Origin of the sequence: Microcoleus sp. D3_18_C4 (genome assembly GCF_036702355.1) — a bacterium.
Lineage (GTDB): Bacteria > Cyanobacteriota > Cyanobacteriia > Cyanobacteriales > Microcoleaceae > Microcoleus.
On record NZ_JAUBTF010000036.1, the window covers coordinates 1 to 57,671 of the forward strand.

Annotated in this window: 54 protein-coding genes (1 of these 54 running past the window's edge); 27 read left to right on the plus strand and 27 right to left on the minus strand. The window is 45.4% G+C overall.

The features are described from left to right. Nucleotides 1-72: 72 nt before the first annotated feature. Nucleotides 73-567 carry a hypothetical protein gene (locus QUA90_RS17995; RefSeq protein WP_333446891.1) on the minus strand — a complete coding sequence of 165 codons (495 nt, stop codon included), beginning with the start codon at nucleotides 565-567 and terminating at the stop codon, nucleotides 73-75. Between the two features lie 224 nt (nucleotides 568-791). Here QUA90_RS17995 and QUA90_RS18000 point away from each other — a divergent pair, with 224 nt between their 5' ends. Next, a complete protein-coding gene (locus QUA90_RS18000) occupies nucleotides 792-2,201 on the plus strand; it encodes a hypothetical protein (protein WP_333446893.1) in 1,410 nt (469 codons plus the stop codon). A 116-nt stretch (nucleotides 2,202-2,317) separates the two neighbouring features. Here QUA90_RS18000 and QUA90_RS18005 read toward each other — a convergent pair whose 3' ends face one another. The 5 genes from QUA90_RS18005 to QUA90_RS18025 all read right to left on the minus strand — a co-directional run bounded on the left by QUA90_RS18005 (nucleotide 2,318) and on the right by QUA90_RS18025 (nucleotide 5,738). Further along, nucleotides 2,318-3,301, minus strand: coding sequence for a hypothetical protein (locus tag QUA90_RS18005; RefSeq protein WP_333446895.1), 984 nt, complete (start codon nucleotides 3,299-3,301; stop codon nucleotides 2,318-2,320). A 25-nt stretch (nucleotides 3,302-3,326) separates the two neighbouring features. Then, complete coding sequence (locus QUA90_RS18010; protein ID WP_333446897.1) at nucleotides 3,327-3,524, minus strand: DUF433 domain-containing protein; 198 nt, start codon at nucleotides 3,522-3,524, stop codon at nucleotides 3,327-3,329. A 132-nt stretch (nucleotides 3,525-3,656) separates the two neighbouring features. Then, nucleotides 3,657-4,262 carry a Uma2 family endonuclease gene (locus QUA90_RS18015; RefSeq protein WP_333446899.1) on the minus strand — a complete coding sequence of 202 codons (606 nt, stop codon included), beginning with the start codon at nucleotides 4,260-4,262 and terminating at the stop codon, nucleotides 3,657-3,659. A 64-nt stretch (nucleotides 4,263-4,326) separates the two neighbouring features. Continuing rightward, nucleotides 4,327-4,935 (minus strand): Uma2 family endonuclease, encoded by a 609-nt coding sequence (locus QUA90_RS18020; protein WP_333446901.1) that lies wholly within the window; start codon nucleotides 4,933-4,935, stop codon nucleotides 4,327-4,329. 506 nt (nucleotides 4,936-5,441) lie between these two features. Further along, entirely contained in the window at nucleotides 5,442-5,738 is a 297-nt protein-coding gene (locus QUA90_RS18025; RefSeq protein ID WP_333446903.1) for a hypothetical protein, read from the minus strand. Nucleotides 5,739-5,781: 43 nt separating this feature from the next. Here QUA90_RS18025 and QUA90_RS18030 point away from each other — a divergent pair, with 43 nt between their 5' ends. Continuing rightward, complete coding sequence (locus tag QUA90_RS18030) at nucleotides 5,782-6,537, plus strand: hypothetical protein (protein ID WP_333446905.1); 756 nt, start codon at nucleotides 5,782-5,784, stop codon at nucleotides 6,535-6,537. Nucleotides 6,538-7,109: 572 nt separating this feature from the next. On the opposite strand, the gene QUA90_RS18035 is transcribed toward QUA90_RS18030, so the two are convergent. Continuing rightward, a complete protein-coding gene (locus QUA90_RS18035; protein ID WP_333085035.1) occupies nucleotides 7,110-7,895 on the minus strand; it encodes a PspA/IM30 family protein in 786 nt (261 codons plus the stop codon). 70 nt (nucleotides 7,896-7,965) lie between these two features. Here QUA90_RS18035 and QUA90_RS18040 point away from each other — a divergent pair, with 70 nt between their 5' ends. After that, nucleotides 7,966-8,142, plus strand: a complete 177-nt coding sequence (locus QUA90_RS18040; protein ID WP_333167716.1) for a hypothetical protein — start codon at nucleotides 7,966-7,968, stop codon at nucleotides 8,140-8,142. A 54-nt stretch (nucleotides 8,143-8,196) separates the two neighbouring features. Here QUA90_RS18040 and QUA90_RS18045 read toward each other — a convergent pair whose 3' ends face one another. Continuing rightward, nucleotides 8,197-8,901 (minus strand): PspA/IM30 family protein, encoded by a 705-nt coding sequence (locus QUA90_RS18045; RefSeq protein ID WP_333085036.1) that lies wholly within the window; start codon nucleotides 8,899-8,901, stop codon nucleotides 8,197-8,199. A 144-nt stretch (nucleotides 8,902-9,045) separates the two neighbouring features. Beyond that, nucleotides 9,046-10,269 (minus strand): SPOR domain-containing protein, encoded by a 1,224-nt coding sequence (locus tag QUA90_RS18050; RefSeq protein WP_333386689.1) that lies wholly within the window; start codon nucleotides 10,267-10,269, stop codon nucleotides 9,046-9,048. A gap of 512 nt (nucleotides 10,270-10,781) precedes the next feature. On the opposite strand from QUA90_RS18050, the gene QUA90_RS18055 reads away from it, so the two are divergent. Next, nucleotides 10,782-11,084, plus strand: coding sequence for a hypothetical protein (locus QUA90_RS18055; protein WP_333386692.1), 303 nt, complete (start codon nucleotides 10,782-10,784; stop codon nucleotides 11,082-11,084). A 223-nt stretch (nucleotides 11,085-11,307) separates the two neighbouring features. Here the strand turns inward: QUA90_RS18055 and menB are convergent, their stop codons facing one another. Then, nucleotides 11,308-12,141 carry a 1,4-dihydroxy-2-naphthoyl-CoA synthase gene (gene menB / locus QUA90_RS18060; RefSeq protein ID WP_333252259.1) on the minus strand — a complete coding sequence of 278 codons (834 nt, stop codon included), beginning with the start codon at nucleotides 12,139-12,141 and terminating at the stop codon, nucleotides 11,308-11,310. Between the two features lie 306 nt (nucleotides 12,142-12,447). Further along, on the minus strand, nucleotides 12,448-13,044 hold the full coding sequence (locus QUA90_RS18065) for a TerB family tellurite resistance protein (protein WP_333085039.1): 597 nt from the start codon (nucleotides 13,042-13,044) through the stop codon (nucleotides 12,448-12,450). A 75-nt stretch (nucleotides 13,045-13,119) separates the two neighbouring features. Here QUA90_RS18065 and tadA point away from each other — a divergent pair, with 75 nt between their 5' ends. The 4 genes from tadA (at nucleotide 13,120) to QUA90_RS18085 (ending at nucleotide 15,250) form a co-directional block, all read left to right on the plus strand. After that, a complete protein-coding gene (tadA, locus tag QUA90_RS18070) occupies nucleotides 13,120-13,620 on the plus strand; it encodes a tRNA adenosine(34) deaminase TadA (RefSeq protein WP_333331455.1) in 501 nt (166 codons plus the stop codon). A gap of 283 nt (nucleotides 13,621-13,903) precedes the next feature. Next, entirely contained in the window at nucleotides 13,904-14,632 is a 729-nt protein-coding gene (locus QUA90_RS18075) for a lysophospholipid acyltransferase family protein (protein WP_333331452.1), read from the plus strand. Nucleotides 14,633-14,671: 39 nt separating this feature from the next. Next, nucleotides 14,672-14,869: a hypothetical protein gene (locus QUA90_RS18080; protein WP_333446907.1), complete on the plus strand. Its 198-nt coding sequence runs from the start codon at nucleotides 14,672-14,674 to the stop codon at nucleotides 14,867-14,869. A gap of 24 nt (nucleotides 14,870-14,893) precedes the next feature. After that, entirely contained in the window at nucleotides 14,894-15,250 is a 357-nt protein-coding gene (locus tag QUA90_RS18085) for a hypothetical protein (RefSeq protein WP_333446909.1), read from the plus strand. A 181-nt stretch (nucleotides 15,251-15,431) separates the two neighbouring features. On the opposite strand, the gene QUA90_RS18090 is transcribed toward QUA90_RS18085, so the two are convergent. Next, nucleotides 15,432-16,196, minus strand: coding sequence for an ABC transporter ATP-binding protein (locus QUA90_RS18090; protein WP_333446911.1), 765 nt, complete (start codon nucleotides 16,194-16,196; stop codon nucleotides 15,432-15,434). 387 nt (nucleotides 16,197-16,583) lie between these two features. After that, the gene (locus QUA90_RS18095) at nucleotides 16,584-20,198 is read right to left on the minus strand and encodes a HEAT repeat domain-containing protein (RefSeq protein ID WP_333446913.1); all 3,615 of its coding nucleotides are present in this window, start codon (nucleotides 20,196-20,198) and stop codon (nucleotides 16,584-16,586) included. 523 nt (nucleotides 20,199-20,721) lie between these two features. Here QUA90_RS18095 and gor point away from each other — a divergent pair. From gor to QUA90_RS18130, 7 genes are all read left to right on the plus strand, one after another. After that, nucleotides 20,722-22,065, plus strand: a complete 1,344-nt coding sequence (gene gor / locus QUA90_RS18100) for a glutathione-disulfide reductase (RefSeq protein ID WP_333331437.1) — start codon at nucleotides 20,722-20,724, stop codon at nucleotides 22,063-22,065. A gap of 193 nt (nucleotides 22,066-22,258) precedes the next feature. Continuing rightward, entirely contained in the window at nucleotides 22,259-22,795 is a 537-nt protein-coding gene (locus tag QUA90_RS18105; RefSeq protein WP_333446916.1) for an opioid growth factor receptor-related protein, read from the plus strand. 298 nt (nucleotides 22,796-23,093) lie between these two features. Further along, nucleotides 23,094-23,684, plus strand: a complete 591-nt coding sequence (locus tag QUA90_RS18110; RefSeq protein WP_333311539.1) for a sigma-70 family RNA polymerase sigma factor — start codon at nucleotides 23,094-23,096, stop codon at nucleotides 23,682-23,684. Then, nucleotides 23,681-24,127 carry a hypothetical protein gene (locus QUA90_RS18115; RefSeq protein ID WP_333446918.1) on the plus strand — a complete coding sequence of 149 codons (447 nt, stop codon included), beginning with the start codon at nucleotides 23,681-23,683 and terminating at the stop codon, nucleotides 24,125-24,127. Before QUA90_RS18110 ends, QUA90_RS18115 begins: the two co-directional genes overlap by 4 nt. Further along, entirely contained in the window at nucleotides 24,084-24,632 is a 549-nt protein-coding gene (locus QUA90_RS18120) for a Spy/CpxP family protein refolding chaperone (RefSeq protein ID WP_333446920.1), read from the plus strand. The genes QUA90_RS18115 and QUA90_RS18120 overlap by 44 nt, the downstream gene beginning before the upstream one ends. 101 nt (nucleotides 24,633-24,733) lie before the next feature. Then, on the plus strand, nucleotides 24,734-25,423 hold the full coding sequence (locus QUA90_RS18125) for a YqiA/YcfP family alpha/beta fold hydrolase (RefSeq protein ID WP_333446922.1): 690 nt from the start codon (nucleotides 24,734-24,736) through the stop codon (nucleotides 25,421-25,423). 32 nt (nucleotides 25,424-25,455) lie between these two features. After that, nucleotides 25,456-26,163 (plus strand): ROK family protein, encoded by a 708-nt coding sequence (locus QUA90_RS18130; protein ID WP_333084494.1) that lies wholly within the window; start codon nucleotides 25,456-25,458, stop codon nucleotides 26,161-26,163. Nucleotides 26,164-26,317: 154 nt separating this feature from the next. Here the strand turns inward: QUA90_RS18130 and QUA90_RS18135 are convergent, their stop codons facing one another. Continuing rightward, nucleotides 26,318-26,695, minus strand: a complete 378-nt coding sequence (locus tag QUA90_RS18135; RefSeq protein WP_333446924.1) for a WGxxGxxG family protein — start codon at nucleotides 26,693-26,695, stop codon at nucleotides 26,318-26,320. Nucleotides 26,696-26,785: 90 nt separating this feature from the next. Between QUA90_RS18135 and QUA90_RS18140 the strand changes: the two genes are divergently transcribed. Both QUA90_RS18140 and QUA90_RS18145 read left to right on the plus strand, forming a co-directional pair. Then, nucleotides 26,786-28,000, plus strand: coding sequence for a histidinol-phosphate transaminase (locus QUA90_RS18140; protein WP_333446926.1), 1,215 nt, complete (start codon nucleotides 26,786-26,788; stop codon nucleotides 27,998-28,000). A gap of 53 nt (nucleotides 28,001-28,053) precedes the next feature. Next, entirely contained in the window at nucleotides 28,054-28,449 is a 396-nt protein-coding gene (locus QUA90_RS18145; protein WP_333084490.1) for a VOC family protein, read from the plus strand. A 34-nt stretch (nucleotides 28,450-28,483) separates the two neighbouring features. Here the strand turns inward: QUA90_RS18145 and QUA90_RS18150 are convergent, their stop codons facing one another. Next, nucleotides 28,484-29,062, minus strand: coding sequence for a hypothetical protein (locus QUA90_RS18150; RefSeq protein ID WP_333331412.1), 579 nt, complete (start codon nucleotides 29,060-29,062; stop codon nucleotides 28,484-28,486). Nucleotides 29,063-29,120: 58 nt separating this feature from the next. Here QUA90_RS18150 and QUA90_RS18155 point away from each other — a divergent pair, with 58 nt between their 5' ends. Next, nucleotides 29,121-29,546 carry a DUF2358 domain-containing protein gene (locus QUA90_RS18155; protein WP_333180032.1) on the plus strand — a complete coding sequence of 142 codons (426 nt, stop codon included), beginning with the start codon at nucleotides 29,121-29,123 and terminating at the stop codon, nucleotides 29,544-29,546. A gap of 166 nt (nucleotides 29,547-29,712) precedes the next feature. Further along, the gene (locus QUA90_RS18160; RefSeq protein WP_333446928.1) at nucleotides 29,713-30,126 is read left to right on the plus strand and encodes a fasciclin domain-containing protein; all 414 of its coding nucleotides are present in this window, start codon (nucleotides 29,713-29,715) and stop codon (nucleotides 30,124-30,126) included. A gap of 189 nt (nucleotides 30,127-30,315) precedes the next feature. Here QUA90_RS18160 and QUA90_RS18165 read toward each other — a convergent pair whose 3' ends face one another. After that, nucleotides 30,316-31,782: a glycoside hydrolase family 13 protein gene (locus QUA90_RS18165; RefSeq protein ID WP_333446930.1), complete on the minus strand. Its 1,467-nt coding sequence runs from the start codon at nucleotides 31,780-31,782 to the stop codon at nucleotides 30,316-30,318. A 766-nt stretch (nucleotides 31,783-32,548) separates the two neighbouring features. On the opposite strand from QUA90_RS18165, the gene QUA90_RS18170 reads away from it, so the two are divergent. Continuing rightward, entirely contained in the window at nucleotides 32,549-33,838 is a 1,290-nt protein-coding gene (locus tag QUA90_RS18170) for a glucose-1-phosphate adenylyltransferase (RefSeq protein ID WP_333084485.1), read from the plus strand. A gap of 226 nt (nucleotides 33,839-34,064) precedes the next feature. Here QUA90_RS18170 and QUA90_RS18175 read toward each other — a convergent pair whose 3' ends face one another. Continuing rightward, complete coding sequence (locus QUA90_RS18175) at nucleotides 34,065-34,268, minus strand: hypothetical protein (protein ID WP_333084483.1); 204 nt, start codon at nucleotides 34,266-34,268, stop codon at nucleotides 34,065-34,067. 891 nt (nucleotides 34,269-35,159) lie between these two features. Between QUA90_RS18175 and QUA90_RS18180 the strand changes: the two genes are divergently transcribed. Then, nucleotides 35,160-36,170 carry a J domain-containing protein gene (locus QUA90_RS18180; protein ID WP_333386726.1) on the plus strand — a complete coding sequence of 337 codons (1,011 nt, stop codon included), beginning with the start codon at nucleotides 35,160-35,162 and terminating at the stop codon, nucleotides 36,168-36,170. A gap of 162 nt (nucleotides 36,171-36,332) precedes the next feature. Here the strand turns inward: QUA90_RS18180 and QUA90_RS18185 are convergent, their stop codons facing one another. The 5 genes from QUA90_RS18185 to QUA90_RS18205 form a co-directional block, all read right to left on the minus strand. Further along, nucleotides 36,333-36,608 (minus strand): DUF1816 domain-containing protein, encoded by a 276-nt coding sequence (locus tag QUA90_RS18185; RefSeq protein ID WP_333332070.1) that lies wholly within the window; start codon nucleotides 36,606-36,608, stop codon nucleotides 36,333-36,335. A gap of 373 nt (nucleotides 36,609-36,981) precedes the next feature. Then, the gene (locus tag QUA90_RS18190; protein ID WP_333332067.1) at nucleotides 36,982-37,272 is read right to left on the minus strand and encodes a DUF1816 domain-containing protein; all 291 of its coding nucleotides are present in this window, start codon (nucleotides 37,270-37,272) and stop codon (nucleotides 36,982-36,984) included. 235 nt (nucleotides 37,273-37,507) lie between these two features. Continuing rightward, nucleotides 37,508-38,263 carry a DUF2993 domain-containing protein gene (locus QUA90_RS18195; RefSeq protein WP_333245476.1) on the minus strand — a complete coding sequence of 252 codons (756 nt, stop codon included), beginning with the start codon at nucleotides 38,261-38,263 and terminating at the stop codon, nucleotides 37,508-37,510. A gap of 127 nt (nucleotides 38,264-38,390) precedes the next feature. Beyond that, a complete protein-coding gene (locus QUA90_RS18200; protein WP_333084477.1) occupies nucleotides 38,391-38,984 on the minus strand; it encodes a pentapeptide repeat-containing protein in 594 nt (197 codons plus the stop codon). A gap of 248 nt (nucleotides 38,985-39,232) precedes the next feature. Next, nucleotides 39,233-40,645: an HD domain-containing phosphohydrolase gene (locus QUA90_RS18205; RefSeq protein WP_333446932.1), complete on the minus strand. Its 1,413-nt coding sequence runs from the start codon at nucleotides 40,643-40,645 to the stop codon at nucleotides 39,233-39,235. A 275-nt stretch (nucleotides 40,646-40,920) separates the two neighbouring features. Here QUA90_RS18205 and QUA90_RS18210 point away from each other — a divergent pair, with 275 nt between their 5' ends. The 5 genes from QUA90_RS18210 to QUA90_RS18230 all read left to right on the plus strand — a co-directional run bounded on the left by QUA90_RS18210 (nucleotide 40,921) and on the right by QUA90_RS18230 (nucleotide 46,030). After that, on the plus strand, nucleotides 40,921-41,658 hold the full coding sequence (locus QUA90_RS18210) for a DUF2993 domain-containing protein (RefSeq protein ID WP_333386731.1): 738 nt from the start codon (nucleotides 40,921-40,923) through the stop codon (nucleotides 41,656-41,658). Between the two features lie 334 nt (nucleotides 41,659-41,992). After that, the gene (locus tag QUA90_RS18215; protein ID WP_333332055.1) at nucleotides 41,993-42,577 is read left to right on the plus strand and encodes a DUF6658 family protein; all 585 of its coding nucleotides are present in this window, start codon (nucleotides 41,993-41,995) and stop codon (nucleotides 42,575-42,577) included. Nucleotides 42,578-43,341: 764 nt separating this feature from the next. After that, nucleotides 43,342-43,620 (plus strand): SpoIIE family protein phosphatase, encoded by a 279-nt coding sequence (locus tag QUA90_RS18220; RefSeq protein ID WP_333386840.1) that lies wholly within the window; start codon nucleotides 43,342-43,344, stop codon nucleotides 43,618-43,620. A 285-nt stretch (nucleotides 43,621-43,905) separates the two neighbouring features. Beyond that, nucleotides 43,906-44,370 carry an MHYT domain-containing protein gene (locus QUA90_RS18225; protein WP_333332052.1) on the plus strand — a complete coding sequence of 155 codons (465 nt, stop codon included), beginning with the start codon at nucleotides 43,906-43,908 and terminating at the stop codon, nucleotides 44,368-44,370. A 4-nt stretch (nucleotides 44,371-44,374) separates the two neighbouring features. Then, nucleotides 44,375-46,030 (plus strand): SpoIIE family protein phosphatase, encoded by a 1,656-nt coding sequence (locus tag QUA90_RS18230; RefSeq protein WP_333446934.1) that lies wholly within the window; start codon nucleotides 44,375-44,377, stop codon nucleotides 46,028-46,030. A gap of 402 nt (nucleotides 46,031-46,432) precedes the next feature. Here the strand turns inward: QUA90_RS18230 and psb35 are convergent, their stop codons facing one another. Then, a complete protein-coding gene (psb35, locus tag QUA90_RS18235; RefSeq protein WP_333386843.1) occupies nucleotides 46,433-46,645 on the minus strand; it encodes a photosystem II assembly protein Psb35 in 213 nt (70 codons plus the stop codon). A gap of 211 nt (nucleotides 46,646-46,856) precedes the next feature. On the opposite strand from psb35, the gene QUA90_RS18240 reads away from it, so the two are divergent. Beyond that, nucleotides 46,857-49,862, plus strand: a complete 3,006-nt coding sequence (locus tag QUA90_RS18240) for a glycerol-3-phosphate acyltransferase (RefSeq protein WP_333446936.1) — start codon at nucleotides 46,857-46,859, stop codon at nucleotides 49,860-49,862. 274 nt (nucleotides 49,863-50,136) lie between these two features. Here QUA90_RS18240 and QUA90_RS18245 read toward each other — a convergent pair whose 3' ends face one another. The 4 genes from QUA90_RS18245 to QUA90_RS18260 form a co-directional block, all read right to left on the minus strand. Then, nucleotides 50,137-52,341, minus strand: coding sequence for a S8 family serine peptidase (locus QUA90_RS18245; protein WP_333386744.1), 2,205 nt, complete (start codon nucleotides 52,339-52,341; stop codon nucleotides 50,137-50,139). Nucleotides 52,342-53,023: 682 nt separating this feature from the next. After that, nucleotides 53,024-54,751 (minus strand): chemotaxis protein CheB, encoded by a 1,728-nt coding sequence (locus QUA90_RS18250; RefSeq protein WP_333386747.1) that lies wholly within the window; start codon nucleotides 54,749-54,751, stop codon nucleotides 53,024-53,026. Nucleotides 54,752-55,071: 320 nt separating this feature from the next. Then, the gene (locus QUA90_RS18255) at nucleotides 55,072-56,292 is read right to left on the minus strand and encodes an ABC transporter permease (protein WP_333446938.1); all 1,221 of its coding nucleotides are present in this window, start codon (nucleotides 56,290-56,292) and stop codon (nucleotides 55,072-55,074) included. Between the two features lie 176 nt (nucleotides 56,293-56,468). After that, nucleotides 56,469-57,671, minus strand: partial view of an ABC transporter permease gene (locus QUA90_RS18260; RefSeq protein ID WP_333446940.1) — the 3' portion only. It continues 15 nt past the right edge of the window; only the last 1,203 of its 1,218 coding nucleotides appear in the window; the start codon falls outside the window, past its right edge; its stop codon occupies nucleotides 56,469-56,471.

Here is a 57,671-nt window from a genome sequence, read left to right on the forward strand (position 1 = left end):
TCCGGGCACATCTTTAGATCAACTCATCTGTGCCTACTGCGCTCAATAGTGTCTCTTTTTTATTTGAAATGACTATAATATCCATTTTTTGAGGGTGGAGAGTTCTGAGGTGCGATCGTAAAAGTAAGGGAGTTCGGGTGCGTCTGTTAAATCGATTATGGGCGATCGGGCATTATTTTGGGGAGAGTCTGGGGGTGAGGGCGATCGCTGCTTGGCCTCTTCTGCATCTTGCCGTTTTTCTCCACAGATATTGATATGACTATTAATGTAACCCACAATCTGTGAACCATTATTGTTGTAAATATTAGATAATGCTTGTGTTTCTAAAATAGATCGAACATTAGATTGTTTAATATCTTCTCCCAATACGTCAGAAAGCATCTTCCATAATTTTCTAGAAAATTGTTTAATATGATCTTCACTCCGATTGCACTTTTTAGCTATTTTATGATATTTCTCCCCCTCCCAAACTTCTTTTAATATAGAGCTTTGCAATGAATCAATATGTTTTCCCGTCTTCACAAATACTTGCTCGTCAGTCCATTGTAAAACCTCTTGGATATCCATAGCTAAAAGTTGGTTTATTTTTGACGATCACACTATATCACACTTTCAGACACCAGGGAAACTAAATAACACTTTTTATTGTTAGTAAAAATTGTTTAAGAAATGTAAGTCTACACTAAATAACACTTTTATGAGGCTCAAAAAATATAGTTTCAGATTAAAATAATTAGAGATACAAGGAATCTAGTAGCAATTTATAAGTTATCAAAAGCTCTGGAGGAAATATGACACGGTTTAACTGGTTTGCCAAAGACGCCTCTCAAGGAGATCAGAAACTCACTTCTGGAGATATCCAGCGGATCGTTGGCGAATTTAACAAATGTTTGCCACGCATTCTGGGGATACCTGAAGTTTTAGAGGGGATCACCTTTGAGGAAGCAATAAGTTATTTCCAGAGCGATCGCCCAGCAACTCCTAATTTAAAAAAAGGAGCAATTATTCGCCAAGAGCATCCCGAAGGGCAAATTTTAGGACAGGTGTTTTTAGACGAAAAGAATAACCTTGTTTGTCATTCAAATGGAATACCTTATGGTCGTCAGGTGATTTGCAAAAAGCTCGATCAAAAATTAACTGATGTCTTGGGCGATCAAGAATTAGTTGCCATTGAGTTGAAGGCTAAAGAATCTGGTGAATCTCAGCTTACTGAAGAACCTACTCCAAAATCGCGGATTGTAAAACTTTCTAAGATAGTTAGTATCATTATTTGGTCGATTATAATTCTAATTGTATTCATCCCGTTACTGGGACGATTAGTTATGACTCAGGCTTTAGGGGCCGAATTAACATCTCCTCCCTCCCTAGAAGTTACTCAATCTTTAGTCGCCTTTGGTGGAAGAGAAGAAGCTTTCAAAAAAGCTGTGAACAGTGCAAATCAAAGTGCTAAACAATATGCTAACAATGAATTGAATCTGTGGGAAGCTGATTTAATAAATCGAATTGATACGGATTTTTTAAATTGGTATTTTAATTATTTTAATCAGAAACAGCAAGAATTTGGTGTTCTTTTTCAATATATAGGCGAGAATGTTATGAATGGGTTTAATCCGACTATAGTCAATGAAAAGATTGCCAAAAGCATAAATGACAATATTCAAAGAGAATTTTCTAGGAGAGTATTGCAAGCAAATTCAGCAGAGATGAAATTTCATACAATAGTAATTGATACAGCGAATTTTTATATTGAACAATTATCTAAGGAGTTTGATGAGGTACCAAAAATGTATACAATTCCCCAATCCGACTGGGCTAAATATTTAGAAGGTATAAATTTTAGGCTAGAAAATGAACGAGGAAATGAAGTATCTTTAGTAAGATTTGTAGGTGCTGCCGGAACTGCTAAACTTACTGCTACAATTGCTGCTAAAGCAGGTAGTAAAGCTGTAGCTGCTCTTTCTGCGAAACTAGGAAGTATGATTGAGCCTACCCTTGCCATAGGTTTAATCGCTTGGGATTATTGGGATTATACTCAAGGAGTTAAAGAAGACAAGCCCCGTTTGCGTGAAGATTTAGTCAACTCTTTACATGACATTAAAAAATCTATTTTGAGCGAGCCAGAACATAGTATAATGTGGGTTGTAACTGAATTAGAGGAACAAATTAAAAACAATGTTTTGCAGGCGAAATTTCCGGCTTAAAAGTTTAGAAGTGATATGCTTTCTCTCTAGATAGCAGTTTTACGCTGCGTCAGGCAAAATAAATCTCCAATTGGAGAAGAGGACTTGCCATGACGCACTGTTATCTCCACATTTAACTAGCGAGGCCCAGCTTCAATAGCAGAATTAGCTATTTGAACAAGCGTTTCCTCTCGCCCATTCTTCATGGTTACTCGGTACAAAACGCCTTGATACTGCCATTCAACTAAGGCCGTGCAGGAAGCACCGCAGCCATTGTAAAAAACTCCTTGTGTTCTGCCAGCTAATTGAATAGTTTTGAATTCACTCCTGAATCCTCTAGGCGGTGCTTGGGCTGGTTCTCCACCTCTTTCTGCTGAGATACTCCCGATATAGCAAGGCGTACTGCTGCAATTAGGTATGTGGCCCATTTCAACACTATAGCCATTTGTTTCTACTCGGTTTTTTAAGTAAATTTTTTCTGAGAAGGGAAGCTGACTGGGGAGAAAAATTGGTACTCTCGTCTTACCTTCGATCTGCGATAGAATTTCACGAACTGGAAAAGAAATACTCGAGCGAGAATTACCACCTTCAGAATTAGCAGACTGAGGGCGAAACCCTTGCACAAAATTCGTCCACCGCTGAATTTTATTACCAGTAATATCTAAAATTGGAATAGAACGAGTCCTCGATCTTGGCCGCCCAGCCTCCCCCTGAGAATATTCGATCGCAGTACGCTCTGGTTTCCCTAAACCATAAGTATTAGCAATATCGCTAGCCAATTGACAGTTGATTCTGAATTGCCCCATGTCAATTTTACCATTTCCGGCGCGGTAATACCAAGTTCTACCGCCAGCGTTTGGTATCTCCTGACAATCAGAATATGTCACCTCAAACATCTTGGCGATATGCACGTCATAGAGGCGCAATTGACCCCCATAAGCAGATTTTGTGGTATTGGTTTCTGACACCGTAAGGGTATAAGTTCCTTCCGCGTGTTGCAATCTCATGGGAACTTGTGTTTGAGCGATCGCCCTCGGTATCCCCTGAATTTGGGTTACTGCTCCCCAACTCAAAGTAACAAACCCCAAACTTGTTAGTAATAATTGTTTTGTAACTTTCATTTGTCACTTAAAAGCTAGAGGATATTTACAGCCTATCTTCAATATAAGCTAAAGCTGCGTTAATTTGTTCCTCTGTAAGGTCAAATAATCCCCCACTCCACTTAGGCGGATATTGAGCCGTCACATAGTCCATGATGTCGTAGATAGTGATGCGCGTACCTGCGAACGTCAGTCCTCTTTCTGTACGGATGATAGCTGTTTTTTCGTTAAATATGTTTGTCATGCTTATCGCCTCCTAAAAGTTATCTTTATATTAATATCTGATTACCCGCAATTTGGGGATTCTGTCTTACTAACTGCCTAAGTTAAATTATCAATAATACTCGCAATTTTCCAGAGTCCGATCGCACTTTCATTAAAAAGCCAGTTTTTGAAACAACTCCGCAACCGGAAGAGTAAAGCCGGGGACGATTTCTTCCCCATCGAGGGAGTTAGCGGACTTAAGCAGGCGATCGGGTTCTTGGGACGATCGATAAACTAACACATACTTTTCTTTAGGATGAATCACCCAAACTAAACGCGCCCCATTCTCAAAATATTCTACGAGTTTATTGTGAATTTCTTCCACTGTATTGCTAGGAGAAAGGATTTCTACGGCAAGATCCGGCGCACCTTCTAGGAAGCCATCGGGGAGTTCATCTAGCCCTTGCAGGCGTTCTTTTGCCATGAATGAAACATCGGGCGATCGCTTATTTCCTGATTTCATCTTAAAAGCAGTGCTAGAGTCGAACATCGCGCCTAGCTTTTGAATGTGGACATAACCACCGAGCAAAATCATCAATATACTGCAAACATAGCCGTGTTTTGCACCCGAATTTCCCATGTCAATTAGTTCTCCATTTACAATTTCGTAGCGGTGACCATCTCGGTTGAGTGCCATGAATTCGGCATCACTCCAGACTTTTTCCTCTGCTGGTGTTTCAAGTTGGTTTTCTGTAGCGTTTTGAATTAGAGTAGCCATAGCTTTCTCCTAAACTTATATTTCTAGTTAAACAGAATCCATTTCAAAGTCGAAAAAATCGCCCTTAAAAATTAATCCGGCGATAGACTTCAGACATCGGAAGTTCTATATTTAAACTGTGCAGGACGATCCCCCGATCGCTCCCATCATACACTTGCCATTGCCAGCGATCGCTACTTGGGCGATCGCCATTATAATATTGCTCAATATAGGGTTCAGCTTGACTAACCAGCAGATATTCACAAAAACTAGAAAGAGAGCGATATTTTCTGAACTTTTCACCTCGATCGTAGCCTTCAGTAGAGGGCGAAAGAACCTCGACAATCAGTAAAGGATTGATAATTTCGTCCGTGCGATCGCCATTGAGTTCCGGTTCGCCATTGACGACGATCAAATCAGCATAGGTTCCGCACCGATGTTCGGGAATCCAAACCCGCAAATCGCTGTTATACAAGCGAAAATCGGTGTCTCTGAGCAAAAAACCCAAGTAAATTAACAAGTTACAGGCGATCGCACTGTGGACTTCTGAACCACCTGAGATAGCGATAATCTCTCCGTTACAGTATTCGTGACGTTCTTCGGCTGTTTCCTCGATCGCCCGGTATTCATCTGGAGTAAAGCGAGTCTTTGTCGCATCTGGAAGATTTGGCGGGTTGGTTGAAGCAATAACCACGATCGCACCTCCTAAATAATTAGACTTTAAATAATTATGGCTTACAGCTAGATAGTTTTCCTAACCCCGAGGCGTTTTCTGAATTCCATTCAAATTCCCTAAAGAACTCTCCATGCCTTTTTGCGCTTCTGCTTCACAACCGCTAAATTCTCGCTTTCCTTTTATTTTTAACACTCAATTGCTTAGTAAGCGCTGTATAATAATGCAAAGCAAAAAGCAGATTAATTCCAAAAAACACCAAAGTTAAAACAAATGTAAAAAAAGACGTAAACGACAGTCGGGAAGTCATCGTAAACATCGCCAAAATGATTGAGCAAAGCCCAAAACCGGAAGCAAAAGAACTTAAAAGCAGCAACCGCACCTTAGACATAGTTTAATTTAAAGATTATCAGTAAAATGCACTCTTGGCAGCTAACGATGAGTGCCAAATGATACTTAATTACTATATAGCGAAATTGCTCAGTTCCGCCAAGGGCAAAACGACTACTTTCCTCAAAAGGTTTGAATTATATTGAAAAATACAGCCCGCGCTCTTGCCAACTTCGATCGCCCAACTTAATATCAATCAAAGGAATTCCCCAGCCTCCGCCAGCATTCCACCTTTCGCCGTACAGCCAGCGCAGGCGCAATCCCGCTGACAGCAAAGTCTTCGGTTCCAAAACCGCCCTTCCCCTCGGATTCCAAACATGGCCAAAATCCACAAACGGCGTCACCTGCAAAACTCCTTGTTTGTCGCGGGTGCGCTTGCATCGGATACCGCAAATCGGCTGAATCAAAAATCCCGCTATCGGCAAGCATTGCATCCTGACAGTAACCCCGCAAGATATCTGAGCCCCCTCTAGCGAATTGTTCGATCGCCAAAAGCTCTGCCCCTGCCCCAGCCAATTCCCCATCCGATCGCACCACCAGCAGCCTCTCAGCAGCCAACAACCGCACGTACTGCTATTGACCCCGCCAGGTCAAAAATCAACTGTCAGGGCGGCTGCTGCTCACCGTAGCGCCAAATGCTGCAACTCCCTAACAGAAATGCGATCGCGCCACCAAGACATCTCTCTCTCCCCTTTGAGTAAAATCCTGAAACAGCCTCAGCACCCCAACCCGATTTCTTCCCCGATTATCTGCTTCCGACGACAGTGGAAAATCCTTTCCCAGCAAAGATGTATCGCTTTCTCGACTGCGAGTACCAATACTGATCGCGATTTCTCTTCTCGGATTTTGCACGATCGGCTCGCGGTAAGTCAACTGCCAACTACTTCAAATCGATCAACTTTGATCGTACCGGCAATGTTAGCAATTCTGCAGGCTGTGCCGACGCGGGAACAGCAGGCGGCAAAAGCTGTTCGCCTGAAAGCAAGGGTGCTGGCCGCGCGGGTTATGGGAGGGGAGCCGAATTTGACAGCCCCGGGTTGGGAATCGGAAATTCGTGTCTGTTTTCTCCTCGATTCGGCAATTGAGGGAGAGTTTCTGCGGGATCACTTTGGGTCAATTGATCGAGTTCCGGGATGCTATTTTGTTGCTCTTTACTGCCTCTATCTAATTCTGAACCGGAGTATAAATCACGAAGCCGATCGCGATCGTCTGCTGTTTCTTGATTTAGTTTAAATTGAGATGGTAAATTATCATACGAAATTTGCGCTTGCACCCCTGAGTCGGTAGCAACCATCGACTCGCCAACACTTAGAGCTGATAGGAGTGCGGGGCAAATAGCTGCAATTGAAAAACCAAGTGCTAATGCCTTGAAAAACTTGATTTTACAAAAGCTTCTAGAAAATTGCACGGGCATGACAGATTAGCCATATTTGATAGTTATTTACACTTACGATCGGGCGCGGCCGGCGCAATTGCAAGGAATAAAATTACTCTATCACTTTTGACAGAGTTAATTCCTTAAGTCAATATAAAGATAGTTGACAGGACTCTTATTTTGTGTACTAAATAATTACTGAAAAAACTCTGACCTCCCAAGCTAGCCATCTTGCAAGGAATAAAATTACTCTCTCACTTTTTAAACACTTAATTCCTTAAGTCAATATAAAGATAGTTGACAAAACATATGTTTTGTGTATTCAACAATTGCTAAAAAAAACTCCGACCTCCCAAGCTAGCCCTGTAGGTCGGCGGAGCATTCTATCAAACCTGCGATCTGAGAAATAGGTAAATTTTGATACAGATTACTACATTTTATTGAGCTGCGATCGCAATTCTTCCAACTCAGCGTCAATCACCGGGCTCGACTCCGAGCTACTAGCTGCTGCCGTTTTACCCGCTGCCGGCAATTGACCTTGAGACACAGAACCCCCGGTCAGTTGAGCTTTCATCTGAGCCAACTCGTCGTCAACATCGCCGCCGCTTTCGAGCAAGCGGAACTGTTCCTCTAAATTGCTGCCGCCGGCGGCCAATTCTGCCGAAGCCCCCGCGCGAGCTTCAATCTGCAAAACTTTTTCTTCCATGCGATCAAAAGCCGCCATTGAACTGCCAGTATTCAAGGTGCCAATGGTATTGTTGAGCTGTTCCTGAGCTTTAGCAGCGGATATCCTCGCTTTGAGCATATCCTTCTTAGTCTTAGCTTCGGAAATTTTGCTCTCCAAACCGATCAAGTTGCGCTTGAGACTTTCCACCTGAGCCGATTGCTGATCCAGACTGGCTTTCAGCGTAGCAGCCGTTTCAGCGTGAGACTTTTTGCGAATTAGCGCTTCCCGGGCCAAAGTCTCGTCTCCTTTTTGCAGGGCTAGCTGAGCGCGCTGCTGCCACTGGTTAGACTGAGATTCAGCTTGATTGTACTGAGTCTGGGTGCGCTTTTGAGTGGCGATCGCGCTGGCAACGGCTTGACGCAACTGCACCAAGTCTTCCTGCATATCCGTGACAGACTGTTCTAAAATCTTTTCCGGGTCTTCAGCTTTGTTTACCAGATCGTTAAGATTGGCTTTGACGACTCGGCTAATGCGGTCAAATAATCCCATAATGCTATTTTTCCTGGGTGAGGTGTACGAAGTAGGCGGAAAGCAGGCTTGATAGCCCTAGCCCGCAGTTGTGAAATTCACTCTTGTCAGATTTTTAGTGCGATTTAGTTTTTGGCAATTTTTGCAGACAGATAAATCCAGTTTAAAGCGATCGAGTAATGTGATGCAGGCAAGCTTATTCATGCACATATCTATTGAGTTTAACTTCGATCCGGGAATTCCCCAACAGGCTTCGAGCCATCTCTAGCTAGGCTGTTGAGAAGTTTTTGCTTGTCCCGACTCTTGTTCTGTTGCCTGGGGTTCAGGATGCGGGCGGCTCGCTCGACGGCAATTTGGGTGTATTGTTGCCCGGAAGCATTTGTGCTTTCATCGCCGCCAACTCGGTATCCACATCGTCGGCACCTTCGAGAGAGAGAAACTTCTTTTCTAAATCATTAGTTCCGAGTTCTGCGATTGCTTCGGAGCGAGCTTCTAGCTGCATGACTTTCTCTTCCATCCGTTCAAACGCGCTCAAAGCGCTGCCGGTACTGAGATTGCCCATCATTTCTTGCAGCCTTTCCGACGATGCGGCCGATCGAGCTCGGGCAATGTACATATCTTTTTTAGATTTTGCCTCGGAAATTTTACTTTCGAGCGTCCGCATATTTTCTTTAAGTTTAGTGACAACAGCCGATTGCTGATCCAGACTGGCTTTCATCGCCGTTGCCGTTTCTTGATAAGATTTCTTGCGTGTCAGAGCTTCCCGCGCCAAATTTTCCTCGCCTTTTTGCAAAGCTAGCTGCGCCCGCTGATGCCATTCTGCTGCTGTAGACTCAGCTTGGGAGCACTGGCGTTCAGTGCGTTTTTGAGCTGCAATCGCTCCTGCCACAGCTTGTCTGAGCTGCACTAAATCTTCCTGCATATCCATTACAGCCTGTTCCAGAATTTTTTCTGGGTCTTCGGCCGCCCCGACTAAACTGTTAATATTGGCTCGAATCACTCGCCATAGGCGATCGAATAATCCCATTTTGCCCGTCTCCCGATTTTATTAAATTTTAGATTTAGGACTGGGAATTGACAATTACAAAACCAATTTTGTGTTAGACAAAACATTCATCATTGTCTAGCTTTGTCTAACAATTTAGTTAAAGTTTTTCACCCTTTACCTAATTTATGGTTGATAGTATTGTGGCTTCACCCCTTTTTCTTGGAGTTCTTTCACCAAACGTTCTGCTGAGGCAGGATCGTTCAAAGCCCCCATTTGGATCTTGACACCCTTTGAGAAGTTTCGCACGTAGGCATCGGGAACAGCGGTTCTGGCTTGCTGCAGCGATTTTTCGTCGGTGTAATCGGTGACAACGTAATAGAAACCGTCGGCGGCCCGTGCAGGCCTTCCCAGCGGGGATGCGGCTGCTGGGGATGCGGCTGCTGGGGATGCTGTCGCCGGGGATGTGGCGGCTGGCTGGGCTGGGGAGGGTGTTGGAGGCAGTGTCGGCAGTGTCGGCACTGGCTGGGCGGCGCTGGGGCTGGGAGTGGGAAGCAAAGCTCTACTCAGATTGTTGAGTCCTTGTTCCCTGCCTCTGGCCGGGTTGCCGTCTTCTGTAGGAATCGGCACAGCCCCGCTGGGGCCCGGAGGCGCTGGCGGAGTTGGCGGGATTGATGCTTTTGGTGACGGGGAAGGAATCGGGCTGGCTGTCGGCTGGACATTGCTGAGAGTGCTCAAATCTAGCTCGACAAATTCCTTGGATACCAGATTTGGAGCTTTCGGCAGTTCCTTGGTGCTGGTATCTGAGGTGGAATTAGAGGCGGGACTGTCGATGGGAGAGGGTGAGGTGCGGAGCAAACGGTTCAGGCCAGCCATCTTAACTAGATTTGACGGGTACATGACGGCGTAGCCCAAAGCTGTGCATGACAGCAAAAACAGCAGCATCGAACTCAGTCCCAAGGGAGTTAACAAACTGGCAGCTAAACTGCGTTCTACCGTAGGCTCAGCTTTTGACTCGTCCAAACTTTCGATGAGTTTTTCGCTGGATTCGAGATAATTGTTGGGTGCGAAGGCACTGCTAGATAATTTTGTGCCACCCCTGGTAGTTGCTAGCGGGGCATCGCCCTGAGTGCCGGCAAGGGATAGGGGCAGCGATAGCGGCTGCTGGGTTTCCTCCGCAGTCTCTGGCGCCAAATTTTGGGATAGCTGTTGCTCGGTTGTGGCTGTTTGCTTGCCGGTACGAACTGAGGGCGACACCCACTGTTCGGCGCGCCTCCTGTGCCTTCTGTATGTTGTCAGTTCTGCTTCTAGATTTACATCTAGACTCCCCAGGACTGCTTGCAAAGCAGGCTTGATTGGGGTTGAAGAGGATTGATGATTTGGGGATTCAACCGAAGAACGCTTACTCATTAGCAAAACTCCTACCGCCTCTGAATTAATTTTAATGTTTTGATTGTAGATATAAACAAGAAGCTTGAAAACTTGCCTATTTTATGATTAGCTACTTTTGGCGTCAATGCAACAGGGGCCCGATCGCCTGCTGTCGATCGTCGGCAGCTATTTTTCATTTTCATTTGAAAACTTAATTGTTGCTGTTTCCCGGACGCTGCTTACCGACACTCTCAGCTACTTTTTGTATCCTGAGCTACCGCTTATTTGTGACCTTTCATACTCCTTGGGTATTTGTACTTTTTCTTGATCCCTAACGCCTTTATAAACTTTTAACCTATGTTTTTACCTATACAATGAGCAACTACCGAGCTAATTGTTTCTATATATAACGAGATTATAAATAAATTATAAAATTTAATTATACTTCGGGGATCGCTACAAACCAGACAGCATAAAGGTTGGGATGCTCTAAAACCTGCTAGCTCTACAAAGGAGAATTAGAGATGAAAATGATTTCCCTAAGAACTTTTATGCAAACCTCATTAACTTCACCTTTAACTTCAGCTTGTGGTCACTGCCGTCACTATACCCCTGAGGGCAGACGCGGGGGTGTTTGCGCTCTACTAAGCGGCCCGGTTCAAAGTCACTGGAAAGCTTGTGCTTTAGCGGTTTCGCCTTTTAGGTCATCTTGGGAAAACATAGAAGAAATTGGAATGTGGCAAGAATCGACTCTGACGCTGCAGGATGCCACCGTCACTCTTTCCGAGCGCCATGCCTGCCAGCTTACAGGCACAACGTTAACCGAAAAATCCCCTGCCGCAGTCTCGGTTTAGTTAGCCGGCAGCAGGATAGGTCATACCATTTTCGATTTTCGATTGGGAAATCACTGATCATTATCATGGTTTGGATCTGACAAAGCAGTTTCATTCTTTTTGGGAACTGGTATCAATAGTCACAATTTGGGACGATCGGGTGCATTTGGCTTTACTAACTCATAAAAATCAGCAACATCTACTTTAATATGAGCGCATAAAAAAAACTGATTTCTCCATCCCGCTATGGCAGCCAAGGATATTGACTAAAATCAGGTTGCCGTTTTTCCAAAAAGGCTTGTTTGCCTTCGGCGCCTTCCTGGGTCATATAGTACAGCAAAGTGGCATTTCCTGCCAGTTCTTGCAAACCAGCTTGACCGTCGCAGTCGGCATTAAAAGCAGATTTCAAACAGCGAATCGCGATCGGACTTTTTTCGAGAATTTCTGCAGCCCACTGAATCCCTTCTAGTTCTAGTTGTTCGACGGGCACGACGCAGTTGACTAAACCCATTTCTAGGGCTTGCTGTGCGCTGTACTGGCGACACAAAAACCAAATTTCTCTGGCTTTTTTCTGGCCGACGACTCTGGCAAGATAGCTAGCTCCGAAACCACCGTCGAAACTGCCGACTTTGGGGCCGGTCTGTCCGAAAATAGCATTGTCAGCAGCGATCGTCAAGTCGCAAATTAAGTGCAGAACGTGACCCCCTCCAATTGCGTAGCCTGCAACTAAAGCAATTACTACTTTAGGCATAGATCGAATCAACTTCTGCAAGTCGAGCACGTTCAACCGGGGTATGCCACCTTCGTCTACATATCCCGCCGCACCCCGCACGCTTTGGTCGCCGCCGGCGCAAAAGGCGTATTTGCCGTCTGTATGAGGCCCCGCACCTGTGAAAAGGACAACGCCGATTTTTGTGTCTTCGCGGGCATCAGTAAAGGCATCGCACAGTTCCTGCACGGTTTTGGGACGGAAAGCGTTCCGTTTGTGAGGTCGATTGATGGTAATTTTGGCGGTGCCACCACTTTTGTGATAGAGAATGTCTTCGTAGATTTTGGCGGTTTGCCATTCAATTTGCATAATCAATCAATTTGAGATTTGAGATTGAGCTGAGTCAATCAAGGCAGCGACAAGTCGCTTTTAGATTTTAGAGGCATTCGGTTCAATGGGATACAAGGGTCGATCGACTCTTGCCCAAAAAATAAAGCGGGACTTAGACAGAAACCAGGTTTTTCACCAACATACTCCGTGCAGCGCTCTTGGTAGGGGTTAAACAACCCGGTTTTTGAGGGTAAGAGCGCCCAATTCCCATCTCAAATGGACACAGCGTCAAATCCTCGAACTCTTCTCAGGACTTTTACTGCTCCAAAATTTATATGGGCTGGATTATTTGCGGAGTAAAATACTCAGCAAGTGCTTTGCTGCTTTACCAAATACCGGATCGCGGGACTCGAATTCGCTGGGATCGAGTAAAGCTTGAACTTCGGCAAAAGCTTGTGAGTCGAGGGTTCCTTCTTTAGTAAATAAAGTGTCTATGACTGCAATGTGTCTGGAGTCGAGGCCGAGCCGATTTGCGATCGACTGTAAGTACATTTGCTCCCGCATATCTATGTGTCCGTCGGCGGCTGACATTTCGTACCCCGAACCGATAAGCAACAGTTTTTCAGATTCTGAGAACAAAGCTGTCAGGGTTAGCAATTCCGTGGGGTTGAAGTAAACCTGCTGTTTGGAGACTCCTTTGACAAGGCGCTGAATTAGTTCTACCCGATCGCGGTCGCCGCTAGCAAAGGCTTTGAGAGTCTTTTGCAGCCGTTCTTCTTCTTCAACTGCGATCGTCCTGTCAATAATCATCACTCCGCGCAGGATGGAAATCAGAGCAGTCAGAAACACTACCAAAGGAGTGATATCTTGTTCGCGCAGCTTTTGCCGACTAATGCGGCACAACAGCTCAACAATTTCAGTGGTAATCGTAGTGGTGTCCATAATTAAAGACTCTCGATTAAGCTGTAATGTAACTTTCTTTATCGATCTTAAGTTTTTCTGTTACTTAGGTATGACGTGAATTGTAAAGCTGAGCCGTTGTCTATTAGTGATACTACTTATTTTATTCACAAACGCTGGATGACTAGGGCTGTGGAATTGGCACAAGCAGCCGGTGATGCTGGTGAAGTACCCGTTGGTGCTGTGATTGTTGACGGTACTGGCAAATTAATTGCCGAAGCGCAAAATCGGCGAGAGCGAGATTGCGATCCGACTGCTCACGCTGAAATCTTGGCTTTGCGGGCTGCTGGCCAAGTTTTGCAAGACTGGCATCTTAACCAATGCACGCTCTACGTAACGCTGGAACCTTGCCCGATGTGCGCTGGTGCGATCGTCCAAGCTCGGATTGGTCTGCTGGTATACGGAGCAGATGACCCGAAAACTGGCACGATTCGGACTGCGGCTAATATTCCAGATAGCGCGCATTCGTGTCACCGCTTAGAGGTGCTCGGCGGTATTATGGAGTCTGTTTGCCGCGATCAGTTGCTTTCTTGGTTTGAAGCGCGGCGGAAAAATTAACAGGTAAAATTTTTTACTCTCTTCTAGGCGATGTTTAATCGAAATTGACCCTTTAGCTGAAATAATAGATCCGTAATTGCCCGATCAAGCTTTCCAGGCGGCCGACTGCTCTGTATTAGTGCTGTCCGGTTGGTTGAGGTTTTACCTGTTAGAGATTATCTCTTGCGGGCGCGATCGCCCGCTCGGTACAAGGCCAATAGCAAAAGTGTCCCGACCCAAAAACTAAAGATTTGTCCAATCACTTATTTTAGACTTTGGATCTCCAGAAAGCAGCTTAATTGCTATGCCCCACACCGCCACGATCGCCGTTGAGTCCAGTAAATCATCTCTAGTGAAGCCAATGCCTGCCAAGGTAGCATCTAATACCTCTCGCGTTTCTCCTTGGTTAACCTCCTTGCTCTATCCGCTAGGTCACTATGTTGTCCTACCGTTTCATTTTGGCAAGATTGAGATCACCGGACAGGAGCACTTGCCGAAAGACGGGCCTGTCATCTTAGCCCCTACGCACAGATCCCGGTGGGATGCCCTGATGATGCCCTATTCAACTGGACAGAAGGTGACTGGACGCGATTTGCGGTTTATGGTAACTGCTGATGAAGTCAAAGGAGTGCAAGGTTGGTTCATCAGAAATTTGGGCGGGTTTCCTGTGGATCTCAAGCATCCGGCAATTGGCAGTCTCCGTTATGGGGTGGAACTACTCCTGGACAAGGAAATGTTGGTGATTTTTCCCGAAGGCGGCATTTTTCAGGATGGCGAAGTTCATCCGATTAAGCCGGGATTGGCTCGCTTGGCAATGCAAGCAGAGTTGAGCAAACCGGGTTTGGGGGTAAAAATTGTACCGATGAGTATCCGCTATCGCCCGCGCATTCCTCAATGGGGTGCTCAGGTAAAAATTGCGATCGGTTCTCCGATTTCCGTGGCGGATTATGCCAATGGTGGCGGTGGTAAAAAAGAAGCACGATTGTTGAGTGCCCAGCTCGAAATGGATCTTAAAAAGCTTGATGAAAGTTGAGGAGAAGTTCGGCAACGGATTATTTAACGGATGTAACGGATGTCAGGAAGAAGGAAGTTCGGCAACGGATTATTTAACGGATGTAACGGATGTAACGGATTGAAGGAAGTCGGAAGAAGGAAGAGGGAAGAAGGAAGAAGGAAGAGGGGAGAAGGAAGAAGGAATTATGATATAATGTTTTCGGGTGCTGTGGAGAGATGCAGCACTTATTTTGCTGCTTTGTTATGTCTGTATTAAGTGTGAGCATTAATGGATTGTGCTTTGAACTTTAGGCCTGGTCAAATTGTCAGTTTAGAATGTGGAGATGCGTGCCTGCATTCTGAGGTAATCCAAGTGGTTGAGGCACGTCAAGTTTGTTGGGTGCGCCCTTTGATGTTAGTTGTATCGGTGTCGGGGAAGGATTTATCGGCAGAATACACTTTATCCGATTTGCGAGATGGTGCTGATTTGCTTTGGCCGCTTAGCTTGTTTCGGGCGGCTTTAGATACTGAGGTAATTTCACTGTTGACCGAGTTGCACTCTCTGGATGCTGAGAAAAAGGATGGTGCGATCGCATCTCGCCAACTTAGAGATTTTGTCGATCGAGTTTGGGAAGCTTTTCCCAGTGCTTTTCTTTAAGCAGATATCTAGCGTTTTGTCTATTAGTCCGCCAGGGGTTGAAAACCCCTGTCTAATAGCTAAAGTCCTCTTGCATAAGACTCATACCCTCTTGATTCTTCAGTCCGCGTAGGCGGACTTCGTTTGTCTAGAAGCGATTTCAATCGGCCCATTTTCTTTTCGCTTTTCGCGGACTATTATACTAAAATACAGCGTGTGAAAGGTCTGCGGGATTGAGATTATTGTGAATAACTTGACCGTCGCGGAACCAGACAACGCGGCGAGTTTGACGCGCCACTTCGGGTTCGTGCGTTACCATAACAACAGTCATGCCGCTTTCATTGAATTCTGTAAAAATATCCATTACTTCTTGAGTAGTTTTTGTATCCAATGCACCTGTAGGTTCATCAGCCAGCAACAACACGGGACGGTTGACAATAGCCCTGGCGATGGCTACCCGCTGCTGCTGTCCTCCTGATAGTTGATTCGGTCTGTTTTGCAGCCGACTTTCCAGGCCTACTTTTGTTAAAGCATCTACTCCTCGTTCGCGTCTTTCTGCTGCGGGAATGCCGGCATAAACCATCGGTAACATGACATTTTCTAATGCTGTCAATTGAGGCAACAGATGAAATTGTTGGAAGACAAACCCTAATTTTAAATTGCGAATTCCGGCTAATTCTGATTCGGGCATTTGGGCGACATCTACGCCGTCTAAGTAGTAACTGCCGCTCGTAGGTCGATCGAGACAGCCGATAATATTCATAGCTGTAGATTTGCCCGATCCCGATGCGCCCATAATCGAGCAATATTCTCCTTGTCTTACGGTCAAGCTGACGCCGTTTAAGGCGCGAACTTCCAGGTCGCCAATCCCGTAAACTTTTGTTACCTCTTCCAGACCGACAACAACGGGCTTTGAGAGGACTTGCGGGTCGAGGTCTTGGTATGTATCGGTTTGTAATTCAGGCATTTTTTTTTCTGTGCGATCGACACAACTAACTACTAAGTTAACACTTCTTATCGGTTTTGGCGGCGGTCAGGGCGATCGTTTGGACGCTAATTGACGAGATATAAAAAAACTAAATCTTTAACGACGTGTTTGTGAGTTGTTTGATGAGAGTCATCTGATGTTCTAGCACTAGATAGTTATCTAATTTGCTTTTTCCAGCGCGGGTCAAGCCTTGATTATTGTGGGCATAAATTAGGTCGAGGATATGCTTTTTTGTTTCCTCCGAGAGTTGAAACTTGATAAAGCTGCAGGGAGTGTGGCGATCACAAAAAAATCCACTATTTCTGCATAAGCTTTGGGGATATTAGTAGCTACAGTCATATTTTGTTTCTGCTTTTTGTGTTTTTATCACAGCTTCTCTAATTGGGTCAACTTTTTCTGGGCAAACTGGCGGACTTGTTCATCGGGATCGTTGGCAAATCGATCGCGAAGTATTTCTAAAGTTTTTGGGCGATCGGGGTATTGCTTGAGCATGATTTTAAGTGCTGTTTTCCGGGGGTTATCTTGCGATTTGTACAGGCGTTCACAAGGATGATTGATAGCAATATCTGCCAACCATTCAAATATACCTGGTTCATCTTTACACTCCCATGCTAATTCTTCAACTGCTGAATATCGCACATCCCAATCATCATCAGATTGAGCCAGTTGTTTGAGGATAGGTAAGGTTTCTGGGTCATCTTTCCACCCCCGTGCTAATTCTTGGACTGCTGCTTGTCGCACAGCCGAATTATTATCAGATTGAGTCCGTTGTTTGAGAATAGGTAAGGTTTCTGGGTCATTTTTCCACCCTTGTGCTAATTCTTGGACTGCTGCATATCGCACATACCAATTATGCTCAGATTGAGCCAATTGTTTGAGGATAGGTAAGGTTTCTGGGTCATCTTTCCACCCCCGTGCTAATTCTTGGACTGCTGCGTATTGCCCAAGAAAATTATCATCAGATTGAACCTGTTGTTTGAGCCAAGGTAAGGTATCTGGGTCATCTTTCCACCCCCGTGCTAATTCTTGGACTGCTGCAAGTTGCACAGTATCATTATCATCAAATTGAGCCAGGTGTTTGAGGATAGGTAAGGTTTCCGGGTCATTTTTCCACCCCCGTGCTAATTCTTGGACTGCTGCATATCGCACCTCCGAATCATCATCCGATTGAGCCAGTTGTTTGAGGAGAGGTAAGGTTTCTGGCTCATCTTTCCACCCCCGTGCTAATTCTTGGATTGCTGAATATTGCACAGCAGAATAATCATCAGATTGAGCCAATTGTTTGAGCCAAGGTAAGGTTTTTGGGTCATCTTTCCACCCCCATGCTAATTGTTTGACTGCTGCAGATCGCACAACAAAATCATCATCAGATTGAGCCAGTTGTGTGAGGATAGGTAAGGTTTCTGGGTCATCTTTCCACCATCGGGCTAATTCTTGAATTGCTGCATATCGCACATCCCAATCATCATTAGATTGAACCCGTTGTTTGAGCCAAGGTAAGGTTTCCGGATCATCTTTCCACCCCCATGCTAAGTGTCTGACTGCTGCACATCGCACCTCTGAATCATCATCAGATTGAGCCAGTTGTTTGAGCCAAGGTAAGGTTTCCGGGTCATCTTTCCACCCCCATGCTAAGTGTCTGACTGCTGCATATTGCACATCCGAATCATCATCAGATTGAGCCAGTTGTTTGAGCCAAGGTAAGGTTTCCGGGTCATCTTTCCAAGTGTAGGCGATCGCACTTACTACTTGAGTGCGAATTTCAGTAACTAGCGTTCCCTCTTCTTCATAACCCTCATAATAATAATTGAGATCGTATTGTGTTAACTCTTTTAAGCGTTCAAGCAATTGACTCTCAACCGCAGCAATCTCTTTTCTTTCCCTCACCTCATTCAAACACTTCGCTGCCAAAAACAGATTGCTGAAGTTTTTTGCTGCCCCATCCTGTTCCATCAAAAACTCAATCAATTTCCCGGTAAACTTTCCAGCAATCAATCCCGCAATCAAGCACAAAACTTCCTGCCAAGATTCATCATCCCAGTGCTTGCCAAAAACATCGGTTTTCAACTCCTCCAGTGAAATTTCTTGTGTCTTCTGAAACCTTTCCACCACCTCCGACGCACAGAAATATTCCAAAAAAGTTCGATGCACAAACCCATAAGTATCCGCCCCCAAATAACATAAAATAAAGTTGCGAGTTCGCAGTTGGTTAATTATCAACTTTGCCCGCTCTTTCGCTCGATCGAAATCTTTATTCTTCAGATATGCTGTGAGGGTATTTTCCAAATCTTCCGCACTAATAATATTGCCAGCCAACCCTTCAGGTGCTGCTTGCATTTTGTAAGCGACTCGCCGCAGCATTTCTTGCTTATCTTTAGCATCAATAGTTTTCGGATCGAGCCTGCTATCCTCTACTAAAGACCTTTCCACATCCCATTGATACAGCAATACGCGCGAAGCTTGATTGTAAAGTTCCGCCCTGTCTCTCGGCAATTCTTGCCCGCGATTTAAAATCGCCATAATCGTCAACAATAACGGATTACCCGCTAAATCTCGAATGGTTGATGAATACGCTAATGCTCTTTCCATGCGCTCACTAATTCGCGCTTTTTCCCCAGCATCAGTAAAAGTTAATTCGTGCCAGCGGTGAACAAAATCCTGAATTTGTTCCGCATTCAAATCTTGGAGAATAAAGTGATGAAACTCTGCATCTTGCAACCGTTGAGGTTTGTAACCAATAATCCGAGACGTGACAATCACTTGCACGCGGGGATACTCATTGGTAAACCGATGAATTGCCGTAATTACATCTTCTCGTTTCCCGGAATCGAAAATTTCATCTAAGCCGTCGAACATCACCACAGCGTCGCCTGCTTTTAGCTGTTCCTGCAATTGATGCTGATTCAAATGACAAATTGAACCCGGACTTTGATGGAAAAATTCGAGGAAGTTCTTGCAATGTCCTGATTCCCCGTTGCGAATGTAAGTCCGCAATTCTATTAGCAGCGGAATCGGCTGAGATGTCACGCTATTTAAGGGCGATCGCGCCCAGTTTAATGCTAAATATTGTAACAGAGTAGACTTGCCAGAACCCGGATCGCCTAAAATAACAATGTAGGGATACTTTTGCTTGTCATTGATAACATCTAACACCGATACGATCGGCTGAGAAAAATAACCGCGCCGATATTTCTCTAAATTTTCTAGATCGATCGCGTCTAATTGATTGCTGTCTTGCAGCCGCCGTTGATGTTCTTTAGGAATTTCGTAAGCTTGGGGCAGAAATGATTCGTAAATCGATCGCACATCTTGGAAAATAAAGATTTGCCAAACTTTCAGTTTTTCCCGATAATCGTAGGTATTGGGATCGACGCTGCTTAAATTGAGATTGCTGTAACGCTCGCACAGAGCTTCTTGATATTGCCTCAAGTCAAAATCGGGGATAATCCCCGCCGTTTCTTGAGTATTTTTCTGAATGCTATCCAGATTTTGAGCATTCAAGATATCGCGCAACTCTTTTGAGTCAAAGAGAATTTCTTGAACTTCTGCGAGATACTGATTGGCGATGGTTTGCCACTTAAATCTTGGTGGTAAAGGAGTTAAATCTAGTTGAGTCCAGGTTTGTTCGAGAAGTTCTGCATCGAGAGATTCGCGATCGCTCTCAAAAGCCTTGCCCAAAATTTCTTTAACAGACTTGTTATTGATAAACTGTTTAACATCTTTAATATACGGCTTTCTTTGCTCGGGGGAAAGTCCGCCGATTTTCAACTGCTGTTCCACCAACTCCAAAAACTTTGTGATTGCTTTGCCCGCTGCGACTTTTCGCGGGTCTTTTTCGCCTAATAAGACGTTTTTCAGGGAATCTTTAAAAAAATCTTTAGCAAAATCCTTCGCGCCGTCTTTGATCAAGTCTTCTAAGATGGGTTGAACGAGAATGCCAACTCCTTGCGTCACTCCCCAGAGCAAAAGCCAATCGATCATAAAGCTAGCCCGATAATTAATTTATGTTTATAATATAGCAATTATCAAGGATTGATGAAATTCTCAAAAACTGTAGGCTAATCTCCTGTGATAGCCCCGATAGGTTAGGGTAGTATCAGTTTTCTATCGCTGCGCTGCGATTAGCCTTGATTCCGTCTGATTGTTTCGCCCTACTACCCCTTAGAAATCGGGAAGAGCATCAAAGGTGCGCTTTTTTACAGGGATTTACGGGAGTTCGACTCGGCTATAAGGAGCGATCGACAATTAGCTCTTTTATTCTTGGCGGCGGCTCGAAAATAGTTACATTTTTATATGTTTCTTGTCGATCGCTTGTGCTATACTCTAATAATGGGAGTGTGAGCAATTCTAAGATTAACGCACAGATTCCTATTATTAAATAATACCCGATTTATCGCAAAAAGTAAAGTAGTTTCCCCAAAAAAAAAACAAAAATTTTTGAGATATCATTAAAAAAAGTAAAGCGTAAAATTGGTAAGTGGGCGATAAGAAGGTACAGACAATTATGACATACGACTACGACTTGTTTGTGATAGGTGCGGGTTCCGGCGGATTGGCGAGTTCCAAGCGAGCAGCATCCTACGGCGCAAAAGTGGCGATCGCCGAAAATGACTTAGTAGGCGGAACCTGCGTAATTCGCGGCTGTGTCCCCAAAAAACTGATGGTGTACGCCTCAACATTTTCGCACCTTTATGAAGATGCGGTGGGCTACGGTTGGAGTCCAGTAGAAAGCAGCTTTGATTGGGAAAAACTCGTCACCAGCGTAGACACAGAAGTGCGGCGGCTGAGCAAACTGCACATCAGCTTCCTCGAAAAAGCCGGAGTCGAATTAATCTCAGGATACGCCAAATTTATTGATCCCCACACCGTCGAAGTTGGTGACAAGAAATTTACCGCAGCCAAAATCTTAATTGCAGTCGGCGGAGAAGCGCAAAGAGTCCCAATTGTCGGCATCGAACACGCGATTACCTCTCGCGAAATATTCCTCCTAAAAGAGCAGCCAAAACGGTTGGCAATTTGGGGCGGCGGCTACATCGGCGTCGAATTTGCTTGCATTATGAACGGATTGGGAAGCGAAGTAACTCAAATTATCCGCCGCGACTTAATTTTGAACGAATTTGACACAGAAATTCGCACCAACGTGCAAGAAGGAATGATTAAGCACGGAATAAACATTTTGACAGAAAGCTCGATCAACCACATTGAGAAAACCCCAGAAGGCTTAAAATTAACTCTGTCGGGGACATCCGAAGGAACGCTAGTAGTAGACGCGCTGTTGTGCGCTACCGGGCGTCAGCCTAATTTAGAAAAATTAGGTTTAGAAAATGCGGGAGTAGAAACAGATAAAGGTGCGATCGCAGTTACCAAAGACAGCCGCACCAGTCAGCCGCACATTTTTGCAGTCGGAGATTGCACGAACCGGATTAACTTAACACCAGTTGCGATCGCCGAAGGACGCGCTTTTGCAGATACTGAATTTGGCAACAATCCGAGAGCAATCACTCACGAAAATGTGCCGTCAGCGGTATTTTCCCAGCCGGAAGCTGCTACAGTCGGCTTAAACGAAGTGCAGGCTAGAGCAAAGTTTCCCGACTCAATTAAGTGCTACACAGCCAAGTTTCGACCGATGTTTCACGCTTTGACAGGTGCAGACGAGAAAACTTTTGTCAAGTTAATCGTTGAAACTAATACTGACAGAGTTTTGGGCGTGCACATGGTTGGGAAAGACGCGGGCGAGATTATTCAAGGAATGGCGATCGCTGTTAATATGGGAGCTACGAAGAAAGATTTCGACGCGACTATTGGCATTCACCCATCAACTGCTGAAGAGTTTGTTACTTTGCGGTAAACAGGGCGAAGCCGCCAGGGACTTAAGTCCCTGGCTAATAGCTAAAGTCGGTTAAAACCGACTCAAGAAAACTATTTTGATGAACAGGCAGGATGCCTTTTCCACACAAAAATTAAATTTTCTGGTTGTGGGGAGTAGGGGTTGGGCGTCCCGCCCGCCCAAAAATACAATTTAGATACAAAACAGCTTATTAATGAGTAATTCAACCAAACAAAACAAAATTTTAGCATTCTATCTCGGTCAGCAGCCTGATTCACAAGGTCGGGCGATCGAGGATATTTGGTCGTGGGATTACCAGAAGCTGGAATCCGTGCACAATTACATTCAATGGCTGTTTCCTCTGAGAGAAAAGAGTCGCTTTAATTCCAGTGTTCCGACTTTAAATGATGAGGTAATTCAAGCTTTTAGAACAAGTGAAGAGTTGAAAAATCGCTTACTCCATTCGTTCAATGTCATGCTGGCATTTTACGGGTTGGAATGCCGCGAAGGGGAGAACGCAGAAATTGTAATTGCCAAATCCGCAGAATATTTGTCAAGAAAAAGAGAGTGGATTCAAAAATTTAATCACAACTACCTGCGGCTGACTAGGATTATCACAAGTTTGACAGAGTTGGGATTGAAAAATTACGCTTTAGCTCTTTTCAAATGTTTAGATGAACTCTATAATGAAGATCCAAAAAGTATTGGTTTAGAGACTTATACTTATTGGAAAAATGCTATAAATAGTTAGAACTCACATCTTGTATTCTTGTTAAGAACGGGCAAGATGCCCGTTCCACAATAAAATTGAGTTTTGTGGAACAGGTCTCTTGCCTGTTAGGGGCGGGCTAGAAGCCCAACCCTTACTCCCCACAAAAAAATTTATTTAATTTTTGTGGAACAGGCATCTTGCCTGTTGCTGACATTGGTGCAGTTTTTTACCCCAAGCGGATTCATGCTCAAAATAATATTTTAAATTATTTGAACCTTTTTCGCGATCGTCCTGTCTAAACACTTCAGATAACGAACTGGTGGGGGAGACTTCACAGGTGTTAGCTGTGTCAGCCAATGTTTTAATCGATAACTGTTCCGACTCGGACTTAGTTGCTGAATGTTTAAAGGGCGATCGCACCTGCTTTCGCCACCTTTACCAACGCTACCAACACAAAGTCAGGTCAACCCTTTACCAACTCTGTGGGCCGTCGCTGCTTGACGACTTAACGCAAGAAGTATTCCTGCGAGTGTGGAAAGGATTGCCAAAACTCAAGCACCAAGACAACTTTTCTACTTGGCTTTATCGAATCACTTGGAATGTGGCTTCTGACCAAAGACAAGCAGTTGCTAAGCAGCATTCTTTTGATTCCAAACTCAAAAATCAAGAACAAATGGATCGGATTGTTGTCACAGATCGTACCTCTGACTTGATGCAGTTGCACTATCAAGATTTAGTGCAGCGAGGATTGGAGAAATTGAGCTTTGAACACCGCAGCGTTTTGGTGCTGCACGACTTAGAAGACATCCCGCAAAAAGAAGTAGCTCAAATTTTGGGACTGCCGGCGGGAACCGTCAAATCTCGCGTGTTTTATGCCCGAAATGCTGTGCGGCAATTTTTGCAAAAAGAAGGTGTCAGCGAGCTATGAATAACCCAAGCAGCGACCAAGAGTTAGTTAATTTCTTGAAGCAACATCGCCCAAATCTTCCTGAAGCTGCACCAGATTTAGAGCGAAAAGTCCTAGCAGCAATGGAAAGTAATCAGGCGAGTGTTTTCCATGAAAATCAGCGCCAAAAAGCGCGCTTAATTGCGTCAGTAAAGTCTGATAATAGGTTAAAAATATTCTCTGTTTCTAAGTGGGCTTTGTCGTCTGCAATTGCTGCTAGCCTGCTAGTTTTTTGGTCTGGCTACCGTCCGTTTCATACTGCACAATTGCCAGAGGAGGAAACAGCTAAGTTAGAAGCATTTTTAGTTACTAACTGGGAGGGTGTCCTCCATGATTCTACCCAAGAAAGTATGACCGATCGCTCGCAAACAGACTGGTTGAATGTCAGCCCTGGTGCTGACAGCCAACCGCCAACAAATAAGTAATATCAAAGAGGTATTTTTCATGTCAATTCGTCGTATTTCTGCCCTAGCAGTTTTAATGCTGACTCTCGGTAGTACAGCCGCAGCAATAGCAGTTCCTCATCCCCTCGAACCGGAAACATTTGCACAAAATCAGCGACCAAATCGACCTGCTGGCAAGGAAGGCGGGATGTTCGAGAAACTGAATTTAAGCGCTGACCAAAAGCAGCAAATGCAAGCAGTTCGCGATCGCTACAAAGACCAAGTTTCCCAGCGGATGCAAGCAATCCGCCAAGCGAGACAAGAATTGGAAACGATGATGTCCGGCACGGCAAATGCCAGCGAAATGCGCGAAAAACACCGTCAAATAATCGGATTGAGGCAGCAGTTGGAAGAGGTGCAATTTGAAAGTACACTCGCAATGCGAGAAGTGCTCACTGCCGAACAGCGCAGCCAATTAGCTCAAATGATGCAGCAGCGCCGACAAAATGCTAAAAATCGGATGCAAAACGGTCAAAAACCGCAGTAATAGTTCCATTTTGTTCACGGCTTATTAGAGCCCCGACTTCTTTAAGAAGTCGGGGCTCTGGGTGTTATACTTAATATTTGTTGTTAAATATCAATTACTGAATGAATTTAAAAAACCATTCGAGTTACATTTATTTACACGGATTTGCATCAAGTCCCGATTCCCTTAAGGCAAAATATTTCCGTGATCGCTTTTCGTCCCTAGGAATTGACCTAAAAACTCCCGATCTCAATCAAAACAATTTTTCCGGTCTCACCCTCACCCGCCAGTTGCAGCAAATAGAAACAGAATTTCTGCAAACCCCATCCTCCCCATCGGCCGACAAGGTAAAACAATTAGGGGGAGTTACAATAATTGGGTCGAGTTTTGGGGGACTGACCGCGGCTTGGTTGACCCAGCGACAATTGTCAGTAAAGCAAATAGTTTTGTTAGCGCCAGCTTTTGACTTTATCTCCCACTGGCTGCCACTGTTGGGACAGCAACAGTTAGAAAAGTGGCAGTGTGAGAAATATTTGCCCGTTTACCACTACGGCGAACAGCTTTATCTCCCACTGAATTATCAGTTTGTGGCAGATATGGCTCAATACCCTGAAGAAAAATTAATTCGGTCAGTCCCTACGTTAATTCTTCACGGCAAACATGATACAATAATACCGATTCAAGCTAGCAGAAATTTTGCCGCTAACCGTCCCTGGGTGCAATTAATCGAATTAGAAGACGATCATTCTTTGGGAAATGTCCTAGCGGAAATTTGGGAAGCGATTCAAAAGTTTTGCCAATTCAAAAATTAAAATTTTACCAACTTGCAAGTCTCAACAATCAAATGACTGAACAAGATCGATCGACTCGCACCTTAGCCGTGGATATTGGCGGAAGCGGCATCAAAGTTATGGTTTTGGACAATGAAGGCGATCCCCAAACGGAACGCAGCCGTTTAGAAACGCCTCAACCACCGAAACCCGAACCCGTACTAGAGGCGATCGCCTCTTTAGCCAGCGGACAAGGAGAATTTGACCGAGTATCCGTCGGTTTTCCTGGAGTCGTGCGTCTAGGCGTCATAAAAACCGCAGTGAATTTAGATCCGTCTTGGATAGATTTTGACTTACAAACTACTCTCAAAGATCGCTTGGGAAAACCTGTGCGAGTGGCTAACGATGCCGATATTCAAGGATTGGGAGCAATTGCTGGGACGGGGGTAGAATTAGTAATTACCGTTGGCACCGGTTTTGGTTCTGCCTTATTTGTCGATGGGATCTTGGTGCCAAATCTAGAGTTAGGACATCACCCGTTTCGCAAAGGGGAAACTTACGAACAGCAATTAGGGCGATCGGCATTAGATACAGTCGGTTCCAAAAGATGGAATCGCCGTCTGGAAAAAGCGCTCACCTATCTGCAATATCTCTTTAACTGCGATCGCATTTACATCGGCGGCGGCAATACTAAAAAGATTGTTTTCGAGTTACCGCCGCAGGTTAAAATAGTACCAAATGTGAGCGGTTTATTGGGTGGCATTGCTTTGTGGCGGGATTGAATAAACTTTGTGGCCAAAATTCCCATCAATATCAAAGAAACCGGATTTTTTGCTCGGATTAAAGGCAATAATCCAGTCTTTCGGTAAAAAACCCGGTTTCGGAATCCACGACGGTTGATTTGTTTTTTGGCTTGTGCGACCGCCGTTTAAACAATTATTCGCCCATCGGATCGCGGTAGCGTTTGGGTTCATCCTTGCGAAACAGATTCGCCAAACCGAGGATGCCCAACAAACCCAAAGCACCCCAATGATTGTTGTCTTCCTTGCTTTCTTGAAAGGGAGTTCTGTCTAGAACAACTCCATTAGAATCAGTATTGTTCTGGGCCGGAGCTGACTCCGTTTGAGCTGAGGCAGGCATAGCTGAAGGGAGAACAGCCAAACTCAAAGCTATGAGGGTAGCGGCGGCATTTTTAGATATATCGGAAGGCTTGACTTTCATACTTGGTTTCCACATATTAGCAGTTACTTTATAAGAATAATCAATTGGCCACAGCCGACGCATCAATCGATCGACAGAAACTAAATGCCGCATCTCCTCTTGCTTTCGAGATAGAACAAGCTCTATGCTAAGTTCAGATGCTTCTAAGCAGATTATCTAAAATAAAAAGTCGTAAACTATACCATGCTTCCCTTTATCCGAAAAGATTTAGCCGAACTTACCGCATACACTCCCCATCCGGGCGGCACATCAGGAGAACCAGCGCACTCCGAAAGTGCGATCGATCGCCTTGATACCAACGAATGCCCCTACGACTTGCCAGAGGAATTAAAAAAAAAGCTAGCTTGGACTTACCAGCAGTTAATTGAGACAAATCGCTATCCTGACGGAGGCCACGCAGCGCTCAAAGAGGCGATCGCCCAATACGTCAATGAATCAATCACAATCCCCCCGCTAGAGGGGGTTACACTGCCAAAAACCGCCATTACAGCCGACAATATTTCTGTGGGTAACGGTTCCGACGAACTAATTAGATCCCTCTTAATAGCTACTTGTTTAAGCGGTAAAGGCTCTATTTTGGTAGCGAATCCTACATTTTCGATGTATGGAATAATGGCCCAAACCCTCGGCATTCCCGTTGTGAGTGTTCAGCGGAAAGAGGAGAATTTTGAAATCGATATCGAGGCGGCTAAAAGGGCGATCCTCTCCGTTGGGGTAGCCCCCGTAGGGGCGGGGTGCGCTAACGACCAAAATCAAAATCCCCCCGTGCGCGCCGTCTTTGTCGTTCATCCCAATTCCCCTACAGCCAATGCTTTGACAACCGATGAAATAGAATGGTTGTCAACTTTACCCGAAGAGATATTAGTAGTAATTGACGAAGCCTATTTTGAATTCAGCCAAAATACTTTAGCACACCAATTGCAACAGCACCCGAATTGGATTATTTTACGCACATTTTCCAAAGCATTTCGACTGGCCTCAATGAGAGTCGGATATGCGATCGCCCATCCCGAACTCACAGCCACCTTAGAAAAAATCCGTCTCCCCTACAACCTTCCCAGTTTCTCGCAAACAGCAGCCGAGTTAGCCCTAGCGCAGCGGCAGTTATTGCTAGCAACCATTCCCGAAACTCTATCAGAAAGAGCCAAATTAATTGCAGCGCTAACTCAGCATCAAAAATTGCAAGTTTGGCCGAGTGCGGCTAACTTCGTTTACCTGCGGGTGAAAGCTGGCGATGGCGAATCTGCTGAACAGGAACACAAACAAATCATGCAGCAGCTAAAAGATCGAGGTACTTTAATTCGGCATACTGGAGGAGGTTTGCGAATTACGGTGGGCAGTCCCGAGGAAAATCAGCGAACAGTCGATCGAATAGGAGAAATTTTTGACAACTCATAATATTCGGTATCCAGTTTCTGCTTAACACAAAAATAACTTTGGAGAAGATATATATGCTTCAAGGAAAGGTTTTACGGGTTGCTCGTCCAACGGATTGCCTCGATCGAGTTGTTCATTTTTACACAGAGGGTTTAGGGCTGCAAATCCTCGATCGTTTTGAAAACCATGAAGGTTTTGACGGAGTAATGGTTGGAATGCCAGGAGAAAGCCACCACTTTGAATTCATCCATCAACGGGGACATATTGTAGGTGGCGCTCCAACTCAAGACAATCTTATCGTCTTTTACCTTCCTAACCAACAAGAATGGCAGCAGGCTGTTGAGCGAATGAAAGCCAGTGGATTTGAGCCTGTAAACTCCTACAATCCCTACTGGGACAAAGATGGAGTTACCTTTGAAGACCCAGATGGCTATCGAGTCGTTTTGCAGAATGCCGAGTGGAGCTTGTAGCAGCGCGATCGCAGCATAAGGTATCTACACCAATTTATAACTGATCATTTCCTTGCCGTGCCGCCCGAATAGTCTGGGGAAATACGCCTACTAAAAGTGCCAAAGCTTCATCGGGAATTTGTGCCACCGTTTCCGAATCCAAATATTGTTCAAACTGAGTTAAAACCATTTGTGCGCGTTCCAAAGCTGTCGGCTTTGCCGTTAACTGTTCCATTAACCGCACCCACTGCCGCCGAATTCCAAAAGCTTTCTGTATTTCTTCGGGAGATTGAGGGCAAACCAAACAAAAATCGCCCACGGGAATTACCTGCTGAGAGTCAACCTCAAAAGCGCCGCCAACGGCAGCCCCAGGCCCGGCAAACTCCGCGTGGAAACGTTTAATCAAAATTAGACCGTTCCGGCGACGGCTATCTACCATCAACAGCTTGCCGCTGTTGATTTCTGCGAGAATATCAGAGGAGTGGGGGTGTTCTGTCAAATCTGTGCCAAGGTTTCGATGTCGCAAGTCCGGGCCAGCAGAAAGGCCGGCGCGGACAATATAATTAGAGGTAAGATTAGAGCTGGATGAAGTATCGATTTTTTTCTCATCCCGCTGCCGATCGAGATTATTCATTTAAAGTTATAAATTAATACTGTCACAAGGTGGTAGTTTGAGCGCGCTCGAATATCAAATGCAGGTAGAACAAGCAGTAGACACCCTCAAAGCGGATCTCCCGACGCTGTTTGAGAAAGACATCTCCTACGACATCTACACAAAAGATGTTTATTTTCAAGACCCTGTTAACAAATTTAAAGGAAAAATCAACTATCGCATTATCTTTTGGACTCTGCGATTTCACGGCCAGCTATTCTTTAACGAGATTTACTTCGACCTGCACGACGTAGGTCAGACAGCCCATGATACTATTGTGGCAAATTGGACTGTTCGCGGGACACTGCGGGTTCCCTGGAAAGCTCGGATTTTTTTTAACGGCTACTCTACTTATAAACTGGATAAAGACGGCTTAATTTACGAACATATCGACACCTGGGACAGAGAGCCCGGAGAGATTTTAAAGCAGTTTTTCCGCAAGGGGGAGGAGGCGACCCAAGTATAAGCCCAAAAGGTCGATCGCGCCCAGCCATCAGAGCCTGCAACCGAATTTAACTTATAATGGCTCAAATAATCATCATCCCTCCGATTCATTTTCTGCTATTTGTAAATTGCTAAAATGATCGTCGCCACAGATTTATTTTCTGCTATTTGCACTCCTGAAAAACATCATGCCTGATATTGTCGAGACTGTCACCAATGCCGGCTCTTTCAAAACACTCGTGACTGTTATTGAAGCGGCTGGTTTGTTAGATTTATTGCAAAGTCCGGGCCCCTACACCGTCTTAGCACCCACTGACGAGGCATTTGCCAAAATTCCTACGAACACTCTTACGTCTTGGTTGGAAGACATACCCAAGCTCAAGAAAATTCTGACTTATCACATTCTGTTTGGCGAGGTACTAACTGAGAATTTGCTTGAGTTAAGTTCGGCAGAAACAGTTGAAGGTTCGGTGGTAGGAATTGATACTTCTGACGGCCTTAAAGTGAATGATGCTAAAGTTCTCACTTCCAATATTCTTGCTGACAATGGCGTCATCCATATCATTGATGCCGTGCTACTACCAGCAATGGTTGCAGCATAATCAAACTTGCGACATCTCTAAATTTAGTAGGGTGATTATGGGCGCACCTTACATTTTAAACTAGAGAAATTACGCAAGTGTCACAATTAGTAAGGTGCCTCAGAACCAAAACCATCGATCATCCGTCCATAACTCGGTCTAACGCACCCTACAAGTCGATTGGATCGTGACACTTGCGTAATTGCTGAACTAATTATCCGAACCTAAAATCAATCCTGAGCGCGCCGGCAGCATCAATTCTAAAAGGCGAGTTTCCCCGTCACCTTTCCAAACAAACTCGCCTTTCCCAAACAGCAATTTATCGTGAGGAGATTTCAACTTAGCTGGCTCAAAGCTAATATTAGCTGCTTCTGTCGCGACATTGACAGCAACAACTATTTCCTCATCCCCCAAAATTCTGGCAAAAACGTAAACCGTTCCCTCAGCAAACAGAATTTGGTACGAACCAGTGCGGAGGGCAGCGTATTTGTGCCGCAAAGCTATCAACTGCTTGTGGTAATCTAAAACATCAAGTTCCCAGTGACCTTGTAAGGGGAAACCGCGGCGAGAATCGGGATCTAGAGCACCGGGCAAACCAACTTCATCGCCGTAGTAAATGCTGGGAGCTCCAGGAAAAGTTAACAGTAGCAAAGTAGCGAGTTCGACGCTAGCTTTATCGCCTCCTGCAATTGTTAACAACCTCGCAGTATCGTGACTGGCCAACAAATTAAGTTGAGTTAGCTGTATCGGCCACGGGTACAGTTCCAAAACGTGCTGAATTTTGTCGCCGTACTCTTTAGCAAAAAGCGGCGGATAGGGATGATAAGCACGGCCTTCAATTTGAGTTAAATCTACCCTGTCCCCCGCTGCAAAAGCAATAGTCGGTGCAGCAAAAAGATAATTCATCACGCCGTCAAATTGAGTGCCGTCGAGCCATTCTCTCGCATCTTCCCAAACTTCGCCGACAATGTAAGCTTCGGGATTAACTGCTTTAACTCGGTCTCGAAATTCCTGCCAAAATCCCGGGTTTTTAATTTCAAAAGGAACGTCCAGCCGCCAGCCATCGACGCCGAATTTAATCCAATATTCGGCGATTTCCATGATGTATTCTCGCACTTCTGGATTGTCGTGATTGAATACAGGAAGGGCTCGATTCCCGTCCCAACCAGCATAATTAGCAGGAAAATTGCCGTCGTAGGCCGATAGCGGCCAGCCTTCAATTTTAAACCAATCTACCCAAGGAGAATGGGGGCCGTTTTCGAGGATATCATGAAAGAAGAAAAAGCCACGGCTGGCATGGTTAAATACGCCGTCGAGGACAACTTTGATGTTGCGATCGTGAGCTGCGTCTAGAAGCTCTTTAAAAGCCGGATTGCCACCCAACATCGGATCGACTTGATAGTAGTCGTGGGTGTGGTAGCGGTGATTGCTGGCTGACTGAAATATGGGGGTGAAATAAATTGCGTTAATTCCTAAGTCTTGCAAGTAGTCTAGCTCTTCCATCACGCCCCACAAGTCTCCGCCTTTGTAGCCTTGCAGGGTGGGAATTTCGTGCCATTCTTCCCACATGAAGTTTTGCAGCAGGCGTTTGCGAGGCTGTTTGCTTTTGGCGAAGCGATCGGGGAATATTTGGTAGAATACCGCGTGTTTAACCCAGTCCGGCGTTTGAATTTGCATACACTTTTTCTAGATTTTACGGCTTAGGGTACAGTAGCAGATGTTTGTCGCGGATCTAGCTTTTGGTAGAGAATAGACCTTTTATCCCATTTGGTCGCTGGAGAAATTGTAAAAAATTACACAAATTTGCAGTCACTCTAAGATTGAAAACTGACTCTACCTAGAAGAAATTTATCGTCCCGACGGGGGGCGCTTCCTGAGTGCTGTGGAGTCGGAGAAACTCAAATAACAGAAACGCCCGCAAAAAAAACCGGCTCAAACTCAAGCAGAACCAGAGCGCGAAGAAGGGCCCATACAGAGCGTCAGCGCCCGTGGTGGCGCGATCGACCTGCCTTGAAAAAGAACAACAGCGCCATGAGCCTCGATTGATAAATTGTGAAAACGGGGAATTTACCCAAAAGACTTATTATTAACAGCCCAAACCCCGAACCTTATTCTTTCCTTAAACTGCCTTTATTTATTGAAGGGTATTTTAAGTCACAACTCAAAACTTTTTTAAATATCCATTCTGGATAGATGGGTATTTTAACTCACAACTCAAAACTCCTAACTCCAATCCAGGACGTACTCCAACTCTGATAAACCGGGTTTTTTAACTCTTATTGAGAGTTTGAAGAAGTATTTGGATTAAACAACCTGGTTTCTGTGTAAACGACTCAACTCCTAACTCAAAACTCAAAACTTCCTTGCTCCCCCCCCTTGTCAAGAAGCCCTCACCATCCGACACTGTACTTGGAGAGTTAATCGACCCTAGGGAGAAAGTTCCTTGAAAAAAGTTTTAGCCATCATCCTCGGTGGCGGTGTAGGCACCCGCCTTTACCCCCTAACCAAACTGCGAGCCAAACCCGCAGTTCCCCTCGCAGGCAAATATCGCCTCATCGATATTCCTGTCAGCAACTGCATAAACTCGGAAATAGTCAAAATCTACGTCCTCACCCAATTCAACTCGGCATCCCTCAACCGTCACATCTCTCGCACCTACCAGTTTTCCGGCTTCACCGAGGGATTTGTCGAGGTGCTCGCCGCCCAGCAAACTCAGGAAAACCCCAACTGGTTTCAAGGGACAGCCGATGCAGTTCGCCAATATCTCTCGCTGCTAGAACAGTGGGACGTTGATGAATACTTGATTCTTTCGGGCGATCACCTCTATCGCATGGACTACCAGAAGTTTGTGCAGAGACACCGCGAAACCAACGCGGATATCACCCTCTCGGTTTTGCCTATGGACGAGAAGCGGGCGTCGGATTTTGGTTTGATGAAAATCGACGACACCGGCCGCATTGTTTCTTTCAGCGAAAAGCCAAAAGGCGATGCGCTCAAACAAATGCAGGTGGATACTACTACACTGGGATTGACAGCGCAGCAAGCTCAGGAAAGTCCTTACATTGCTTCGATGGGGATTTACGTCTTCAAAAGAGAAGTTCTGATTAAACTCCTGAAAGAATCTCCAAACCAAACTGATTTTGGTAAAGAGATAATTCCGAATTCTGCAAAAGACCACAACGTTCAAGCTTATTTGTTTGACGATTATTGGGAAGATATCGGAACCATTGAGGCTTTTTACGATGCTAACTTGGCTCTGACAAAACAGCCTCAGCCGCCTTTCAGTTTCTACGATGAAAAGGCGCCAATTTACACTCGCCCGCGTTTCTTGCCGCCGACTAAGCTTTTAAATACTCACGTCACTGAATCGATTATTGCTGAAGGCTGCATTCTCAAAGAGTGCCGGATCGACCATTCTGTGTTGGGAGTTCGATCGCGCATTGAAGCTGGATGTACGATTCAAGACACCCTGGTCCTGGGTGCTGACTTCTACGAACCCGACGCAGAACGGCATTCGAGTTTGGACAACGGCGGCGTCGCCCTTGGTATCGGTGCAGATACTACAATTCGCCGCGCGATTGTGGATAAAAATGCTCGCATCGGCCGCAATGTTCAAATAATTAATAAAGACCGAGTGGAAGAAGCCAACCGCGAAAACCAAGGTTTTTACATCCGCAGTGGCATTATCGTAGTTCTGAAAAATGCCACGATTCCTGATGGAACTATCATTTAGTTATTAGTCATTAGTCATTAGTCGTCAGTCATTAGTTTTTTAAGTTAAAATCTGTTACCTGCTTTTCAAGTGACTGATGATAAATAATGAAATTAGTGACAGATCACCAATGACCGATGACTGATGACTGATGACGAAATTCATTCTTTTTTTTGTTGATTATTAATTCCCACCGCTGATGCGAGTTTGTCGAAATACTTGGCTTTATTCAAAGGCTCGCGCATTATTAATAAGCGACAGTCTCTGTTACTGTCTGCCGCGATACAGATATGTCCGCTCGCCTGCGTCTGGCGAATAGCTTCTGATTCTTGTATTTGCGCTGGTAGCACGACTGACAAATGCGCTGCCCGTTTCTGAGCACCACAGCACTCTCGGAACTATCTTTCCAATCGTCGCAGCAGCCACAAGGCCAACTTAGCAAATAATTCATAATGTTAGCACCCTAGTAGCGTTAAAAGCTTATCGCTCTACTATCCTATCTTAATGTTTTATACAAGTGTGTGATTTAGCTAACAGACAGCGAAGAAATTATGTTATATTACTTTGACTTAAATGTATTCAGAGGTTGTAAAAATAAAATTCTCTAGCCGGGGTCTGGGGTGAATAAAAAATATCTAGAAATTCTGTGTAAAAACGGCGCAATTTAGGGTATTATATAGTCACAATTCATAAACCAGATTTGACAGAACTTGCTGATGGAAACCTGCTAAGATTTGGATTGGGTGATCAAGCTCATATCGAGAAGTTCGTAGGGGTAAGCCGGGGCGTAGCCATCGCACCGTGCCCCGGAAAAAAAGACCAAAAAAAGATTGATCGTCCGCGCCAGTCAACCCTCCTAGGCTCGCGCCCGCAACAGCAGCAGCTTGCCCGCCTCACCTCAACCGGGCTGCAGCCTCCCGAAAGCCCTAAGTCTCATAACTCCCCAAAAGTATTCGCCGCAGGAGTTTCACCGTCTCAAAGCTCACAGGTATAGCAACGCCCTAGAGGGTAAGGACGTTCTTAATTGATGAAAGCTATTGTTTGTGTTGTCGAATGCCAAAAGCATTTCTAGAGGCTGCTGCTTCAGCTCCCTTGGACACGAGAGAGCCGAATGCTATAAAATCTTAAACAGCAGGGGAGTGCGGAAATTGCGATCGAACGCCAAGCAACAACCGAACTCGATCGAGTTCAAACCTTTGATAACCTATAATTTGAATGAGATGCCGCAGGCACTTCGGCTCCTGGCATTATACTAATGCGCCATCCTGCGGGTAATTTGGGATTTATTCTTTCTAACAACTAACAACTAACAAATAACAACTAATAAAGAGGGGATTGCTTAATGGCTGCAACAGATTTTAAAGACTATTACGCTATTTTGGGACTCAACAAAACGACCAGTTCTGACGAAATTAAAAAAACTTTCCGCAAACTAGCCCGCAAATATCACCCGGACATGAACCCCGGCAACAAAGAAGCAGAAGCTCGTTTTAAAGAAGTAAACGAAGCTTACGAAGTGCTCTCAGACCCTGAAAAACGCAAAAAATACGATCAATACGGTCAATACTGGAAGCAAGCTGCCACAACTCCAGGCGGATGGCCCGGCGGGGGCAGTACGAATGTAGACTTTGGCGGGGTTGACTTCAGCGAGTACGGCAGTTTTGACGAATTTATCAATGCCTTGCTAGGTCGCGCAGGTAGTAGTCCGGGTAATGCCCGCAATGCCAAGTGGAATTACAGCAACTACCGCAGCACCAGCGGCGGGCCCACAGGTTTTGGCGGATTTGAAGATTTCGCGGGGTACGAAAACCGCAGCGCAGTCAGCTCTCTCGACACCGAGGTCTCCATTTCTCTGACTCTGGGGGAAGCATTTCGGGGAACTTCTAAGCGAGTCGCCACGGGCGAAGTTTCGATTCCAGCAGGAGTGAAAACCGGCAGTAAAATTCGGATAAAAGGCAAAGGTCAAGTTGACCCGTACACGAAGCAGCAGGGAGATTTGTACCTAAAATTAGAAGTTTTGCCTCACGCTTTCTTCCAGTTTGAGGGAGAGAATTTGGTCTGCGAAGTGCCGATAACTCCTGACGAAGCGGTGTTGGGAGCTTCAATTGAAGTGCCGGCGCCTGAAGGTATGATCACTGTGAAATTTCCAGCCGGGATTCGTTCGGGTCAGTCTTTGCGGTTGCGAGGCAAAGGATGGCCGAAACCGAAGAAAAACGAGCGGACTGATTTGTTGGTCAAAATTGCGATCGTGCCACCGAAAGAAATTAGCAGTGTAGAACGCGAATGCTATGAAAAACTCAAAGCCAATCGCACTTTTAATCCTCGCAGTAATCTCAATCAGATGGTGCTTTGAAAAAGCGTGCATTTCTCGGACGCAAATAAGATTCTTTCTTCACTCTTTCATCGGGACACAGCATTGTTGTGTCCCTACTGTATGCAAGCGCGATCTCATTTGAAAAAAACCCTGTTAATAAGTCAACTTTTCTTCGCCCGTAATTTGCACTTTCCAACCTTCTCAAGACTCTTCGCTAGCTCTTAGCTGAGTAGGTTGGCTACCTTGTTTGAGGTTGATGGTAATTTTTTTAGCTCCTTTGTTCTCCAGGTCTCGGATGTAGCCGGTCGATCTGTCAGAAGCTTCCTCTCTGCTGTCATAGGGCCCAAAGTAATAGGTACGCTTTGGCGAATCTGTATCAACTTCTACCCACCATTCGTCGCGTCGAGTGCTGCTAGCAGGTTGAGCTAGCACCCAAAGGGCAGTGAAAAACATACCCAACATAGAGATTTCAAACATATTTACCTCTGGGAAGACTTAAGTAGTTTTTTCTGTTCTCTCTCAATTTATCAACGCAACGGGATCTATCGGCTCGTCCTCAGTGCTGATTTAGCCCCAATTATTTTTGGCAGTTAATGCTAGCTAAAATCTGCATTTTGGCGGAGAAGATGCCTACTTTTAAGCCACCACTACAAATATAAAGTCCGCAGGGTAAGGACTAGGACAAGATGATGCTTAATATTATTGTTGAGGCTTCAGTTAATGAAAAACTAAAACAGAACTTACGCACTCTAGACGCCGACAAACCGGGTTGTTTAACCGATACCCCTCGCAATAGATGGAGTATTTTCGTCAAAAAACCCGGTTTCTGCCGGTTGGACTATCAAAATTCTTAAGCCGCGATACCCTCTGAGAATTCACTATCGCAAATTGTGAGTTCCGAAGGCTGACACCGTTTAATGCGGATGCTAACCCTTTTGGCTCCCTCGCTTTCCAAGTCTTCTATGTAGCCTGGAGTATTGCTGGAAGCTTCTTTGTCGGTGTCAAAGGGGCCAAAATAGTAGGTACAGTGGGGCAAATCGGTGATAATTTCTACCCACCATTTCTCCGACCGGCGGTGGCCCGGCCGGGCAAACACGGACAAGACTGCGACGTAGATACAAAATAAATAAAATCCGAGCATCTTTATTCTTGAGAGTGGTTTAATTTATTATTTGAATCTATCAAAATAATTTGCCCAATCGAATCAACCTCAGTGCTGATTTTGCGTCGATCGACTTTAGATGCGAGATTTTAGATCTTAGATTTTTCTTGCCATCTAAAATCTAAAGCAAAACCCGCCGGTGCGGGTTGTTTGCTAACTAAAAAATGCTCTTTTTCCAAACTAGATGGCTGGGCAAACCTCAGCCTGCTGAGGTTTAGCGCTTGCCTTTGGGGAACTGTTCGATACCAGCCCAACCGTAGAAAACCAGCTCGTCGTTCTGAACTCGGCAGCGGTCTACTCGCAGTTGAGTGCCTTCTAAGGCAAATTTGTCTAAGTCTAGCAAGTTATTTACGTGGGCAATTATAGCTTGACCCAAGTCTACTGCTTGCCCGTCACCGCCGTAAGTAACGCTGACAAATTGGATTTTACGTCGGTCTTCTACTTGCAATTGAGCAGTAATATCTATTTTGACGGGTTCGCTGGCCTCGCCTACGGTAATTTCGGACTGAAGCCGAATTGATTTGTCGGTTCCGAAGCTGACTTCAGTGTTTTGAAAGTGCAGAGATTGCTCTTGGTACTTCAGCTTCTGGAGTTTTTCAACTACAAAAGGTGTATTGAATGAGGTGGTTAAATCCGATCGACTTAAGACTACTCGCATATTTGCCTGGGTAGGCTGCCGCAATTTCACTTGACCTGCAAAAATCGCTCCAAAATCAATGGAGAGTGCTTGCAGGTAGAGTTCCATCACTTCTATGCGAAGGCCGTTGTACATCAACATACCTTTGCCAACGAAGTCGAAACCGTCGATGCTTCCCTGCAAGAGTTTGGCTACTGGTTCGACTCGGATGTTGGCCTCGGCCTTTTCAGAACGCTTGAATAAGGCTGCGATCGCAGCTCCTGCTACTTTACTAACAAGGCGATCGCCACTTTGACCTTGAAAGGATGTACCGCTAAACAAAGCTGCTACCATTTATTCGTTTGCTCATCTACAGTCGCCATTATAACCTCATATTAAGAAATGTAAAAATAGCTTGTGCTTATTCACCTCATAAGCAGATATTGTTTTTTGTCTGTCTTCAAAACAACATTGTTGAAATTTAAAGGCTCAGGGGGGTACCTTGGAGACAGGCGCGGTCGAGCAACGCTCCATCCCAAAGGGTTTGTTCGATCATGGCGCAAAGCAAATTAGCCCCCGTCAGGTTAGCGCCGCGCAGTACGGCTCCATTCAGGATCGCTTCTTCCAAGTCAGCTCCCGACAAATCAGCGCCTGACAAATTGGCATTGCTCAAATCGGCGGAGTGCAAAATTGCCCGAGCCAAAGCAGCGCCCCGCAAATCAGCGCCGCGAAAATCGACACCGCTCAAATCCAAATTGCCGATGGATGCTCCCGTCAAAAAAGCACCCCCAAAACTTGCGTCGCGGACTAAAGCGTTAGCGAAGGAAGCTCCCCGCAAATCGGCATTGCGAAAATCTGCGCCTCGCAAGTCCGCGCCGCTCAAGTCAGCGCCACGGAGGTTGGCTCGCAATACGGCCCGCTGCAAGTTAGCGCCGGCAAGATTAGCTCCACTCAAGTTGGCTTGAGACAAGTTAGCATCGGCGAGATCGGCTCCCGCTAAGTCTTTGCCGGCTAAATCAGTGCCGGCCAACATCAAAATTTTGCCTTTGCGTATCGCTTCGAGGTCATTAGTCATTATTTTTTAGTCATTAGTCATTAGTCATCAGTCATTAGCGCACAGACAGGCAGCGGACACAACTCCCAGTGGTAGGGTGCGCTTAGCAAGCACAGGCTGATTTTTGATTTTTTGTAGTGCTGGAACAGATTTTGTGCTGAGTTTTAAATGCCCAATACTTCGGCTAGGCACTTCGGCTGCGCTCAGCACAAGCTCTGTACAAGTTCCCAATTACCAATTACCGATCGCCCATTACCAATCTAGTTATTTTATAATGCCGGAGCTGCCGCGGTCGTTCGATCGCCCAAATCCTCCAGCCACACGTTAGGCAGTTGGCTGGGGCGGTTCGGTAACTGCATCAAACCCATTTCTGCCAGCCTGACGACGTTGCTGAGAGTTTCCACCAAAGCCGGATCGAAGCGAGTGCCCGACAGTTCGCGGCACTGTTCCAAAGCTTCGCTCAAACTCAAAGCCGCACGCTCCCCACGGGGTTGAGTCAATTCTTGAAAATCAGCGACCAACCCCAAAATCCGCGAAGCAACGGGTATGGTTTCGGCTCGCAAACCCTCTGGCCTGCCGCTGCCATCCCAATATTCGAGTTGATGCTTGACAATTTCCGCCACAGGTGCTAGTTCCGGCATTGCTTGCAGCAGTTGGGAACCAATGAAACTGCGATCGCGCCAAAATGATAAAGTTGCTTGGTCGAAAGCATCGGGAGTGCGATCGAACACCTCATTCGGGGCCGAAATTAAGCCGACTCGAAATAGCAATCCAGCCAGCCGCAGCCTCCGCAACTGCAAAGCCGGCAAATCGAGTAGTTGACCCAAAGTTTCCGACAAAGCCGCCACCTGCAAAGACGCTGTAGGATTTGCGGTATCGCGTTCGTCTACGCGCTGGGCCATCCGCAGAAAAGCTTGAAGTTTGTTAGCGTTCAAATTGCGGCTGACGCGCAAAGCTTGACCTTCCAATTCCCACAATTCGCGGGTTTGGCGGTTAATTGCCACCATTTGCTGCTGAGAACTTTGCAGGTAAGTGACTATCCGCGATACCACGCCACTAATATCTGCCAAGGGCGGGCCTTTGGTTGCCAGGATTTCGTGGTACATTTCCAGCAAACTGTCGGCTAGCGGGGAGTTGTAATGTCGCGTCTGTTCTATAAAAATTTCTGCCGAGGCCGACACCAAAGACTGGTCAAACGACCACAAACCGTAGAACTTTCGTTCTGTATCGACTTCTGGCTTGCCCTCGGGCAAGTATTCCTCGGCTGAAAGTTCGCGGCAAAGCACCATTGCTTTGTATGTGGGGGCGACGATGATTAAATTCCATTCTTGGATTAGGGGGTCGCTCTCATCGAGATTTATTAAAGATACATTTTCTAATTGACCCGTTTTGTGGGTAGCGAAACCGCTGTCGGCTACTGCACCGATGACAACGCACCGAGAGGCATTAGCAATATCTAGGTAGCGATCGGCTTCCTGTAAATACCATTTACCCTGCTGAAACGTTACCAAAACTAAGGGTTGGAGCTCGCTCTTTTCCCCGCCACTGGTTTGCAAAATGTGGTCTTCTAGGGCGTGACATAGGGCTACTAGGGTGTTTTTGAAGTATACCCCGTAGCTAGAAGGCAGTTTTCCGTCGGGAAGTGTAGCTTGTAGTCTAGCGAGAGTTGATTCTGAATTCATTGCAAAAAGCGGTGCCGGCTCTTACTTATTGTAGCGGGCGATCGAACTTCTAGAAAAGACTTTGGGCAAAAGTCCGAGTTTTTGAGTTTTCACCGCTTCGCAACCGAGTCAATGTAGAGTGCGCCGAAGAGTACCTGATTAATTTTAGCAATTTTCTAGAAACCCTCTGTCTTTGGCTGAGTTTTTTTCAGACGAGAAACCTGCCGAGAGGAAGACGGTAAATGACTTAAGTATTAACTACTATTTTTTAAACAATATTATTAGGAATTCTGAGCGTGCTTCAACAAAATAGAAGTTTAGGTGAACAGGCGATCGACAAAGTAGCCGAGATTGCTATTGCTAGCAAATTAGACGAATCCGAAACTTTGTCTGTCACAGTCAACACCGATCCGATCCAGCTAGCCCAGGGATCAGTAGAGGCCGTTGCGGTTGAAGGTACAGGATTGGTAATGCAACAAGATTTGCGTGTGGAAGATTTGCAAATTCACATAAAGGATATTGCTGTCAATCCCCTGACCGCTATGTTTGGCAAACTTGAACTGAACGGCCCTGCCTTCGGTGCGGCACGCGCAGTTTTAACAGAAAGCGATATCAACCGCGCTTTTAATTCCGAATACATCAGCAGGAAACTTAAAAATTTAAAAGTTACTGTTGAGGGACAACAGCAGACAATAGACGTTAAAACTATTGAGTGCCAATTGCTAGACGGAAAAATCGCTTTAAATGCTGAGGTAGTGGTGCGGGAAACTACCTCAACTGAAAAAATTTATTTTACAGCAAAGCCTCAGATCGCAGCGGGGGGTTGGGCAATTTCTCTTCAGGATGTCGAGTATCCTGAAAACAACGAATTTTCGCCTGAGTTAACTGAAGCTTTGGCGAACAAAGCTGGTGAAGTTTTAAACTTGCGAAATTTTGAAATTGAGGGAATGTCCCTGCGAATTCAGCAGCTAAATGTGGAACCGGGCGTGCTGACTTTGCAAGCTGAAGCGAAAGTCGAACAATTCCCTAATTAGGAATGAGAATTAAATAATTTCCACAAGTTTGTGGGATGGGCGTTCCGCCCGTCCCACAATAACAATTAAAATTGTAAGTTATTTAATTCGCGATCCTTAGCAGCTTCTAGGGTGTGTCAGAAACAAAAAAGCTCTTCCATTCCAGCAACTATTGGAACTGGCGCACCCTACCATTATGCTTTGCTCTGGAAAAATCTCTGCAGTTTATGAAATCCCTCTAAAGTTATAAAAAAGTCGATAGCAACCCGCAGCAAAATATCACCGCCGTTAGAGGCAGGCAGGGGTAGTTTACTTTTACTCTTAACAAGTAGTAGTTAAAAATTGGGAACTTCTTGTGAACACTGTAACTTCTTTTTTGAAAAAACTGCGTAACGGTCAATTTTTGACTCAATTTTTGACTGTATGTATGGCCGGTTTGTTGCTGTTTACCAGCACCGCTTGCAATTCGGGCGATGTTCGAGGTGCTCGGCCTGAGAATCCTCCCGTTCAAGCTGGAGGAATGAATAACCCTCACAAGGGTGGCGGTGATGGATACACGAATTATAAAACATCCACCGATCCTAAAGTAAATCAGTCGCCTGCTCAAGCAGAAAAGAATCGGGCGGATTTGTCGATCGTGGGCGATCGTCTCCTGGCATCGACTACCGCTGAATCTAATTCCTCAAAGCTGCTTTATCCGGGCTCTGCACCCCTGGAAACTGACAAGTTCGACCTCGAACTCGGCGGAGATAAAAGTCTGTTAGAAGCGCCAGACGGACAGCCGGCTAAGGCTCAACCCGTATTCGATCGCAGCGATCCCGATGCCAATATTTTAGAGAGAGTAGGCGCCGCCTTTAAGGATGCTTCTGGTTTCCTGAAAGATAGCGCTGAAGATGCCAAGGAAAGCTCAGTTACGAAACTCAATCCGCTGCAAAAATAAGCTAGCAGAACCAAAAATGATGTAGGGGCTGTCTGAAATTAGCCCCTACATAAATAATATAATTTATTGAAACTAGATAAATGCTTGTACAGCGGTTCTCAAAAAAGTGAGGTATGCCCTATGCCCTATGCCCTATGCCCTATAGTACCTCATCTTTCTGAGAAAGGCTATATATCTGCTATCTACTTAACAAAATTTACGCTTTTTATACTTTTTTGAGATTATGCAGAGCAATATATTTTACCTTTTCTGGGATTTATGCTGCGAATTGCCGACAGTATTTATGGTAAATTTCAATCAGGTTTAATAAATCTCAAACATATTGATTAACATGAACTATTTTACCATAAATTAAACTGACTGGGTTGTTGATTTCGTGAGCGACTCCAGCGACTAACTGTGCTAAACTCGACATTTGTTCGGAGTGAATTAGCTGAAGATGTCAACGAAAGTTCCGTTACAAAACTTAAATTTTAAAATTATTTTACAGCTCAAGGAAAAACCCTAAACACTTTTAGGCGTAAAGAAGGATTGTAATGATGGATAAAATACCCGATAGCTCCCACATGATTGGAAAGCTTTTTATAAAATGACCGAGTTTTTATTACAATAGCCAGAAGTCATTGGCATCAGGGTGTTATTGAATCTTTCTATATCAGAAGTTTTGCCCTGATCTCTCCCGACAGATTGGTGTCGCTTGCGAGGGAAAACTTTTTCCTATCGCCCTCCACGATGACATTGCTGAGTTCATCAGTCAGATTTCAATTGAGCTACAGCTAGGAAATGGTATAGTGCTATATACCGATAGTATTCCCAAAGCAAAAGACATTAATAAAAAACAATATGGTGTTGAGCCGATATGTGAAGTTATTAGCAAAAACTGCCATTTATCGGCCCAAGAAATCAAGCAAGCGGTGATTGAGGATGTGCGACGACATATCAGCAATCAACAAGTGTTTGATGACATCACTTTGTTGGTTTTGAAGCGGACGGAATTAGGCGTAGCAACAGAGTCACCGCCTCAAGCAGCCCCATTGGTTTAGAGCGATCGCCAATACCTCAAAACAATAAACTGATGACAGGAAACGGGAAAATGGTCGGCGGGGCGATCGCCTTAGCAGTCAAATTTACGAAGAGGTGGTGAGATATCTCAAACGCCGCCCCCCAAAAGAGGCTGAATCTCCAGAGAACTTCCAAGCCATCGTCACAGTTTAATTTTTTAGTATACTAATCTATTAATGGTAGTTAAATACGATTTTTTGCTCGTCATTTTTTCCATCATTATTGCCATTATGACCTCCTATACCACCTTATAATTAACAGAGAGAATGACTCGAAAAAATGGTAAAAATATTTGCTTAGATTGGTTAATTTGTCGTTCTTTGACAATGGGAACGGGCATCTGGGCAATGCACTTTATAGGAATGCTCGCTTATCACCTACCAGTAGCGATCGCCTACAATTTACCCCTTGTGATTGTCTCTTGGCTTGCCGCAGCGATTGCATCTGGTATCGTCTTCTACAGCTTGCATCGAGGCTTTGCACGCAGGTTCTCATTGTTAATCCCCGGTATTCTCATGGGCTCTGGCATTGGAAGTATGCTTTATATAGGCATGGCGGCGATGCGAGTACCTGCCGAAATGCACAATAATTACTGGATTGTGGCACTGTCTTTCTTAGTTGCCGTTATTTCTAAATCTATAAGGAAGTCCGATGTACGACTTGACGAGATTCACTTTAAGGGACATGGCGGAATGCGGGTTGGCTCTACGCCAGTTCGGATTGGGGGTTGAAAGTATGGAAGAGGCGAGTAACAGAATTGTTAGGTATCTTTACGAAAATTTCTGTACTAAGCCAACTGGTGAAAAATCCTGCGCCCTAGTCCGTTTGTTCAAAACTCACCCTTATGAAGACTTAGAAGTCGAACTTGCCGAGTATGCCCGTAGTATGTTGGGCGACTATCCCCCTTGGCCTGCCATGAAGTGCATGACTGCACTGGCAACAGTAGGAGAACAAACGGAATGGAACTCAAGACACACATCCGTTGGACATAAGGCTATTCCGCTGGCAAGCGAATCTGTAGTCGCTCAGATACCGATGATCTCACAACTCATCAGACAGCTCGGCTTAGATATAAAAACAGTTATCAACCCTGACCCGAATCTTTTGGTAGAAATCGAGCAGAGGAAATACAACGTCTTTTATGTACCTGAAGCGATTGGCAGCCCCTATATTCCCGCTCAAGACTCCTTTGTGATTCCCTTCGGAATCAAGTCTGTGTTGGGGTTTGGTGGTCTATTACCTTCAGGCAATATGTTTGCAATTATCATGTTCTTGAAAGTCCAGATTCCTATTAGCACGGTTCAGATGTTCAGCACTCTGGCGCTGAACGTAAAGACAGCACTGCTGCCCTTCGATCGAGGAGCTGTCTTCGCTCAAAAAAAAGATGAATCTGCTACAGCCTCTAAGCAAATATTCACAAGAAACACTGAGCAGGAGATAGCGCAGCTTAGATCCCAGGTAGGGACTTTGAGGCAGTTGCTTGATGTTTTTGACCAATCGATATCGGTACAATCCGATCGACTCGAACAAGCCATAGAGCAACTGGCGGACTCCGCGCAAAAGTTAGATACCCTCAACGAGAGACTCAAGGAAGACAATCTCCGCATGGGTGCGGAATTGGATATCGTGCGTCAAATGCAGCAGATGATTCTGCCCAATGCTTCTGAACTGGAAATTGAAGGACTAGATATTGCTGCATACATGGCTGCTGCTGATGAAGTTGGAGGCGACTACTATGATGTCTTAAACACTGATGGTGTTGTCACTCTTGGCATCGGTGATGTTACTGGACATGGACTCGAAAGCGGTATCTTGATGCTGATGGCGCAAACAGCCGTTCGTACCCTCAAGGAAATCCGCGAAACTGATCCGGTTCGGTTCCTAGATGCGCTCAACCGCACCCTCTACAAAAATGTGCAGCGCATGAAATCTGAGAAAAGTCTCACCCTAGCGATTTTAAATTATTCCCAAGGACAAGTCAGTATTAGCGGACAACATGAAGAAACAATCATTGTGCGCCTTGGCGGACTGGTAGAACGTATCGACACAATGGATTTAGGCTTCCCCATCGCCCTCGACGATGATATTGCTGATTTCATCAGTCACATTTCAATGGAACTACAGCCCGGAGATGGTTTAGTGCTATATACCGATGGTATTCCTGAAGCAAAAGACATTAAGAAAAAACAGTATGGCGTTGAGCAGATGTGTGAAGTCATTCGCCAAAACTGGCATTTGTCGGCTGAAGAAATTAAGCAAGCGGTGATTGACGATTTACGGGGACATATCGGCACTCAAAAAGTGTTTGATGATATTACGCTGTTGGTTTTGAAGCGGACGGAATTAGGCGTAGAAAACAAGTCACCACATCAAGCCGCCGCATTGGTTTAGAGCGATTGCCCATACGTCGAAAAAACCAACTTATGACATAAAACTGGAAAATAATCGTCGGGGCGATCGCCTGAGCATTCAAATTTACGAAAAAGTGGTGAGATATCTCAAACGCAGCCCCCCAAAAGAGGCTGAATCTCAAGAGAACTTCCAAGCTGTAGTCAACTTATAAATTTCTATGATTAAATCTATCTAATGATATCTTGCATCAATGTAAATAAAGCGATCGATCGTGGGATGAGCGCTCAGTTTATTGACATTAGTGCTTTCGGCCAATTAAAACGATTCACTCAAAGCCTTTCTACATAGCGTAAGGCGCGCCAAGGCGCACCCTACGGGATCGATCTGCAAGGGTAATTCCTATTCCTCTCAAAGCTTTTTTCGAGCTAAAACAGCTTTATTCTATTTTTTCTGTGACTCAGAAACTTCAGCAATCAAATCGTCTTTATCAACTTTGGGTACAAAATCAGGGCGTTCTTTGGATTCCCAACCGGGGGGGCGCTTGGAGTTGTACCAGGCGATCGAGCCGATCGTAACTGCGGCAATAAAGCCAACAACAAGAACTGCGATTGGAGCCGTCAAGCTGACACTTGATTCCGGCACTGGCTGCTGCATCAGCAGCTCAATCATTACTTGCCTGATGGGTGCAACAACAACTGCTATGGGGGTGGTCAAGCTGATATCTATCATTAGGCTAAATCCTTATCTACTCTACTTTTACATTATCTTAAGTGCTAATGCCCTTTTGTTGATATATCTGAAGACAGAAAAAGTGACAGAATTGCCGTCATAATGGTTAGAGCTTGAAAATAGGAGAGCTGATTTTATGCCGTTGCCGACAATAGCATTGCTGTTGGCTGCTAGTTTCAGCCTGGGTGCTTTACCGCTAACGGGATGGGCGGTGCGAGTGTTTACCCGCGGAGATTTGAGGGCGCTGGGTACGGGGAATGTGGGTGTGTCTGCTGCTTTCATTCACGGCGGGAAATTAGCGGGAATTGCTGCGGTGTTGGCGGAAATTGCCAGGGGTATTTTGCCGGTTTTGGCGGGGCGATTTTGCTTCCCGGATGCACCTGCGCTCGCGATCGCCCTGTTAATTCCTCTAGTTGCGGGCAGATATGCGATCTCCCGAGGTGGAGGCGTGACTAACGCTGTTTGGGGTCTTTTGGTATTTTCGCCGCCGGTGGCTGTATCATCGGGCATTTGGGGGCTGCTGGTGTGGGGTTTGGCACAGCGCTGGTGGGGTGAGGGCGATCGGGCGAGACTCTTTGCTTCCCGTTGCGGGTGTCTGTGTACTCCTATCTGGGTTTGGGTGTGGGGACAATCAATGCCCGAATTTTTAGCAGCAACAGGATTAGCTTTGTTGTTAGCAGCAATTAATTTCAATCAGGGTGATGATATGGCTTTATCTAAATCAGAGCAATTGTTTTCTCTTGATGACTCCTTAGATGCTGCAATCTGCGGTGATAAAGCGGCTAAATTGTCTCAACTCAAACGCGCAGGTTTTAACGTACCTGCGGGTTTTATATTGCCATCGAAGGAAGAGGGAAGAGGGAAGAGGGAAGAAGGAAGAGGGAAGAGGGGAGAAGGAAGAAGAGATGACGAAAATGCCGATCGACTGTTAATCAGTAATTCTGTAATCCAAAATCTAAAATCCCAAATCCAAAATCGAATGATTGTGCGCTCTTCTGCTGCGGGAGAAGACGGCGATCTTAGTTCAGCGGCTGGACAATATCAAACTATTGGCCCTGTTTTCACTGAAGCAGAATTGCTCGACGGCATTAATCGCTGCCGCCAGTCTTATTGGACTTCCGAAGCTGTGGCTTACCGCCGACAGCGACAATTACCCGACACCCAAATGGCTGTATTAATTCAGCCTTATATTGACAGCCAATTTGCGGGAGTCATGTTCAGCCGCAATCCTTTAGATGGTGGTTCCCAGGTAATTATAGAAGCTTTACCGGGAGGAGCCGAAGCTGTTGTCGGCGGACAATGTACTCCGGTTCATTTAGAAATTGATTTTAGTCAACCTGAATTATTAGAAAAAAAATTAACTGAACTTCAAAGTAATTCAATTAGTGTTCAATCGATTTTAACAGAATTGGTGAAACAAGCCCAAGCGATTGAAGCATTTTTTCACGGAATACCGCAGGATATTGAGTGGAGTTGGGACGGGGAAAAAGTTTGGATTTTGCAAAGTCGCCCGATTACTAATTTGCAGCCATTCTGGACGCGAACAATTGCAGCGGAAGTGATTCCCGGTGCAATTCGTCCCCTAACTTGGTCGATTAATCGGCCGCTGACTTGCGGGGTTTGGGGAGAGATTTTTCAGGTGGTTTTGGGCGATCGCGCCAGTGGCTTAAACTTTAATGAAACGGCAACTTTGCTCGGTTCTCACGCCTATTTTAATGCGACTTTGTTGGGCGAAATTTTTCGGATGATGGGATTGCCGGAGCAGGGTTTGGAATTTTTGCTGAGAGGGCAAAAAATGGGCAAGCCGCCTTTGGGGAAGATTTTGCCTTCTTTGCCCGGTTTGTGGCGTTTGGTGCAGCGGGAGAGGGCGCTGAATGCAGAATTTAAGGGCGATCGTACTTCTATTTTCCTCCCGGCACTGCAAAGTTTGGAGAAGGAAGAGGGAAGAAGGAAGAAGGAAGAGGGAAGAGGGAAGAGGGAAGAAGAAATATTAATGCCCAATGCCCAATTCCCAATGCCCGATTATCAATATTTAACGGAATTGTTGGAGAGAGCGGAGCAAATTCAGGAGTGGCTGAAACCGATTACTTACTACAACATATTAGGGCCGATCGGGCTGGCTATTCGCAAGGCAATTTTTCGTGTTAATGATGACTGGCTGGCTAATGACAGCGCTCCTGAAATTGCTTCGGTGCGAGCTTTACAGCAGTTGGCTCAGAAATTGCGGCAAGCTGCTTTTTCGCAGCCTGACGCAACTGTTTCAGTCGCACATTTAGCACAGACATTTGCGGAAACTCCGGGTTTACAAGCAGAGTTTGAAAAGTGGCTTGATATTTACGGATATTTGAGCGAGGTGGGAACGGATATTGCTGTTCCTACTTGGCGAGAACAACCGGAAATTTATCAAAAGTTGCTAATAACTATGGCTCAAAAAGCCGAACCTTATTTAGCTGAAAAACGTGAAATAGGATTGACTTTTTCGCAGAAGTGGCGATTAGATAAATGTCAAGAAAGAGCGCTTGTCAAAAACGAAATTAGCGAAATTTACGCGCGGTTGTTGGCTCATCTACGCTGGACTTTTTTGGAGATTGAAGCTTGCGGATTGGCAATGCAGGTGTTTCAGGAAAGCGGGGATATTTTTTATCTGGAATTTGGGGAAATTCAGCAGTGGATTCGTAGCGGTGCAAGTGTTTCGTTTAAGGATAAAATTAGGGAAAGGCGCGATCGCCTGGTAGCCGATCGCGATCGCCCGATTCCCCCTGTAGTCTACGGCAATTTGCTGCCAAATTCTCAGAAAAGGGCGATCGACTCCGCAACATCGGAAACTAATATCATGCAGGGAATTCCGGCAAGTATTGGCCGTGTCGAAGGCTTTGTCAAGATTTGCCGCACCGCGAGCACGGATTTAGGAGAAAATGCGATCGCAGTAGTCCCATACACCGATGCAGGTTGGGCACCGCTGCTATTAGGAGCAACAGCAATTATCGCCGAAGTTGGGGGCCAATTGTCTCACGGAGCCATAATCGCTCGCGAGTACAAAATTCCCGCAGTTATGAATATTTCTGAAGCTACAACTCGCTTGCGAGACGGTCAAAAAGTCCGAGTAGATGGGTATCTCGGCACTGTAGAATTGCTCGAATAAAAATAATGTACCAGGACTTACGCATAAAAACCCAAGAAACCGGGTTTTTGGCAGCTTCTGCCATCTGTAACATATTCTTGGGCAAAAACCCGGTTTCTGACCACCCGCTGCGATGCTTAGAAACCGGGTTTTTTACGGTTTCGGCGGGCGGCAGCGAAGAGACTCGAAAAAACCCGGTTTCTGGGCCGTGCGTAAGTCCTGTGTACATCCTCAAAACCCCAGTTTCTTGGAGAAACCGGGGTTCGAGAAATTTCCCAATAGTTGTTAATTATGTCTAATTAACTTCCGGGGTAATTCCTTCAGGTTTTGCTGTTGTAGTCAGAAATTCCAAAATTTGGTCAGGAGTTAACTTTGGATTCGCCTGAAGCATTAGAGCAACTACACCCGCAACATAGGGAGCAGCCATAGAGGTTCCGCTAAATTGAGGGTCATAACCTTCTACGTTTTCCGGTGTAATTGGAGCTGTAGATAAGCCGTCATGGCCTGGAGCAACCACAAAATTTATTGGTATCGAACCCGCAGGATTGGAAAAAACTGTCACCTGTTTGCCTGGAGTTGTTACTGCTCCGACAGCTATTCCCAAATTATCGAAAGCATAAAATGCTGGAAAACTTGGTTCGCTAGGGTTGAGTTTGTCCCTGTCATTCCCCGCTGACATCACTACAAAAACTCCGCGTTGTCTGGCATATTCTAAAGCTTGCCGTACTTTATACCAGTTGGCGGTTGGTCCACCCAAACTCATGTTGATCACATTTGCGCCATTGTTTACCGCATAAAAAATGCCATCAGCGACTTTTGCAGGATTTATATCTGTAGAAAGTCCCACTCTAATCGGCATAATCTGAGCATCATAAGCAACCCCATTCATCTCCACGAGGTTACTGGGAGAATTGATGTCAATTCCATTTCTGTGGGCCCCAATGATTCCTGCTACGGCAGTTCCGTGATACCCACGCTGATCGTTTGAATCTGGGGAGACAGTAGCATCGCCATTCACAAAATCCCACCCATTTACATCATCAGGAACTCCGTTGAGATCGTCATCAATACCATTCCCCGGAATTTCTTTAGGATTCCGCCAGATATTGCTCTGTAAATCGGGATGACTCAAGTCAACACCACTATCCAGTACCGCAACCACAACTCCTTTACCCGTGTATCCTGCTTTCCAGGCTGGGGCAACATCGATCTGGTTTAATTCCCCTATGTTATTGAATTTAGCTGCACTGGTGAGCGGGTTCGCAGCATCCAACGGTTTACCAGTAGCAGCCGCAACGGCCGCTGCTGCATCCACCAGTCCATCGCCAAACAAGCTGTTGAACTTATCTGCTGTTGCCGGTGCAGCTAAGATGCTGAGGTTGTAGGGTGTGCTGCCTACAAAAGGGTTGACTCCGAGATAATAAGTACCTGCTGATAAACCCCTAAAGAAAATTTCTTCTCGATTGTTGCCTTGCTGTTGAGGAACGCCAAGAATTTCACCAAAATCAACCTTGTTGTTATTGTTGACATCCTGAAACAGCACTAAATCCGCATCTGTACCTGGAAATATTCCCCGCAAGTTGACTTGAAGGTTGCTGGGCTGTGGGAGATCGAATTTGTAGAGTTTCGCAGGTTGGTTTTCATTAACAAAGCCGTCCCCGGAACCCTTGACTTCGCTGCTGAATGTGCGCAGAGAAGTCGCTTGGTTAAGCAAGAACTGAATTGGCTTGAAAGTTATATCCAGGTTGTAGTTGGTGTTCGCTCCCTGTACACCCTGTTGAACGTAGACAAAGTATCTACCCGGTACTAAAAAGCGATTTTCAATTACTTCTGGCAGAATTCCAAGATTTAGGGAGGGGGAGGCAGAGAATGCCTCTCCCATTGGGCTACCATCGCCATTAGTATCCCTCACCAAGAATAAATCAGCGTCCGCACTCAAACCGCTGAGTCTCAATGTGATACTACTGGCTGTGTCAGTGGTGAAAGTGTAAATATCTTCGGTGTCGTTTTCACCTATGAAGCCATTCCGGCTAATTGAATTTTTCAGGGTACCGAGGTCTGTTAATCCTACTGCTGCTGCTTTTCGTTCGGTTTGGGGTACAAAAGAGTCATTGCTACTACCACCAATTAGCGTGTCTCCACCCAAGTTGCTAACCGAACTGTCTTGGTCATCAGAACCTGTAAGTATGTCGCTGCCTTGACTACCGTGCAGCGAGTCTGTTCCTTGACCTCCAACGAGGGTATTGTTCCCAAAGTTGCCAGAGATGAAGTCATCAAAGTTCCCGCCCAATAGGGAATCGTTACCGCTACCTCCTAACAGGAAATTCTGACCGCCACCGCCATCGATCGATTCTGGAGATACCGAACCAATCACAGTATCATTACCTTCTAAAGCCCGCAGTCCTCTGGTGAAGGGATTTAAAAGTCCTGGGGTTAGCCTGAAGAAATCAGAATTGGGAGTTAGATCGAAAAAATTACCGTCACTGCTGGAACCACTCATAATCAGATGCTCCTGGTCAGCTCAATAGGTATATTTTACTATGGAAAAAGTTTCAACCCTGAAATCGCAAAGTTTTTTAATGATACTCAAAGAAAATTCATAGGACTCAGGCAACAATCCTATGGATAGGTTTAACCCCACATTCCGCAGGTTTTAACACTAATTGGGGATTTTTTGGTAAGAAATGGCTGTAATTATTTGTCTACAATTATTGCGCTGATATGTAGAAATATTAGTTTTTATTAAGGAGTGTTTTTTTGTCCTCAATAGTCATTAACTATCGAGAATATGTTGGCAATTAAATTCCTAGGATGACGTTTGATCGTCAACATATTTTTGACTATGTTAAGAACTGCGGAATGTGGGTTTAACCACAGGGAATTGCCATACAAAACGCTATATAACGCAAATTCGACGCGGACGAGTGTAACGGTCAACATAGACTGTTTCTGAAGGTGAGTTTGACGGCGGAAATCCGAATTAATTAAAAGTGTAAATAGGAGCCTCTATGTCATACATACATAGCTTTTGAGCCGGGTATGTATAAGAATTAGGCTTGCTACTAAATTCACCATCAAATTAGCAACGTTGCGAGGGTAGTAAGGAGTTTTTTTCTGAAAAACCAAAAACCATAGTGAGGACTGAAGTCCTCACTATAAAACTATCTGAGACTGCTAGTTTCCTACACTAAGAAATTCTGGACAACATAGTTCCCCACATTTCTACCCGCACTCAAGCCATTTACGTTAGCACTCATGAAATGGATGCCTCCGTAAATGCGACTCATGCCCGATTCGTCGGCCGCTTCGCTGAAGTTCTCGTAGGTTCGCAAACTGTTGACAGATGGATCTCCCCGATCGGCAAAGCCGTAATCCGAACCAAATACAGAACTCATAACAGGATCTGCAGCACCGCTAAAGGTACTGTGACCCGATGTGTACTCAGGGAACGGCGGAGTAGTTATCAGCGGAGTCCATAGGGGGTCGGCTGTCGTGTTGGGATTGTTGTCTGTGTCTGCTTGGCGAATAGCTGTCACCGGCCGCCACAAGTTGTACTCATACTTGGTATCCCAGCAACTAATAGCTGCATCGGCGAGAGCAATATTCAGCAGGGCAAACAAGCGGGCGCTATCTTCCAGGGATGTGGCGGTGAGAGTTGCTGTTTCTTCGGCGATTTGATTCCAGTGGCCCGGAGGCGTAAACGTCCCAGCGCCGTTGGCCCAGAATTTGGCGATCTGTGTTTGGTCTGGGGTGCGCGTGAGGCTGTCACTTTTGCCGATTTCTTTGACGTAGTTAACTTCCTCTGCGTACTTGGCGCTGTCAAGGGCGGGCGGGCCGGCCGGGCGGAACTGAGAACCGCTAGTCATGGCAAAGGGAGTAACTTCTGCCCACTGTGGTGCCAGCGCGGCCGCAAGGGCAGGGGGAGTCGGCATCCAACTACCGGGTTCGGTTTTGGGGGTGTACTGCACTACTTTCGTGATGCCGTCTGTACTCCGCAAACTGATAATTTGGTCGGCAACTTGCTGTCCCAGGGCAATCCCGTCTTCTTTAGCTTTGCCATCGGTAATTTTAGCTAAAGACGATGCGTATACTTCGTTGAATGTCGCTGCTTGCGCTGGGTAGAGGCTGACTAGGGTGCGGTGGGCTGCGGCTGCTGTCGCGGCTTCTGCTGATGTGCCTGCTGGTGCATCTATGTTGACCCGGTAAGGGCTGTATTTTTTGCTGATCGAGTTAACAGCATCGTGAATGGCTGCGTGAACCATTGCCATGTTGCGGGAGGCGAGGGGAGGCGCGGTACTGGCTGTCCGCACTGCATTCAGCATGACTCCGTTCCACTCAATGACAGGGTTTCCCGATAGCTGATTTGTGAATTGGTCGCGGTTGATTGTGTTGCTGTTGACTCCCGCCAATACTACTAAATACTCGCCCGTGAGTTTGTCTTGAATTATAGTGCTGTTGCTGTTGGCGCCGGTGCCTTGCTCGATGTTTAAATCTTCAAAGCTGAGGCCGTCTAGCAATCGAATTTTGTCATTGCCGTTGCCGAAGTCGGCGATGTAGTCGGCTGTAGCTACAGTTGGGCCACCGCTGCCTTTAGCAATGGCAAATATATCATCGCCTGTGCCGCCGCTGATGGTATCGCTACCTACGCCTGCGTAGATGAGATCGTTGCCGGAATCGCCACTAATTAGGTCGCTGCCTTTGCCTCCCCAGAGGATGTCATTGTCTGCACCACCAACAATCGTATCGTTGCCTTGGTCGCCGCAGATTTTGTCTTTGCCTGCATCGCCTTCGAGATAGTCGTCTCCGCTGTTGGCATAAATTATGTCGTTGCCATCCAAGGCGTTAAATCTGTCTGGTTGGATGGTTCCTTCGAGATAGTCAAATTTAGAACTGGGGTTCAGGGATGCCATGTTTATTTATTGGATATTTTGATTAAAGCGCAAAGGTTCCTACCGTCTGTAGATGCTTAGGTGTGTTTACCCCTGATTTAATATTATTAAACTTTCTGGTTGATAAGTAAACGCCACAACCAAGGTTTATTTAATATTTAACGGGCTTTTTATGAAGTTTTGCGCTTTGAATTTGCGTAAAAATACAGACATTGAAACTGCATTAGATACTGCAACGTTGTTAATTTTTTATAAAAAAACGGTTTTTTTTATCTTTAGATAAAGATAATTTTTACCAGCATAAAAGGTGCGGATTGTGTAACTGAATAAGTATATGTTGATTAAGCACTTCTCAAAGCTGCGATCGGGTCGAGTTTGGCTGCTTGGCGGGCGGGAACAACGCCGAAGAAGAGGCCGACTGCACCGGATACACTGACCGCAAGGGCGATCGCCACGGGTGATATTCCAGCTTGCAAGGGCGTGAAATTACTTACAAGCAAGATACCGCCGACACCTACGCAAGTACCGACTATCCCTCCGGCAGCAGATAAAATCACAGCTTCGACAATAAATTGAAATAAGATATCTTGGTGGGAGGCGCCGATCGCCTTTCTGAGCCCAATTTCCTGAGTGCGTTCGCTGACGGACACCAGCATAATGTTCATAATCCCAATGCCACCGACTAATAGGGAAATGCTGGCAACAGCAGTTAACATCAGAGTCAAAGCGCCGGAAATGGCCCCCATTCTTGCCATTAAATCTTTCTGATTTCTGACAGTAAAGTCATCTTCGGTAGTAATTTTGTGCCGCAATCTCAGCAAGTTTTCCACCTGAAATTGCGCCGCGTCCATTTGCAATTCATCTTTAATCGAAATAAATATCGACGTGACAGCCAAACCGTAGGGAGATTTGCGCCCGACTATGCGATTGGCCATTGTGGTGATCGGCACAGTGGCGGAATTGTCAAAATTCGTACCAAAAGATGTGCCTTTGGGCGCCAATACTCCAATTACTTTGACGCTGACATTTTGGATACGCACCTGTTCGCCCAAGGGATTTGTATTACCAAAAAGTTTCTCTGCTAATTCTGAACCGAGAACCACAACTTGGTTACTTTGCTTAACATCTAGTTCGGTCAAAAACCGCCCTTTTGCCATTTCAAAGCTTCTGACTTCTAGAAATTCGGGAATCGTGCCAAAAATTAGAGACGAAACATTTTTGTTGCTGTAGCGAACAATTTCGGAACTGTTAAGTTCTGCTGACACGCCTTGAACGGATGGGACTTGAGTTGCGATCGCCTTTGCGTCTTCTAATATCAGTGTTTGAGGGGCACTTGAGATGGTACTTCGCCTAGCGTTGGGAACTCCAGGCCTCACGATTAATACATTTGTACCGAGGGATTGAACTTGTCCTGCTACAAATTTTTGAGCTCCTTCTCCAATTCCAATCATGGCAATTACTGAGGCGTTGCCGACAATCATCCCGATCATTGTTAAACTGCTGCGAGTTTTGTTGGCTAGTAGCGTTTGACCGGCCATTTTGACGCTTTCAATAAAATTCATAATTAGTTAAAAAGGAAGAAGGAAGAAGGAAGAAGGAAGAAAGCCCTATGTCATGGTTTGCTGTGCGTCACAATCCCAGGGCATTGGGATGGCGGCGCACAGCGAAAATGACACAGTTAATAATTAATTACTACAGTCAACAGTCAATAGTCAACAGCCAACCGTCAACAAACTAATTAAGCACTTCTCAATGCCACAATCGGGTCTAATTTAGCAGCTTGTTTTGCAGGTACGATGCCAAAAAATAAGCCGATGCTGCCGGAAACACCGACTGCAAGTGCGATCGCCATTGGGGAAACACTAGCTTGCAGGGGAGTAAAAGCAGCTACTAAAAGCACGCCGCCGATACCGAATCCAGTGCCGATCGCCCCGCCTGCTGCTGACAAAATCACAGACTCTATCATAAACTGAATCAGGATATCTTGCTGAGAAGCTCCGATCGCCTTTCTCAGTCCAATTTCCTTAGTGCGTTCGGTAACAGAAACCAGCATAATATTCATAATCCCAATGCCGCCGACAAACAGCGAAATTGCCGCCACGAAAGCCAACATCAACGTCAAACCACCAGTAATGTTGCCCAAAGTTTTCATTAACTCTTTCTGATTTCGAACAGTAAAATCATCCTCTTTAGTAATTTTATGACGCAATCTGAGCAAATTTTCTATTTGAAATTGGGCAGCTTGCATCATAGTTTCATCTTTAATAGCCACCGAAATAAATGTTACTTTTGTACCGTAGGGAGACGAGCGACCTACGATCCGATTTGCCATTGTTGTCAGCGGCAAATAAACGTTCATATCTTGATTGTCGCCAAAAGTTGAACCTTTCGCCTGCATGACTCCAATCACTTGAAAGCTAGAATTTTTGATGCGAATGTATTGACCAACTGGCTGTGTATTGCCAAACAATTGTTCTGCTGCTTCCGATCCTAAAGCAACCACATTTTCTTGTCTTTCTAAATCTAATTTGCTTAAAAATCGACCTTGACCGACATCAAAGCTTCTAACTGTCAGAAATTCTGGGGTAGTTCCGACAATGGAAGATGAGACATTTTTATTGCGGTAAGTAACGATTTGACTATCATTAAGAGTTGGTGCGACTTCTTGGACAGAAGGTACTTGAGATGCGATCGCCTCTGCATCTTCCACTACTAAAGTCTGAGGTGGAATCACCGGGCGGCTTTGCGCTTCAGGACTTCCGGGAATAATAAATAGCAAGTTTGAACCCAGAGAGTTAACCTGTCCTTCGATAAATGTTTGAGCTCCTTCCCCAATACCGATCATCGAAATGACAGAAGCATTGCCTATGATAATTCCTAACATCGTCAAGGTGCTGCGAAGCTTGTTTGCCATCAAAGTTGTGACTGCCATTTTGACGCT

What these genes read in the sequence shown, in the direction of transcription:
- QUA90_RS17995 (WP_333446891.1), bottom strand. Translation starts at nt 567, where the DNA reads ATGGATATCCAAGAGGTTTTACAATGGACTGACGAGCAAGTATTTGTG.
- QUA90_RS18000 (WP_333446893.1), top strand. Translation starts at nt 792, where the DNA reads ATGACACGGTTTAACTGGTTTGCCAAAGACGCCTCTCAAGGAGATCAG.
- QUA90_RS18005 (WP_333446895.1), bottom strand. Translation starts at nt 3,301, where the DNA reads ATGAAAGTTACAAAACAATTATTACTAACAAGTTTGGGGTTTGTTACT.
- QUA90_RS18010 (WP_333446897.1), bottom strand. Translation starts at nt 3,524, where the DNA reads ATGACAAACATATTTAACGAAAAAACAGCTATCATCCGTACAGAAAGA.
- QUA90_RS18015 (WP_333446899.1), bottom strand. Translation starts at nt 4,262, where the DNA reads ATGGCTACTCTAATTCAAAACGCTACAGAAAACCAACTTGAAACACCA.
- QUA90_RS18025 (WP_333446903.1), bottom strand. Translation starts at nt 5,738, where the DNA reads ATGCAATGCTTGCCGATAGCGGGATTTTTGATTCAGCCGATTTGCGGT.
- QUA90_RS18035 (WP_333085035.1), bottom strand. Translation starts at nt 7,895, where the DNA reads ATGGGATTATTTGACCGCATTAGCCGAGTCGTCAAAGCCAATCTTAAC.
- QUA90_RS18045 (WP_333085036.1), bottom strand. Translation starts at nt 8,901, where the DNA reads ATGGGATTATTCGATCGCCTATGGCGAGTGATTCGAGCCAATATTAAC.
- QUA90_RS18050 (WP_333386689.1), bottom strand. Translation starts at nt 10,269, where the DNA reads ATGAGTAAGCGTTCTTCGGTTGAATCCCCAAATCATCAATCCTCTTCA.
- QUA90_RS18055 (WP_333386692.1), top strand. Translation starts at nt 10,782, where the DNA reads ATGCAAACCTCATTAACTTCACCTTTAACTTCAGCTTGTGGTCACTGC.
- menB (WP_333252259.1), bottom strand. Translation starts at nt 12,141, where the DNA reads ATGCAAATTGAATGGCAAACCGCCAAAATCTACGAAGACATTCTCTAT.
- QUA90_RS18065 (WP_333085039.1), bottom strand. Translation starts at nt 13,044, where the DNA reads ATGGACACCACTACGATTACCACTGAAATTGTTGAGCTGTTGTGCCGC.
- QUA90_RS18075 (WP_333331452.1), top strand. Translation starts at nt 13,904, where the DNA reads ATGCCCCACACCGCCACGATCGCCGTTGAGTCCAGTAAATCATCTCTA.
- QUA90_RS18080 (WP_333446907.1), top strand. Translation starts at nt 14,672, where the DNA reads ATGTCAGGAAGAAGGAAGTTCGGCAACGGATTATTTAACGGATGTAAC.
- QUA90_RS18090 (WP_333446911.1), bottom strand. Translation starts at nt 16,196, where the DNA reads ATGCCTGAATTACAAACCGATACATACCAAGACCTCGACCCGCAAGTC.
- QUA90_RS18095 (WP_333446913.1), bottom strand. Translation starts at nt 20,198, where the DNA reads ATGATCGATTGGCTTTTGCTCTGGGGAGTGACGCAAGGAGTTGGCATT.
- gor (WP_333331437.1), top strand. Translation starts at nt 20,722, where the DNA reads ATGACATACGACTACGACTTGTTTGTGATAGGTGCGGGTTCCGGCGGA.
- QUA90_RS18105 (WP_333446916.1), top strand. Translation starts at nt 22,259, where the DNA reads ATGAGTAATTCAACCAAACAAAACAAAATTTTAGCATTCTATCTCGGT.
- QUA90_RS18115 (WP_333446918.1), top strand. Translation starts at nt 23,681, where the DNA reads ATGAATAACCCAAGCAGCGACCAAGAGTTAGTTAATTTCTTGAAGCAA.
- QUA90_RS18120 (WP_333446920.1), top strand. Translation starts at nt 24,084, where the DNA reads ATGTCAGCCCTGGTGCTGACAGCCAACCGCCAACAAATAAGTAATATC.
- QUA90_RS18125 (WP_333446922.1), top strand. Translation starts at nt 24,734, where the DNA reads ATGAATTTAAAAAACCATTCGAGTTACATTTATTTACACGGATTTGCA.
- QUA90_RS18130 (WP_333084494.1), top strand. Translation starts at nt 25,456, where the DNA reads ATGACTGAACAAGATCGATCGACTCGCACCTTAGCCGTGGATATTGGC.
- QUA90_RS18135 (WP_333446924.1), bottom strand. Translation starts at nt 26,695, where the DNA reads ATGCGGCATTTAGTTTCTGTCGATCGATTGATGCGTCGGCTGTGGCCA.
- QUA90_RS18140 (WP_333446926.1), top strand. Translation starts at nt 26,786, where the DNA reads ATGCTTCCCTTTATCCGAAAAGATTTAGCCGAACTTACCGCATACACT.
- QUA90_RS18145 (WP_333084490.1), top strand. Translation starts at nt 28,054, where the DNA reads ATGCTTCAAGGAAAGGTTTTACGGGTTGCTCGTCCAACGGATTGCCTC.
- QUA90_RS18150 (WP_333331412.1), bottom strand. Translation starts at nt 29,062, where the DNA reads ATGAATAATCTCGATCGGCAGCGGGATGAGAAAAAAATCGATACTTCA.
- QUA90_RS18155 (WP_333180032.1), top strand. Translation starts at nt 29,121, where the DNA reads ATGCAGGTAGAACAAGCAGTAGACACCCTCAAAGCGGATCTCCCGACG.
- QUA90_RS18160 (WP_333446928.1), top strand. Translation starts at nt 29,713, where the DNA reads ATGCCTGATATTGTCGAGACTGTCACCAATGCCGGCTCTTTCAAAACA.
- QUA90_RS18165 (WP_333446930.1), bottom strand. Translation starts at nt 31,782, where the DNA reads ATGCAAATTCAAACGCCGGACTGGGTTAAACACGCGGTATTCTACCAA.
- QUA90_RS18175 (WP_333084483.1), bottom strand. Translation starts at nt 34,268, where the DNA reads ATGAATTATTTGCTAAGTTGGCCTTGTGGCTGCTGCGACGATTGGAAA.
- QUA90_RS18180 (WP_333386726.1), top strand. Translation starts at nt 35,160, where the DNA reads ATGGCTGCAACAGATTTTAAAGACTATTACGCTATTTTGGGACTCAAC.
- QUA90_RS18185 (WP_333332070.1), bottom strand. Translation starts at nt 36,608, where the DNA reads ATGTTTGAAATCTCTATGTTGGGTATGTTTTTCACTGCCCTTTGGGTG.
- QUA90_RS18190 (WP_333332067.1), bottom strand. Translation starts at nt 37,272, where the DNA reads ATGCTCGGATTTTATTTATTTTGTATCTACGTCGCAGTCTTGTCCGTG.
- QUA90_RS18195 (WP_333245476.1), bottom strand. Translation starts at nt 38,263, where the DNA reads ATGGTAGCAGCTTTGTTTAGCGGTACATCCTTTCAAGGTCAAAGTGGC.
- QUA90_RS18200 (WP_333084477.1), bottom strand. Translation starts at nt 38,984, where the DNA reads ATGACTAATGACCTCGAAGCGATACGCAAAGGCAAAATTTTGATGTTG.
- QUA90_RS18205 (WP_333446932.1), bottom strand. Translation starts at nt 40,645, where the DNA reads ATGAATTCAGAATCAACTCTCGCTAGACTACAAGCTACACTTCCCGAC.
- QUA90_RS18225 (WP_333332052.1), top strand. Translation starts at nt 43,906, where the DNA reads ATGACTCGAAAAAATGGTAAAAATATTTGCTTAGATTGGTTAATTTGT.
- QUA90_RS18230 (WP_333446934.1), top strand. Translation starts at nt 44,375, where the DNA reads ATGGAAGAGGCGAGTAACAGAATTGTTAGGTATCTTTACGAAAATTTC.
- psb35 (WP_333386843.1), bottom strand. Translation starts at nt 46,645, where the DNA reads ATGCAGCAGCCAGTGCCGGAATCAAGTGTCAGCTTGACGGCTCCAATC.
- QUA90_RS18240 (WP_333446936.1), top strand. Translation starts at nt 46,857, where the DNA reads ATGCCGTTGCCGACAATAGCATTGCTGTTGGCTGCTAGTTTCAGCCTG.
- QUA90_RS18245 (WP_333386744.1), bottom strand. Translation starts at nt 52,341, where the DNA reads ATGAGTGGTTCCAGCAGTGACGGTAATTTTTTCGATCTAACTCCCAAT.
- QUA90_RS18250 (WP_333386747.1), bottom strand. Translation starts at nt 54,751, where the DNA reads ATGGCATCCCTGAACCCCAGTTCTAAATTTGACTATCTCGAAGGAACC.
- QUA90_RS18255 (WP_333446938.1), bottom strand. Translation starts at nt 56,292, where the DNA reads ATGAATTTTATTGAAAGCGTCAAAATGGCCGGTCAAACGCTACTAGCC.